The 51,098-nt window shown below is 33.9% G+C and carries 52 protein-coding genes (1 of these 52 only partly in view); 1 reads left to right on the plus strand and 51 read right to left on the minus strand.

Annotation, left to right across the window (positions count from 1 at the left end; genetic code table 11):
- The 14 genes from PSU83_RS14485 to PSU83_RS14550 all read right to left on the minus strand — a co-directional run.
- Positions 1 to 118 carry the 5' end (the start) of a methyltransferase gene (locus tag PSU83_RS14485; RefSeq protein ID WP_300590264.1) on the minus strand. 512 nt of this gene lie to the left of the window's left edge, so the window shows 118 of its 630 coding nt (coding positions 1-118); its start codon is at positions 116 to 118; its stop codon lies beyond the left edge, outside the window.
- A 3-nt stretch (positions 119 to 121) separates the two neighbouring features.
- Positions 122 to 1,282 (minus strand): UDP-N-acetylglucosamine 2-epimerase, encoded by a 1,161-nt coding sequence (neuC, locus tag PSU83_RS14490; RefSeq protein WP_300590265.1) that lies wholly within the window; start codon positions 1,280 to 1,282, stop codon positions 122 to 124.
- The gene (locus tag PSU83_RS14495) at positions 1,279 to 2,286 is read right to left on the minus strand and encodes an N-acetylneuraminate synthase family protein (RefSeq protein WP_300590266.1); all 1,008 of its coding nucleotides are present in this window, start codon (positions 2,284 to 2,286) and stop codon (positions 1,279 to 1,281) included. The genes neuC and PSU83_RS14495 overlap by 4 nt, the downstream gene beginning before the upstream one ends.
- Positions 2,287 to 2,350: 64 nt before the next feature.
- Positions 2,351 to 3,556 (minus strand): hypothetical protein, encoded by a 1,206-nt coding sequence (locus PSU83_RS14500; RefSeq protein ID WP_300590267.1) that lies wholly within the window; start codon positions 3,554 to 3,556, stop codon positions 2,351 to 2,353.
- Between the two features lie 7 nt (positions 3,557 to 3,563).
- Positions 3,564 to 4,496 carry a glycosyltransferase family 2 protein gene (locus tag PSU83_RS14505; protein ID WP_300590268.1) on the minus strand — a complete coding sequence of 311 codons (933 nt, stop codon included), beginning with the start codon at positions 4,494 to 4,496 and terminating at the stop codon, positions 3,564 to 3,566.
- A 2-nt stretch (positions 4,497 to 4,498) separates the two neighbouring features.
- Positions 4,499 to 5,410: a glycosyltransferase family 2 protein gene (locus tag PSU83_RS14510; RefSeq protein WP_300590269.1), complete on the minus strand. Its 912-nt coding sequence runs from the start codon at positions 5,408 to 5,410 to the stop codon at positions 4,499 to 4,501.
- Positions 5,407 to 6,246 carry a glycosyltransferase family A protein gene (locus tag PSU83_RS14515; protein WP_300590270.1) on the minus strand — a complete coding sequence of 280 codons (840 nt, stop codon included), beginning with the start codon at positions 6,244 to 6,246 and terminating at the stop codon, positions 5,407 to 5,409. Before PSU83_RS14515 ends, PSU83_RS14510 begins: the two co-directional genes overlap by 4 nt.
- 4 nt (positions 6,247 to 6,250) lie before the next feature.
- The gene (locus PSU83_RS14520; RefSeq protein ID WP_300590271.1) at positions 6,251 to 7,168 is read right to left on the minus strand and encodes a glycosyltransferase; all 918 of its coding nucleotides are present in this window, start codon (positions 7,166 to 7,168) and stop codon (positions 6,251 to 6,253) included.
- Position 7,169: 1 nt separating this feature from the next.
- Positions 7,170 to 7,817: an acetyltransferase gene (locus tag PSU83_RS14525; RefSeq protein ID WP_300590272.1), complete on the minus strand. Its 648-nt coding sequence runs from the start codon at positions 7,815 to 7,817 to the stop codon at positions 7,170 to 7,172.
- Positions 7,814 to 8,887, minus strand: coding sequence for a DegT/DnrJ/EryC1/StrS family aminotransferase (locus PSU83_RS14530; protein WP_300590273.1), 1,074 nt, complete (start codon positions 8,885 to 8,887; stop codon positions 7,814 to 7,816). The genes PSU83_RS14525 and PSU83_RS14530 overlap by 4 nt, the downstream gene beginning before the upstream one ends.
- A 2-nt stretch (positions 8,888 to 8,889) precedes the next feature.
- A complete protein-coding gene (locus PSU83_RS14535) occupies positions 8,890 to 10,113 on the minus strand; it encodes a glycosyltransferase (RefSeq protein ID WP_300590274.1) in 1,224 nt (407 codons plus the stop codon).
- 10 nt (positions 10,114 to 10,123) lie between these two features.
- Complete coding sequence (locus tag PSU83_RS14540) at positions 10,124 to 10,870, minus strand: class I SAM-dependent methyltransferase (protein ID WP_300590275.1); 747 nt, start codon at positions 10,868 to 10,870, stop codon at positions 10,124 to 10,126.
- 18 nt (positions 10,871 to 10,888) lie between these two features.
- The gene (locus PSU83_RS14545; RefSeq protein WP_300590276.1) at positions 10,889 to 12,169 is read right to left on the minus strand and encodes an ABC transporter ATP-binding protein; all 1,281 of its coding nucleotides are present in this window, start codon (positions 12,167 to 12,169) and stop codon (positions 10,889 to 10,891) included.
- 28 nt (positions 12,170 to 12,197) lie between these two features.
- Entirely contained in the window at positions 12,198 to 13,079 is an 882-nt protein-coding gene (locus PSU83_RS14550) for an ABC transporter permease (protein WP_363319907.1), read from the minus strand.
- Between the two features lie 124 nt (positions 13,080 to 13,203).
- On the opposite strand from PSU83_RS14550, the gene PSU83_RS14555 reads away from it, so the two are divergent.
- On the plus strand, positions 13,204 to 13,947 hold the full coding sequence (locus PSU83_RS14555; protein ID WP_300590277.1) for a CpsB/CapC family capsule biosynthesis tyrosine phosphatase: 744 nt from the start codon (positions 13,204 to 13,206) through the stop codon (positions 13,945 to 13,947).
- Here the strand turns inward: PSU83_RS14555 and PSU83_RS14560 are convergent.
- The 37 genes from PSU83_RS14560 to PSU83_RS14740 form a co-directional block, all read right to left on the minus strand.
- A complete protein-coding gene (locus tag PSU83_RS14560; RefSeq protein WP_300590278.1) occupies positions 13,944 to 16,355 on the minus strand; it encodes a tyrosine-protein kinase family protein in 2,412 nt (803 codons plus the stop codon). The two genes, PSU83_RS14555 and PSU83_RS14560, sit on opposite strands and share 4 nt — an antisense overlap.
- Positions 16,356 to 16,361: 6 nt before the next feature.
- On the minus strand, positions 16,362 to 17,123 hold the full coding sequence (locus PSU83_RS14565) for a polysaccharide biosynthesis/export family protein (protein ID WP_300590279.1): 762 nt from the start codon (positions 17,121 to 17,123) through the stop codon (positions 16,362 to 16,364).
- Between the two features lie 138 nt (positions 17,124 to 17,261).
- Positions 17,262 to 19,211 carry a nucleoside-diphosphate sugar epimerase/dehydratase gene (locus tag PSU83_RS14570; RefSeq protein WP_300590280.1) on the minus strand — a complete coding sequence of 650 codons (1,950 nt, stop codon included), beginning with the start codon at positions 19,209 to 19,211 and terminating at the stop codon, positions 17,262 to 17,264.
- Positions 19,212 to 19,240: 29 nt separating this feature from the next.
- Positions 19,241 to 20,383, minus strand: a complete 1,143-nt coding sequence (locus PSU83_RS14575; protein WP_300590281.1) for a DegT/DnrJ/EryC1/StrS family aminotransferase — start codon at positions 20,381 to 20,383, stop codon at positions 19,241 to 19,243.
- A gap of 4 nt (positions 20,384 to 20,387) precedes the next feature.
- Entirely contained in the window at positions 20,388 to 20,939 is a 552-nt protein-coding gene (locus tag PSU83_RS14580; RefSeq protein WP_300590282.1) for a sugar transferase, read from the minus strand.
- Positions 20,936 to 21,568 (minus strand): NeuD/PglB/VioB family sugar acetyltransferase, encoded by a 633-nt coding sequence (locus tag PSU83_RS14585; RefSeq protein WP_300590283.1) that lies wholly within the window; start codon positions 21,566 to 21,568, stop codon positions 20,936 to 20,938. Before PSU83_RS14585 ends, PSU83_RS14580 begins: the two co-directional genes overlap by 4 nt.
- 3 nt (positions 21,569 to 21,571) lie before the next feature.
- The gene (locus tag PSU83_RS14590; RefSeq protein WP_363319904.1) at positions 21,572 to 22,150 is read right to left on the minus strand and encodes a sugar transferase; all 579 of its coding nucleotides are present in this window, start codon (positions 22,148 to 22,150) and stop codon (positions 21,572 to 21,574) included.
- 28 nt (positions 22,151 to 22,178) lie between these two features.
- Positions 22,179 to 23,144 (minus strand): sugar-transfer associated ATP-grasp domain-containing protein, encoded by a 966-nt coding sequence (locus PSU83_RS14595; protein WP_300590285.1) that lies wholly within the window; start codon positions 23,142 to 23,144, stop codon positions 22,179 to 22,181.
- A 42-nt stretch (positions 23,145 to 23,186) separates the two neighbouring features.
- Positions 23,187 to 24,320: a hypothetical protein gene (locus PSU83_RS14600; protein ID WP_300590286.1), complete on the minus strand. Its 1,134-nt coding sequence runs from the start codon at positions 24,318 to 24,320 to the stop codon at positions 23,187 to 23,189.
- A complete protein-coding gene (locus PSU83_RS14605) occupies positions 24,313 to 25,473 on the minus strand; it encodes a glycosyltransferase family 4 protein (RefSeq protein WP_300590287.1) in 1,161 nt (386 codons plus the stop codon). Before PSU83_RS14605 ends, PSU83_RS14600 begins: the two co-directional genes overlap by 8 nt.
- Positions 25,474 to 25,488: 15 nt before the next feature.
- Complete coding sequence (gmd, locus tag PSU83_RS14610) at positions 25,489 to 26,646, minus strand: GDP-mannose 4,6-dehydratase (RefSeq protein WP_300590328.1); 1,158 nt, start codon at positions 26,644 to 26,646, stop codon at positions 25,489 to 25,491.
- A gap of 24 nt (positions 26,647 to 26,670) precedes the next feature.
- Positions 26,671 to 27,621, minus strand: a complete 951-nt coding sequence (locus PSU83_RS14615) for a GDP-L-fucose synthase (protein WP_300590288.1) — start codon at positions 27,619 to 27,621, stop codon at positions 26,671 to 26,673.
- Positions 27,622 to 27,627: 6 nt separating this feature from the next.
- A complete protein-coding gene (locus tag PSU83_RS14620) occupies positions 27,628 to 28,764 on the minus strand; it encodes a glycosyltransferase family 1 protein (RefSeq protein ID WP_300590289.1) in 1,137 nt (378 codons plus the stop codon).
- A 24-nt stretch (positions 28,765 to 28,788) separates the two neighbouring features.
- Entirely contained in the window at positions 28,789 to 29,685 is an 897-nt protein-coding gene (locus tag PSU83_RS14625; RefSeq protein ID WP_300590290.1) for an NAD-dependent epimerase/dehydratase family protein, read from the minus strand.
- A gap of 15 nt (positions 29,686 to 29,700) precedes the next feature.
- On the minus strand, positions 29,701 to 30,780 hold the full coding sequence (locus tag PSU83_RS14630; RefSeq protein ID WP_300590291.1) for a glycosyltransferase: 1,080 nt from the start codon (positions 30,778 to 30,780) through the stop codon (positions 29,701 to 29,703).
- On the minus strand, positions 30,762 to 31,757 hold the full coding sequence (locus PSU83_RS14635) for a glycosyltransferase (protein WP_300590292.1): 996 nt from the start codon (positions 31,755 to 31,757) through the stop codon (positions 30,762 to 30,764). Before PSU83_RS14635 ends, PSU83_RS14630 begins: the two co-directional genes overlap by 19 nt.
- On the minus strand, positions 31,730 to 32,740 hold the full coding sequence (locus PSU83_RS14640) for a hypothetical protein (RefSeq protein ID WP_300590293.1): 1,011 nt from the start codon (positions 32,738 to 32,740) through the stop codon (positions 31,730 to 31,732). The genes PSU83_RS14635 and PSU83_RS14640 overlap by 28 nt, the downstream gene beginning before the upstream one ends.
- A gap of 1 nt (position 32,741) precedes the next feature.
- Positions 32,742 to 34,634, minus strand: a complete 1,893-nt coding sequence (gene asnB / locus PSU83_RS14645) for an asparagine synthase (glutamine-hydrolyzing) (RefSeq protein WP_300590294.1) — start codon at positions 34,632 to 34,634, stop codon at positions 32,742 to 32,744.
- Position 34,635: 1 nt separating this feature from the next.
- Positions 34,636 to 35,766: a CapA family protein gene (locus PSU83_RS14650; protein ID WP_300590295.1), complete on the minus strand. Its 1,131-nt coding sequence runs from the start codon at positions 35,764 to 35,766 to the stop codon at positions 34,636 to 34,638.
- Positions 35,763 to 36,875 (minus strand): polysaccharide (de)acetylase, encoded by a 1,113-nt coding sequence (locus tag PSU83_RS14655; protein WP_300590296.1) that lies wholly within the window; start codon positions 36,873 to 36,875, stop codon positions 35,763 to 35,765. Before PSU83_RS14655 ends, PSU83_RS14650 begins: the two co-directional genes overlap by 4 nt.
- Positions 36,876 to 36,893: 18 nt before the next feature.
- Complete coding sequence (locus PSU83_RS14660; RefSeq protein ID WP_300590297.1) at positions 36,894 to 38,096, minus strand: hypothetical protein; 1,203 nt, start codon at positions 38,094 to 38,096, stop codon at positions 36,894 to 36,896.
- Positions 38,093 to 39,205 carry a glycosyltransferase gene (locus PSU83_RS14665; protein WP_300590298.1) on the minus strand — a complete coding sequence of 371 codons (1,113 nt, stop codon included), beginning with the start codon at positions 39,203 to 39,205 and terminating at the stop codon, positions 38,093 to 38,095. The genes PSU83_RS14660 and PSU83_RS14665 overlap by 4 nt, the downstream gene beginning before the upstream one ends.
- A 322-nt stretch (positions 39,206 to 39,527) precedes the next feature.
- Positions 39,528 to 40,052, minus strand: coding sequence for a DapH/DapD/GlmU-related protein (locus tag PSU83_RS14670; RefSeq protein ID WP_300590299.1), 525 nt, complete (start codon positions 40,050 to 40,052; stop codon positions 39,528 to 39,530).
- Between the two features lie 4 nt (positions 40,053 to 40,056).
- On the minus strand, positions 40,057 to 41,052 hold the full coding sequence (locus PSU83_RS14675) for a glycosyltransferase (RefSeq protein ID WP_300590300.1): 996 nt from the start codon (positions 41,050 to 41,052) through the stop codon (positions 40,057 to 40,059).
- Entirely contained in the window at positions 41,053 to 41,700 is a 648-nt protein-coding gene (locus PSU83_RS14680) for an acetyltransferase (RefSeq protein ID WP_300590301.1), read from the minus strand. It lies immediately after the preceding gene.
- Positions 41,697 to 42,770 (minus strand): DegT/DnrJ/EryC1/StrS family aminotransferase, encoded by a 1,074-nt coding sequence (locus tag PSU83_RS14685; protein WP_300590303.1) that lies wholly within the window; start codon positions 42,768 to 42,770, stop codon positions 41,697 to 41,699. The genes PSU83_RS14680 and PSU83_RS14685 overlap by 4 nt, the downstream gene beginning before the upstream one ends.
- Before the next feature lie 23 nt (positions 42,771 to 42,793).
- On the minus strand, positions 42,794 to 43,735 hold the full coding sequence (locus tag PSU83_RS14690; RefSeq protein ID WP_300590305.1) for a glycosyltransferase: 942 nt from the start codon (positions 43,733 to 43,735) through the stop codon (positions 42,794 to 42,796).
- Positions 43,736 to 43,742: 7 nt separating this feature from the next.
- Positions 43,743 to 45,230, minus strand: coding sequence for an oligosaccharide flippase family protein (locus PSU83_RS14695; protein ID WP_300590307.1), 1,488 nt, complete (start codon positions 45,228 to 45,230; stop codon positions 43,743 to 43,745).
- Complete coding sequence (locus PSU83_RS14700; RefSeq protein ID WP_300590309.1) at positions 45,230 to 46,354, minus strand: DegT/DnrJ/EryC1/StrS family aminotransferase; 1,125 nt, start codon at positions 46,352 to 46,354, stop codon at positions 45,230 to 45,232. Before PSU83_RS14700 ends, PSU83_RS14695 begins: the two co-directional genes overlap by 1 nt.
- Positions 46,347 to 46,853, minus strand: a complete 507-nt coding sequence (locus PSU83_RS14705; RefSeq protein ID WP_300590311.1) for an acyltransferase — start codon at positions 46,851 to 46,853, stop codon at positions 46,347 to 46,349. The genes PSU83_RS14700 and PSU83_RS14705 overlap by 8 nt, the downstream gene beginning before the upstream one ends.
- Positions 46,854 to 46,858: 5 nt before the next feature.
- Entirely contained in the window at positions 46,859 to 47,773 is a 915-nt protein-coding gene (locus PSU83_RS14710) for a DegT/DnrJ/EryC1/StrS family aminotransferase (protein WP_300590313.1), read from the minus strand.
- The gene (locus tag PSU83_RS14715; protein ID WP_300590315.1) at positions 47,773 to 48,708 is read right to left on the minus strand and encodes a hypothetical protein; all 936 of its coding nucleotides are present in this window, start codon (positions 48,706 to 48,708) and stop codon (positions 47,773 to 47,775) included. Before PSU83_RS14715 ends, PSU83_RS14710 begins: the two co-directional genes overlap by 1 nt.
- Positions 48,690 to 49,109, minus strand: a complete 420-nt coding sequence (locus PSU83_RS14720) for an FdtA/QdtA family cupin domain-containing protein (RefSeq protein WP_300590317.1) — start codon at positions 49,107 to 49,109, stop codon at positions 48,690 to 48,692. The genes PSU83_RS14715 and PSU83_RS14720 overlap by 19 nt, the downstream gene beginning before the upstream one ends.
- Position 49,110: 1 nt before the next feature.
- On the minus strand, positions 49,111 to 49,509 hold the full coding sequence (locus PSU83_RS14725) for an FdtA/QdtA family cupin domain-containing protein (RefSeq protein ID WP_300590319.1): 399 nt from the start codon (positions 49,507 to 49,509) through the stop codon (positions 49,111 to 49,113).
- 97 nt (positions 49,510 to 49,606) lie between these two features.
- Positions 49,607 to 50,140, minus strand: a complete 534-nt coding sequence (locus PSU83_RS14730) for an ArsR family transcriptional regulator (protein ID WP_300590320.1) — start codon at positions 50,138 to 50,140, stop codon at positions 49,607 to 49,609.
- Between the two features lie 138 nt (positions 50,141 to 50,278).
- The gene (locus PSU83_RS14735) at positions 50,279 to 50,737 is read right to left on the minus strand and encodes a UpxY family transcription antiterminator (protein ID WP_300590322.1); all 459 of its coding nucleotides are present in this window, start codon (positions 50,735 to 50,737) and stop codon (positions 50,279 to 50,281) included.
- A gap of 134 nt (positions 50,738 to 50,871) precedes the next feature.
- On the minus strand, positions 50,872 to 51,098 hold a 227-nt coding region (locus PSU83_RS14740), incomplete at its 5' end, for a T9SS type A sorting domain-containing protein (RefSeq protein WP_300590324.1).

The following is a 51,098-nucleotide window of genomic DNA, read 5'->3' on the forward strand; positions in this document are numbered from 1 at the left end:
TAAACGTTTCAATTAACCCTAAAATGCATTTGAGTGCGTATTCATTTGCTATATTTTGATTCCCATCAATAGATGAAAATTTAGAATAAGTTTCTTCTGCTTTTTTATTTAAATCCATATCTTAATAGGTAATTGTTTTATGAAATTGAAGTGGTAATTCTTTTAATAATTTAGCAATGTTTTTTCCTGCATTTCCTCCGCCATACACATCCGATGTTATTCTTTTATTTTCTTTACTAAGCATTTCAACGGCATTTATAATAGCTATTTCTTCGTAGTCGACATCTACAACATTTCCGCCTCTATCACGACGATTTTGACGCGAACCAATATTGACAACAGGAACACCTAAATATGCACATTCGCGAATTCCCACACTGGAATTTCCAATTAAACAAAGGGAATTATTTAATAAATTTAGAAAATCATCACCTTCCATATTTTTGAAAAAATGAATATTTTCCATCTTAAATTTTTCACGGAAAGAGCGAATTCCCGAAGAAGTTCCATCGGCTCCTGCATCCACATTTGGCCAAAACCATAGCGTAGGTTTATTTAATTTCTGAATGGCTCTTAAAGTCGATTCGATATGTTTTCTTGAATCCTGATATTCATTCGTTACAGGATGCTGCATTACAACAATATATCCGTTACTCAAATCAGGTTGTGAGCCTACTCCACCGTATTTTTCATAAGGATTGAAAGTCAGTTTCGTGTTTTTGGCCACTTCTTGAGCGATATCAATTGAAGGACATCCTGTATTAAAAACCATATTCGGATTTTCACCTAATTGGATTACTCTTTTTTTGGCATTTTCAGAAGCTACAAAATGATAATCTGCTAATTTGGTAATGGAATGGCGTACTTTTTCATCAATATTTCCAGTTACTTCACCGCCCTGAATGTGAGCCAAAGGAATGTTCATATAGGAAGCCGAAATAGCGGTTGCCATCGTTTCAAAACGGTCAGCAACGGTCACTACAATATCTGGACGAAGATTATCAAAAACAGTGGATAATTCAAGAATTCCAATTCCCGTAGTTTTTGCAGCAGCAGTTAGATTTTCACCTTCCAATACATTGAACACTTTCGCCGCAATTTCAAATCCGTCTTTTTCGATGTAGTTCACAGCACTTCCATATCGTTCAAGCAAGGCAGAGGCCGCAATGATAAGCTGTAACTCCAACTCGGGATGATTTTTAATCGCAGTTAAAACGGTTTTAACGCGACTGTAGGATGGTCTGGCTGTAATAACAACAGCTATTTTTCTTTGTGTATTCATTCTAAATCATCTTCATTTAAAAAATCCCACTTCGTTTTATTATTGGTCAGTTTTTTACCAATCACATTTTTAAACTGCTTTGCAGAAATTCCAAAACCGCTGGGTTTTTTACTTTCTAAATCGTCGAAAGTAATAATATGTCCTTTTGGCAACTCTTTATTTATGGCTAATGATTTTTCAAAAATAGCTTTCAACTCTTTGAAATTCTCATTCGTATTCTTGTCAATAGGATTATTTTGGGCACAATGGATTTTATTTACCGCTTCCACTAGTAGTTTGGTTTGCATTATAGTCAATGAAGCTGCTGTATCTGGTCCAAACATTTCTTTGTGGAACACTACGTGAAATTCTAAAATTGCTGCACCAAGTGCAACGGCAGCAATTCCTGTGGACACCCAAGACGAGTGATCCGAAAAACCTACAGGAACTTTATAACGCTCTTTCAATTCCTGGATTACATTCAATCCGTATTGTTCTGGTTGCGTTGGATAAGCCGTCGTGCATTGCAAAATAGAAAATTTGGTATTTTTACCTTTCAGGAAGTTGACCGTTTCATCTAATTCAGAATAATTACTCATTCCTGAGGAGATGATTATAGGTTTTCCTGTTTGCGTGACTTTTTCTAAAAGCAATAAATTCATTACTTCTCCCGAGCCAATTTTATATGTATGAACTCCAACTTCTTCTAACCAATCAACCGCCATATTACTAAAAGGGGAACAGATAAAATCCAAACCAACTTCGTCACAATGCTGTTTAATTTGTTTCCATTGTTCGATCGTAAATTCCATGCGTTTCCAATACTCGTAACGCGTAGCATCTTCTTTAGAAAATTTAATTCGAAACGGTTCATGGATGCTACTTTCGGCTTCGGCAATGTGCATTTGAAATTTAATCGCTTGAACACCAGTTTTTGCAACGGCATCAATATAAGAATGCAGAATTCCCAAACTTCCATCATGAGCTTGAGCAATTTCGGCTATTAAATAGGGTTTGTTATTCATTTTTAAATATTGAGAAAGCAGTAAAAATAACGAATTCGAATTTTTGAAAAGGCTTTTGGAGAAATTAATTTGATAAAATTTCGTTTACTGATTTTGCGAAATTTTCATCGCTAAAAAAATCGCCAAAAGGAAAGACTTCTTCGTTTGTTTCTAACCGATTTAAGATTAGATTCTCTAGCTTCGTTTTTATTTCAAGTTTATCGTTGCTATTTGCAATAAATCTAGCATCCGTGATGATATTTCTGAGTTCGCTTCTTTCTGGTGAAAGCGAGAATATTGGTTTTTTTAATGCCGACAGAAAAGGTGCTTTGCCTACTAAGATATTACAGTATAAAGGGCCATTTTCTAAAATTACATTGATGTCGGCGCAATATTTTTGTTCAAAACACGAATTTGAAAAATTTAAGGTTTCCAAAATAATTATGTTTGAAATTTGCTCATATTTTTTAGCTAGTTGTTTCAAATTGACTCCTTTTAATCGAAGTACAAATTCAGTATTTTCTTTATAAATAGAATTACTTTCAACTAGTTCTTTATAAGCATCAAGAAGAATTTCTATATTTCTTCCAAATTGAATTGCGCCATGATACAAAATGGTCATTTTTTTATTCTTTTGGACTATTTGTTTATTGTCGCTTAAATCAAATACACCTTCAACGTATTGGTGTGGAAGCGTAAAAAATTTCTTTTTGGTTCCATATAAAAACTCCAAATCATTTGACATATAATGAGCCGAACTCGTGCACGTTTTAGCTTGAGAAACCACATTATACATTTCTTTCATTTGATACATCTGAAGATTTGTCAACTTTTTATTAGAACCGACATACCAAAATAGCGGATAAGGATCGTGAAAATTAACGATGGCTTTTTTTAGAATTGGTAAATCTTTTGAGCCTAATATCGTTTCATGGGCTAAACCAGCACTTCTAATAAAGATATGATCGTACTTTTTATAATCAATTTTTGAAATGTGATGCGCATACAATTTGTTGATATGATCCAGATTCAATGACCTATGAAAAACCCTCCAATGGAATTTGTTAGCGAGAACTTTGTAGAACGGAACTTTAGTTTTAATTAGATGCGATTCAATAGAATTAACAGGTAGTAAATGCAATTGATCGTCACTATCAACCGTTTTTAGATACACTACATCAATTATGGAGTTGGGATACGCTACTCTTAATTTTGCCAAAAAAGACCGAGAAATTATTCCTTGACTAGTTCCTGAAACTCTTAAATCTTGCTCAACAATTAGAAACTTCATTGTGTTTTTATTTTTTTAATAACTTCTTTTTAATTCGATATACTGGTTTTTTTATTCCCCAAAAATTATACAAAACAACCCATTTAATCCTTTGAAAAGTTGATAATTCCAAAGATGTGATTATTTTTTTTGATAAACTAAATTCTTTAAAATTAAGTGCCACTAGCAAGAAGTATCGAATAATAGAATTGGACAGTAAATTTTTATCTTTTAGATTTTCAATGACATTCAAAATGGCGTCCACATACGATTTACGTCGTATTGGATTATCATTATAAAATTCACCTGTGTTGGAATTTTGATGTTTTCTTCCGTAGAACAGACATTTATCAATAGATATTCCGTTGTAACCCGAAGACACTATTCTGGAATATAGTTCCCATTCTTCTGCATACATTAAGGTTTCGATAAACCTATTTTTTTCGAAACATTCTTTCTTCCACATTACGGCACAAGAATTAAATGGAAGTTCATTTTTTAGCATTTTTTCAACATCATTCTTATCTATACTAAAAGTAGTGTATTGCTTTGAATAATCAAATTTATAGTCAAAATCATCAAAAAACACCTCTCGAATATAGCGACAGAAATAAATAGTATTATCCGTTAATTCTTTAACACAAAGCTCTAAATTTTGTGGATGAGGAATATCATCATCATCAAAAAAAATAATACAATCGCCTTGGGCTAAATCTATTCCAAAATTTCGACAGCCTGGTAATCCTTTTATGTACTTATCAGTTCGTTTGTAAAAGTTAAATCTACTATCTTTCTCTAAGAGTGGTGTTATAACTTCTAGAGTATTATCGGAACCACCATCATCAATAATGATACATTCCCAACTATCAAACGTTTGATTTTGTATCGCTAGTAGGGATTCTACAATGTAATCTGCCCTATTGTAGGTTGCCATTATTATAGACACTTTAGGTGCACTCATCATCAGTGTTTTTTGAATTTGTGAACTATCTTTTTAAAGAACTTAATAACCCAATTACTATTAATGTGTTTCAAATAAAAGAAAAGAAAGATAAAAAATTCAGAAATTTTCAAACTTCTAAATCTTCGTAATTCTGCTTGATATCTTCTTAAAAGCCGTAATTTTTCTTCATTGTTATAATAATTTAATTTATGATAAACCATAAACCTATAAAATTCAATTTCAGATTTGTTTTTTAATCTAACATTATCATTTTTTCCAGAAATATTTGCCTCCGATAATCTAAAATAGACTACACTTTCATTGATAGAATATATAAGTTTGTCCTCTGAAAAGTCGAGCCAAGCCCGATCATCACTATTCCACGCTAAAGGATAGTTGTGAAATTTAAATTTTTCGTATGCTTTTTTGGAAAAAATATATTCCGAAAGAGAACTTCTCGACGTTTTATTAAATTTTCTGTAGAAAGCAGCTGTTGCCGATTCCCATACCGGATGCATAAAAATTACATTCTCTTGAATTTCTCTTTCGAAAATTTTTTTGGTTGCAAAACGAATAACATTTGTTTTATATTCAAATGCGGTAAAATGGCTGTAGAAAGACGCCACAGCGGTAGTTCCTAAAACATCATCATCTCCTAATATCATGATCCATTCTTCATTCTCACACAGGTCAATACAGCGTTCCCATTGTTTGGCTAAAGAAATACCGCCTAAGTTTTGTTCAAAATACTGATATGAAAAATCAAATTTGCCTTGAAACTTTTCCAATAATTGTGTTGGATTTTCAGGGCTTGCATCATTGCCGATGTACACTTTAAAACGCTTATCCGTTTGATTTGCCAAAGAAGCTAAAGTATCTTCAAAATACGTTACTTTGAAATATGGGATTACAATTGCTAACTTGACCATCATTGCTTCTTATATTTTCCGAAAAGTGTAAATCCAAAAAAAGTTTTAAAGAACAAGTCGCAAACAAATTTTTTACTTTTAAGTATCCTTTTAAATTCGTCTTTGGTGTTCTCTACATCATCATTTAGTTTTTTGTATGAGCCTAATTGTTTTACATAAAATTCACTGTGTTTGATGCTCATGTACTGTAATAATGCTTCTTTTTTGGGCTGATCCAATTGCTTTACCATCGAAACTTCTTTCACTCTGTAATAAAATCCGATAGTTTCCAATTGTTTTACATTTCCACCATTTTTAAGCAAAGAGATCCAAAATTCCCAATCTTCCCAGCCATGATTCATTTTTACATCGTAGCCACCAACCGAATTCCAATCCGATTTTTTAAAAACTGCACTACAAAAGATCATGTTATTTTTGCTTAAATTGGACAAAGAAAAAATAGGTAATTTCCACAATCCGCTTTGACTACCAAATTTTTCTGCTTTACAATAGACCAGTTTAAGGGAAGCATCTTGTGCAAAAGAATGTAGTGCATCTGCAACATAGTTCTTAGAAATATAATCATCGGCATCAAGAGGCAAAATAAATTCTCCTGAAGAATGGCTTATTCCAAAATTACGTGCGCTGGACAATCCTCCGTTTTCTTTACTCAAATAGGTAAATCTCGAATCTCTATTTACCCATTTTTGAGCAACTTCCTCCGTATTATCGAGTGATCCATCGTTTACAATGATGCACTCCCATTCTTGAAAGCTCTGCTCGTAGACCGACTGCAAAGCTTCTCCCAGATATTGAGCTTGCATATAACAGGGAACGATGATAGAGATTCTTGGATTCATATTTTTAATTAACAAAAAAGTGCAGTTTTAAATCACTTAGGTATTTCCTAAGAGGGGTTTTAAATTTACAATACTGAAAATTAGTACAAACAATCTTTAATGTTTCAACATACTTTTTTTCTTTTAAAACTAGATTATACCTTGTATTAAAATAGTAATTTAATTTTTCTCTTGCCTTACCTTTTATCTTATTTATTCCGAGATAATTATGAATCGAAATAATTTGAAAGATGTGCGTGTTACAGCTATTTAACTCACTAAGATTTATCATAACTCCAGAATTTTGAACTCTATAAATCGAATAAATTTCTACAGATCTATACGCTTTTAATCTGCCGTTTTTCATCAAAATCACATATAAAAACCAATCCAAAAAAGTAATCTTATTAAAAATTTCTGGAATATGGAATTTCTGGTTACGAAACATAACGGTACAAGTAATCAGATTATTATTTGATAAAAAATCTTCTAAGACAAATGTGGAATCAACGTTATCTTTAATTAGTGTTTCTCTACTTAAATCTGAAGACAGTAGAATTGCATTCCCACTGTGGATTAAATAATCCTCATTTGTTTCCAGAAAGTCAACTTGTTTTTGCAGTTTTAATGGATCTATCCAATAATCATCCCCTTCACAAATGGCTATGTATTTTCCATTACATTGTTCTAAAGTAAAAATAAAATTGGCGGCAATGCCTAAATTATTTTCTTGATTTATATAATTTATAGTAGAAGCTTTTGGATGGGTTTTTAAAATTTTTTGGATAACAGCATCTGTTTTGTCGGGAGAACAATCATTAGAAATAATTAATTCTATTTCAAAATCACACTCTTGCATCAAGACACCATTTATAGCCTCTTCAATAAAATTTTCATGACCATAAGTAATCATGCAAATGCTGACTTTTAGAGATTCTTTCATTTTAAAATTCCAGTGGAGCTAATTGTTTAATAATTTTGGCAGGAATCCCAAACGCTACACAATTATCTGGAAGATTTTTTGTGACTACAGAACCGGCTCCAACAATTACATTTTTTCCAATTACCACATCTGGCAATATAGTGGCGTTTGCCCCAATTTGTGTGTAAGAATCAATTTTTACTCTTCCTAAAATGGTTACGCTTGGTGAAATTTCTACAAAATCTCCAATTATACAATCGTGCGTAATTATTGAATTATAGTAGACAATACATCCCAAACCTATTTTTACACTATTAGAAAATATAGCTCCTGAAAGAACATTTGATCCTTGGCCAATCGAAACTTCATACGAACCAACTGTTGCTTGCGGACTTATCGTAGCGCAATATTCACCTCCAATTGCACTAAACTTATCAAATAATTGTTTTCTTAAAACAGGATTACCGATACCGATAGTGAAGCGAGAATCTACGTCTTTAAAATAAACTTGCGCCTCTTTTAAAGTTGTCACTACTTTAAATTTTTCATATAAAAATTTAGGTGCATCAGTAGTTACATCATCGTAAAAAACTACATTTTCAAGTTGGTTTAATTGATGTACTACTTCCAATACCTCTTTGGCAAATCCTTTGGCTCCAATTATGATCATTCACAAGAATTTAGCAGTGAAACAATTAGGTTCAATTCATTTTCTTCTAAACCTACATACAATGGCAAACATAAAATTCGAGAAGCAATACTTTCCGAAATAGGCATTGGGCTTCCATTAACAAATTTTATCCTATTTAAAGAAGGATAGAAATAGCGTCTTGGAAATATTTGGTTGTTATTCAATACTTTTTGTACTTCAAGTAGTTTTTCTTCCGAATCAAAAACAACAGGATAATAACTGTAATTCCATTCGGTATTTTCTCTTAATTTAATTGGTTTGACCAAGCTGAAATCAAGATTATCTGTATAAAAATCAACTACTTTTTTACGTTCGGAAATGATGTGATCCATATAAGGAAAAACGGCTAGACCCATCGCGCCTTGTAGTTCTGAAACCTTACCGTTAATTCCCAAGCCATGAAAATCAAGCGAACCATTATGTCCAAAATTATGACTATAAAAAAGCTGTTGTAACAAAGTTTTATCTTTGGAGAACATGGCGCCACCTTCAGCAGTGTGAAATAATTTAGTAGCATGAAAACTACAAGTACTCACATCACCAAAGTCGAAAATAGATTGTCCGTTGTATTTAACCCCAAAAGCGTGTGCCGCATCATAAATTACTTTAAGTTTATGTTTGACCGCTAAAGCTTCAATAGCTTCAATGTTACAAGGATTCCCAAAAACGTGTGTTGCTAGAATTGCGGTTGTTTTTTCAGTAATTGCTGCTTCAATTTTAGTTTCGTCTATAGTCAGATACTCTTCATCAATATCTACAAAAACAGGCGTGCAATTTTCCCACAGTATAGCTGCCGTAGTAGCAACATAACTGAAGGGTGTTGTAATTACTTCACCGTTATTAGCTAGTAATTTAAGGGCGATTTGTAATGGAATGGTTCCATTATTAGTTATGATTATGTTATCACTATTTAAATAACTTTTAAGCTTTTCCTCAAGTTCAAGAATAAGTTCGCCACGATTGGTAAGCCAAGCGTTATCCCAAGCACGCTGCACTTGTAGTTGATATTCTTCAATGGGTGGAAGAAAAGTTTTGGTTACGTTGATCATGATTAATTTATATACTGTTTAAGTAGTTCAATTCGAGGCTTCATTTGAACTTTATTGGAATAGACCTCTTGAAACTTAATTCTACCGTTAATAGCAATTTCAATTATTTTATTTGGATTCTCAATTAAAGTAAGCATTACATTTTCTATAGATTTACTATCGCTTTTAATAATTACCAATTGATCGTTATTTACAAATGTAGTGTTTTGATGTAATTCATCACTTAGCAAAACCATCACTCCATTTAGCGCTGCCTCAACAACAGTTCCTAAAGGAAAGCCATCAAAAGAGCCGACATCGAGAGCAAATGGCTTATTAGGTGAAATAATAATATCTATTTTTTGAAATGTTCTGCCTAATTCATCAAAATTTTGATATCCATAAAATGTTATGTTCTCTTTTATTTCTGAAACATCAATATCATTTTGGTCGAAGTCTCCAATCACATGAAATTGGACAAAATCGCATTTTTTGCTTAACGCATGCGCTACTTCTATAAAGACATCATACCCTTTATCAATACCTTTAGGCATATACTTTGCTGCGCAAAAACAGATATCAAGTGTGCTTTTACCTTGGGAATAATATTTTTTAGAGGCTAAATTTTTGATTAAAGAATTTTGAGGAACGACGCATCCAAAAATAAATTCAATTTTATCTTGGTTGCAAAAATCATTTTTCAATAAGTAGTCTCTAGTGATTGATTGAGTCACAATAACTTTCCGAAACAGTGTAGACGAAAGAACTCTTTTCAATTTAGAATTGGTCAATTCATCATTCATTTGAAAACCTCCGCCTGGATAAAGTGTGAAAACGAATGGGATGTTATACTTTTCTAACCAATATAAATTTTCATAGATGTTATTAATAAAAATGCAATAAAATAGTTTTGCATTTATATTTATTAATCCTTTTCTAAAAAGGAGTTTTCTTTTAAAATCCTTATTGGAGTGGACAAATGTTTCAATGTGCTTTTTATTATCAGAAATGGATGATTTTAATACTGAATATGATTTTGAGCTAATAATTATTTTTGATTTCTCAAATTCTGTAAGCAGCACGGTAAGCTCTTCCAATCGAAAACCAGAAACAGGATGAGGGAAGATATCATCATAAATTATTAAATCATTTTTTTTTAATCCTTTAAAATAATAATAATCTTTCCTTTTTATTATTTTCTGTAAAATAAAAAATGCTCTTTTACACCCTTTCTCAACATTAAACATGTGATTCTTTTTATGAGTCTTTATTTTTCACTTTTAAAAAAATCAATTTAAGACTATTTAATTCCTCCTCCGTTAATCCTTTTCCAAAAAGGGCAAAATCATTACTACTATCAATGAATTCATCAATAAAAGTCATTTTATTTTTTAATAGCGAATAGGCAGGTGCCACAGAATCCCACGAAATATCATCTAAAACAATAAAACTTTTTTCCGCCAATAATGGAAAATAGTTCTCTATATCTTCCATAACAAACTTGGTATCATGATTCCCATCGATATGCACTAATCCGAACTTTGTATTATTATTTTTAAATTCTACTACGGCATCGGATGATTTTTTTCTAACTAATTTACCATTATTTTGGTAATTATTATCCACTATAATTTTGGAAACACCTTCAAATAATTTTTGGAAATCCGTTACAGTTATGAAATTATCTAATTCTTTTTGCAAATCGGGTCTGTCATTTTGTACAGCATCCATGTTACTATATGGATCTATTCCGTAAACAATACCATCTGAAAACATCTTGTGGGCAATTGCTTGAGGAAAAAAGGAACGTCCTCTGTAAACGCCAATATCTGCTGTCGCCTTTAATTTAAATTCTTTAATCACTAAACTCATTAAAAATGCCTTCTCGTGGCTACATCCACCTCCAAAATCTTGTGGAATTAAAGAATGTATTTTTTTAATTGTATCACTTAAAACTTGGTCTTTTGATTTACTTTTTAATAAGTTAAAAATCTTTTGTATCATTTTATTTAATATTGAGTTTTAATATATAATTGAATTTTTATTGCCAAAATCGAATTGAAGTGATGGTCTCACATAACCGGCCCACTCACCATAATAATTAATTCCTTCCCTAAAATCGGCCACATCCAAATTAATAATATTAGTAATGGTTAATAGTGACGTACTGTTACTTACAAAATGTAAATCAATTGAGTATAATTTACTATTTAAAAAATTGGCCGGCAAAACTAATTTAGAAACATACTCGCCTTTTTCTGTGAATTTAACTGAAGTTATTTGACTAAATATTATTGCATCATCTACTAACGATTTAAAATTTATGGCTAAATTAAAATTATCTATATTTTTAAAAACAGAGAAGTCAATTTTAACTATTAATTCTTCATTAATAGTATAATAAACTTCATTTAAGGTTGATATAATTTCTACTGCATTTAATCTAACGACCGCATTACCAAAAGTAGTTGAATTTTTATCAAAACTTTTAGGATTGACATCATCCAATTGATCAATTGAAATATATTTATTTAGAGAATCCTCTACCCCTCCATCAAAAACTACCTTACCATGTTCTAAAACAATTCCTCTACTGCACAAATTCTTTACAGCACCCATATTATGACTAACAAATAATACGGTTCGACCTTCTCCTTTACTCACGTCGTTCATCTTACCCAAGCATTTCTTTTGAAATTCGGCATCACCCACAGCCAACACTTCGTCTACTATTAAAATCTCGGATTCCAAATGCGCAGCAACAGCAAAAGCTAATCTAACATACATTCCTGATGAGTACCGTTTTACGGGCGTGTCAATATACCGTTCAACACCTGAAAAAGCAACTATTTCATCAAATTTACGAGTAATTTCATGCTTACGCATGCCAAGTATAGCGCCGTTCAAATAAATGTTCTCTCTTCCTGTCATTTCGGGATGAAAACCAGTACCAACTTCTAATAAAGAGGCTATTCGACCTTTCGTGTAAATTTTTCCCGTTGTGGGCTGAGTTACTTGACTTAAAATTTTTAATAAAGTACTTTTTCCTGCTCCATTACGTCCAATTATTCCAACGGAATCTCCCTGATTTATTTCAAAATTTACGTCTTGCAGCGACCAAACGTAATCGCTTTTGCCCCTACTTGAGCGGTCGTTAGCTTCACCAATTTTTAAAAATGGATCCTCTTTACCTTGAATATTGTGCCACCATCGCTTCAAATCATCTCGAATAGTTCCTGTTCCTACAAGTCCTAATCGGTATTGTTTTGAAATATTCTCGGCTTTTATTACTACTCTACTCATTTATTTTAAAAATATTCAATTTTCTGTTTTAGACCGTATCCATAAAGTTTTTTTGCACTTTATTAAAAACTAATACTCCAATTGCTACTATTCCAACAGCAAAAAGCGATGGATAAATTAACAAATCCCAACTAAAATTTCCTACACCTAAATAGGCATACCGCATATAATCAAACAATCCAACTAATGGATTCAAGTTAATTATCCAAGCGTACTTTTCAGGAACGGATGAACTAGGATAAATAACCGGCGTGGCATACATAAACAATTGTACGCCGAAAGTTATAAGTTGGTTTAGATCTTTATATTTAGTAGTCATAGAGGATAAAATCAGTCCGACTCCCATGGCTATTAGTGCCATTAATAGAATAATATAGGGCGTTAGTAAAATCCAAAGATTAGGTTTTATTTGACCTTGCAAAGCATAATATACCACAAAACAAATAAAAAGTAAATACTGTACGCCAAATTTCATTAAATTAGAAATCACTATAGTTAATGGCATTATTAATCGCGGAAAATATACCTTACCAAAAATACTAGCATTAGAATTGAAAACGCCTGAAACCGTAGTTAAGCAACTTGAAAAATAATTCCACAACGTAATTCCCGCCATATAAAACACTACTTTAGGAGCGCCATCTGTTGAAAGTTGGGCAATATTCCCGAAAATAATCGTAAAAGTGATGGTCGTCAAAATAGGCTGTATAAAAAACCATAATGGACCAAGTATTGTTTGTTTATAAACAGTTACAAAGTCACGCTTTACAAAAAGCGCAAGTAAATCTCTATAGTGCCATAATTCTTTAATACGTAAATCAAAAAGTGAACTTTGTGATTGTATTACTGAATCCCACTCTTGATTTTGATTATCTTTTACTGTTTTAATGATCGTACTATTTAAAATTATTCACCCGCAAATATATAAATTACATAAGGTGCAAAAAAAGAATTGAATTGATTTATTCAGTAAACTGTTAACATTTAAAAAAAATGTTTTTATTTGTATAGATTTGTATCTTAAACACTTTATTTTGCTACACTTTTTCAAACAAAAAAAACCTTATTTACGAGATTTAATTCCAGATAACTTTATTGATATTCATTCCCATTTATTGCCAGGAATTGATGACGGAGCTTCAACTATTGAGCAGTCTGCACTATTAATAAACGGATTAGAAGAAATAGGATTTAAAAAATTTATTACTACTCCTCATATTATGGGAGAAATTTGGAACAATACCAGTAGTGGAATTAATGAAAAACTAGCTAGTACTCTTTCAGAAATAAAAGTTCCGAATATTAACAATCGCTTAAGAGCTGCTGCTGAATATATGATGGACGGTGAGTTTACCGAACTTTTCAAAAAAGAAAAGCTTTTATGTTTAAAAGACAATTTTGTTCTTGTCGAAATGTCTTATTTAAATCCACCCATTCAGTTATTTGAAATTTTATTCGAACTTCAAGTTGCAGGTTATCAACCAGTTTTGGCACATCCTGAGCGTTATCTTTTTTATCATACTCCGTCATTAAGTAATTACCGAAAGCTAAAGGATGTTGGCTGTCTGTTTCAGCTGAATATGCTTTCTACTACAGGATATTATGGGGAAAGAGTAGCTAAAACGGCTGATTTACTGCTAAAAAATGGTTTAATTGATTTTGTTGGCTCTGATGTGCACCACAACCGCCATCTAGAATTTATGCATAAAAAAATTGTCTTGAAAAACTTCGACTACTTACGTCCCATTTTTCAAAACAATTCTTTTTTTAATTTTTAAGCGTTGCGTTTCTTAAAGAAGGACTTTACTCTGTCTAATAAAGATTCTTTAGTTCCCATATCAGCATCGTAACCATAGCCGTAACCATAAGCATAATTATACTTGTAGCTGTAGCCATACGTTCCGTATCCTTTATAGTTGGAACCTACATTATTGATAACATAAGCCATATTTTTTAGTTTTCCTTTTTCGCTTAAGTTGACTGAGAATTCGAGAATTTTTTTAGGTGTGAAGTCCGCTCGTACTAAGTATAATGTCGTATCCGCCAAATGAGAAATAACAAGAGTGTCTGTAACAAGTAAGGTTGGCGGCGTGTCGATTATTACAAAATCATATTCTTTTTTGGCGTCTGAAACTAATTTTTCTAAGCGTCCGTTAGACAATAATTCAGCTGGATTTGGAGGAATAGCTCCTGATAATATAATATCTAAATTTGTGTTATCAAGATAACTATTCACAGTACTGTGCCAATCTACTGACATATCGTGCAAATAATCCTGAAGTCCATGTTGGTTTTTTTGAATATTTAGATAGGTATGCAATTGGGGATTTCTCATGTCTGCACCAATAAGCAAAACTCGTTTATTCATTATTGAAAATGAAATGGCAAGATTTAGTGCTGTAAACGTTTTACCTTCACCTTTAATAGTTGAAGTTATTAGAATTGTTTGTCCAACTGCCTCATTTTTTAGTGGAAATATATAAGTCAAATTGGTTCTTAATATTCTAAAAGATTCTCCTAAAATTGATCTATCATTGAGACCTGTTAATCTATTTTCTGCATTGATATATGGAATTTCTGAAAGGATAATTTTATTTCTTGTCAATTTTAAAACATCTTCTTTAGTATGCAACTTATCGTCAAGTAAGAACCTAACATATAAAAACAGGAATGGGATTAACAAACCTACTAGTATTGCTATTAGATAATACGTTAATTTTTTAGGCGCAACAGGACTTGGACTTGTCATCGCATAATCAATAATTTTTATAGATGAGGAAGTTACTGCAAAATTGATAGCTGCTTCTTCTCTTTTCTGCAAAAGCAATAAATACAGCGTTTCTTTAATATTTTGTTGTCGCTCGATTCCTCGTAAAACTTTTTCATTATTGGGAATAGCGCTGAATTTTTGACTTGATGACTTTTGAATATAATCATTTTTAGAAAGCGAAACTTGCAATTCCTGCTGGTACGAATTAATGGATTCACTTATGTTTGCTTTAAGACTTACTAATTTAGCATTTAATGATTGAATTATTGGATTTTTGCTTAAACCGCTTAAAGATTGACGTTCACGTTCTAAAACTACCGCATTGTATTCCGTAATTAATAAGTTTATAGATCCGTTGGTCAAACCAATATTTGCTGGCATTAATCCAAGTTTCTTATCTGATTTTACTGTTTGTTCAAGTACTTTTGACAATGCAATTTGTGTTTCTACTTGAAAAACGCCGTCCGTTGAACTAATTTTACCCGATGTAGCAGTCGTGGCATCCGCATCAATAAAAGTTAATTCGTTGTTGCGTTTATAATTCGCTTTATTGGTTTCTACCGAGTCTAATTGTCTTTCTAACGATTTAAATCGGGTATTCACGAAATCTATTGTTCTTTGAGAAACTGCTCTTCTGTCATTTAATCCATCAACATCAAACTGCTTTATTACTTCATTCAGTATTATTTCCGATTTATCTGTATTGGCACCAACTAAGGAAAGTATTAAAATATCGGAATTTTTATTGCTATTCGCAATATTTAAACTTCTTGACAGGTTCAAGGCTACTGATTCTACTGAAGCATGGACGATCAAAAACTTCCTGCCGTTTAATGTCTTTAAATTTGTTCCAACCTGAAGCGATAATCGGTAGGGAATCTTGTTTATATATTGAACGGAATTAAAAGGATGAATCTTTGAAGAGGAAGAAGACGATGAGTTGATTACTTTATAACCGTCATTTGTAATTTCAATTTCAAACGAGATGGACTTCCCATCCATTTCAACTGAAGAATCTAGCCAATCGATTGCAAATGGTCTGTTTTTCCAAATTTCAATGTTGTTCAAATAGCCAACATTATAATATTGGTTATTCAGATTTAAACTTTTACAAACTTGTTCGAGAAGACGGTAGGATTTTAAAACTTCGATTTCATTATCCAAATTAATTTTACTTTTTCCAAATAATGCTGCGGTAGTGGGCAAAACAAAACCACTTTTTGTGTCATCAATAATCTTTACTTTAGCTTTTGATTCAAAGACTGAAACCGTATGATTCAAATAGTATTTGACCACAAAAAAACAAATCAGCACAGATATAACAAAGTAATACCAATAGCGTAAATAGATGAAAAACTGTTCTAAAAAGTCAAAACTATTATGCTTTTCTTGAAGATCAGGTTGCGAATTTTCCATTAAAAATTATTGTTTTAATAATAAAAAGACTGTTAGTCCAAAGGTTAATACTCCAAGAATACCACCAATATTACTCAAATAACCAGAAGTCATTATCTTGGCTCCGTTAGGATTTACAATAATAACATCATTTTGTTTTATATAGTAATATGGACTTGAAAACCAATCCGAAGAGGTTAAATCAAGTTTAACATAAGTTCTAGTTCCGTTATTTTCTCTTATCAACAGTACATCTTTTCGGACACCGTTCACTGTCAAATCACCAGCGTAACCTATTGCCTGATTAAGTGAAATGTTCTGTTCATCAAAACTGTAGGTTCCAGGATTTTTAACTTCACCCAAAACCGTGACTTTACTATTGATTACTCTAACGGTAACATTTGCATTTTTAAGATAGCCGTTATCATTCAACATTTCCGCTAATGATTCCTGTAATTCAGTTGTAGTTTTTCCTGTAACTTTCAGTGGTCCTAATACCGGAAAAGTTATAAATCCTTCTGATGAAACTAAATAACCTTGAATTTTCAAAGTATTTGTGTTCAAAGCAGCATTAACGGAAGATTCTACATTAAATGGCTTTGCTGATTCGGGTACTAAGGCGTCTATTTTTATATACAAAATATCATTAATCTGTATTTCATTGGAAACATAGTTTATCTGATTTTGCGAATTGTTTTTAATGTCTTGATAATAAAGAATATCCTTTTTATTGGCACACGATGTTACTAAAAATAGTATGACAAAAGATAAAAGTATTTTTTTAATCATTATATATTTCTTTAATTTTTTGTTATTATTTGTAAAAATTTATGTGAAAATTACAAAGCAGCAAAGCTACAATTTGATTTTATATTTCATGTAAGTTTATTTGAATTTAAATAAGATACGCAAAGCATCTTTAGCACATTAGTCAATATCTAAAGTTTGATATTCCGAATTCATACTTTTAAATTCGGGCACAATCCTCTTCATTTGGGCAACAACTTCAAGGCTAGACGATTTTTTTGTGATGGATATTAATTCCAATATAGACTCTTTAACTTCCTCAAAATCGCAATTCCGATCTTGGGCAATCATGATTTTTACATTATGAGTTGGTAGTGTTTTGGACGTATCGTTCAATAATTCTTCAAACAATTTTTCTCCTGGTCTTAAACCAATAATTTTTATATAAATATCCTTATCGGGCTTAAATCCAGCCAGTCGAATCATTTTTTTTGCCAAATCAATTATTTTGACAGGTTCTCCCATATCAAAAATATAAATCTCACCACCATTACCCATAGCCCCAGCTTCAAGCACCAACTGACAAGCTTCCGGTATGGTCATAAAATAACGTATAATGTCAGGATGTGTAATAGTAATTGGTCCACCTTCTTGAATTTGCTTAGTGAACAAAGGAACAATCGATCCGTTTGAACCTAAAACATTTCCAAATCGTGTCGTAATGAATTTGGTTGCATTTTTTTCATTGGAACTCACCAAATGATAATTCAGTGATTGCACATATTTTTCAGCAATCCGCTTACTTGCGCCCATTACACTACTCGGATTTACAGCTTTATCGGTAGAAATCATAACAAACTTTTCGACTAAATACTTCTTAGATAAATCAGCAAGGTTTTTGGTACCAACAACATTAGTGAAAATTGCCTGTGCCGGATTTTCCTCCATTAGCGGAACGTGTTTATAAGCAGCAGCATGGTAAACAAAATCGGGTTTGAATTTTTCAAAAACCATTTCAAGCGCATTGTAATCTTTAATATCTGCAAGTACTGTTTGAATTTTTATATCAGTCGATTCGGCTGATATTTCAAGATTCAAGCTATGCAATGGCGATTCCGCTTGATCCAGAATTATAATTTTATAGGGGTTAAAACTCATAAGCTGCCTTACTATTTCACTTCCAATAGAACCAGCACCACCAGTAATCATAACGTTCTTACCCTTTATCTGTGTAGAAATTTTATTATTATCTAAAACGATTGGCTTTCGCTCCAATAAATCTTCAATTGCAAAATTCTTTAATTGATTGGAAATCTGATTTTGATCTTCCCAATCTGTAATCAATGGAACTGTAAAAACCTTAAAGTTATAATCTAAACATTCTTCAACAAGTTGAACCGTTTCTTCTTTAGTCAAACTTTTTTCAGCGATAATCAGCGCTTCCGCATTAACTGATTTTAAAATAACATGGATGCCTCTCGTCTGATTGATTATCGGAAGATTTAAAATACTTTTATTGGTCTTATCCTTTTTAAATTTATTTACGAAAGCAATAACGTTAAATCGGGCTGGTTTTTCAGTTTTTAAAGCATTGGCAACCGAAATTGCATTGGCATCTGCACCATAAATAACCACTCTTGTTAGCTGATTTGTATCTGCAACATGCAAGTATGTTTCAAAAACATTCTTTACCAAAATTCTGAAAAGAAACAATAATAAAAAGGAAATCAAATAAGTGATAAATAAACCTGTTGACAGGAATAATCTATCATTTAAAAAAAATTGATATGAATAATTGAAAACCATCAACCCCAAATAAGAAGCCGTTGTGGCGACTAAAAGCTTCACTCCATCAATAAAAGTTGAGTGTCGTATGATACCGCTGTAGGTACTGAAAAATATAAAAGAAATGGCATTTACGAATACGACAAACCCATATTGCAAATAAGGATTTATAGTCAAATATAGTTTTACGTTCAAACTTAAAACTATCACTTGAGTAATAGCACATGCCATTAAAACAATAAAAACATCAATGGCAAATATGATCCACCTTGGCAGGTAGCCGATGTTTTGAAATCGCTTCGTAGATACAATCTTTCCTAAAAATTTAATGATAAATTCACGCATATTAAAAGACCAGTTTCTACAAATTTATGTTAAAATAGGTTAAAAAAAGTGGTAAGTGCATTAGAAATTCTTTTTTTATCTTGCTCTGATAGGTTAGAACCTGATGGTAAGCAAAGTCCATTTTCAAAAAGTTGTTCCGAAACTGTACCGCCGTAATAAGGATATTGCTTAAATATAGGTTGCAAATGCATGGGCTTCCACAAAGGCCTACACTCTATATTTTCTTTCTCTAACGCTATTCTTAAATCCGTACTGGACTTTCCTAAAGCCTCAGGATCAATAACAATACAACTTAGCCAATGGTTTGAAAAATAGTCAGAATTGGGTTCAGTGAATACCGAAACCTCTTTTATGTCTTTGAAAAAATCAACATAAAAATCGTGCATCTGTCGCCTCAAATTGATGTGTTGTTTCAAAATTTCCATCTGTCCTCTTCCTATTCCGGCACAAATGTTACTCAATCTATAGTTATAGCCAATTTCTGAATGTTGGTAATGTGGTGCTGCATCTCGAGCCTGTGTGGCTAAAAAAATAGCTTTCTCTTGTACTTCTTTGGAATGCGACACTAAAGCGCCTCCGCCCGAAGTTGTGATTATTTTATTTCCGTTAAATGATAAAGCTGCAATGTCACCGAAAGTACCACAATTGCTTCCTTTATAAGTACTTCCCAATGCTTCAGCGCTGTCTTCCAAAATCGGAATTCCGTATTTATCTGCTATAGCTCTAATTTCGTCCGCTTTATATGGCATTCCATACAAATGAACTGGAACAATTGCTTTTGGTTTTTTCCCTTTTGAAATTCGATCAACAATAGCTTTTTCTAATGCAACTGGGCACATGTTCCAAGTTTCCGTTTCACTATCAATAAATACTGGAATCGCTCCAAGATAAAGTATCGGATTAGCTGAAGCCGAAAAGGTAAAACTTTGACAAATTACCTCATCGCCGGCCTGAACGCCCAATAAAACTAATCCTAGATGAAGGGCGGCTGTGCCTGAACTTAAGGCAGCAATATGCACATCATCATTTAAAAATTGTTCTAAATCCTGCTCAAATCCGGTAACATTTGGTCCTAAAGGTGCAACCCAATTGGTATCAAAAGCTTCTTTTATGTACCCTTGCTCAGTGCCTCCCATATGCGGTGACGAAAGCCAAATTTTTGAATTATTCATTTTCTTAAAAAATGGTTTTAATTATAATTTTGATGTCTAATAAGAGATTCTGATTGTAATAATAGTCTAGATTCATCTTTACTTTATCAGGAAAAATAACATGGTCATTATAGTCTAAAGGATTTTCCTGCTGTTCTAAAATGGCTTCTTCGTTGTAATATTTTAGGGATGCTTCACTTGTTATTCCTGGCTTTAATTCCAGTACTTTTCGCTCATTGCCTTCCAATTTATCATAATACCCTTCGATATCGGGTCGTGGCCCAACAATGCTCATTTCTCCTTTCAACACATTCAAAAACTGAGGCAGTTCATCAAGTTTATATTTCCTGAAAAAGAATCCAGTTTTAGAAACATTATCCGTTTTTGGATGCATTGTTTTTAGCTTATAAATCGTAAAAAGCTTTCCAAATTGACCAACGCGTTGTTGAAAAAAGAGTCCGTTAGATTTAGTATCAAACATCAAAATCAACCACGAAATTAGTATAAAAGGTAAAAATAGAACCAAGGCTACTATCGAAAAAACAAAATCAAAACATCTTTTTATAATGGCTTTCATTTGATACTTCTAGCCGGAATTCCCACTACAACATCCGATTCGGAAACATCTGAAACTACCATTGCCTGGCCGCCAACAGTAACATGATCGCCAATTTGAACGCTCTGAACAGTCGAAGCTCCAATACCCAATTCTACACAACTTCCAATAGACGTATTTCCACCCAGATTTACACCTGGTGCCAACGATGAAAAAGATTTTATACCACAGTTGTGACCGATACTGCAATTCATGTTGATTACAACAAAATCATTGATCTCAGTCTCATAATTGATTGTTGTTCCCGGATAAATGATACAGCCTTTTCCAAATGCAACCGCTTCTGAAACCCATGCATCTTTTGCTATAAAATTAGGAAATTCAAAAGACAAATTTTGATAGTGCTCAAACAATCTTTTCTTAATTGCCGGGAAAGCAATTCCCCAAACAATAGCTATATTGTTACCCGAATACTCTGGCAGTTTATCCACAGAACCTAATACGGGAAAACCAGCAATAATCCTGTTATGTTTGGAAATATCATCATCCAAAAAACCAATAATTTCATAGCATTGGGTAAACTGATTGATATTATAAGCAATAAATTTACCAACACTTCCAGCACCGATTATAAGTAGTTTTTGATTCATTTTTTAATTATTTCCGTTAAAGGGTTGCATCGGTCGATCATCACTTTGGTTTACGCCTTCGGCTCGAATTACTTTAACAAAAGTCAACCATAAAATTTTACTATCTAACAAAAAGGAAAGATGATCTACGTAATAAATATCAAAATCAAACTTTTGTTTCCAACTTATTGAATTTCGTCCGTTAACCTGAGCCCAACCAGTAATTCCAGGGCGAACATCATGTCTACCCAATTGCACTTCAGAATAGAGCGGAATGTATTTATATAACAAAGGTCTTGGCCCTATCAAACTCATGTCGCCTTTGAGAACGTTCAGTAACTGTGGCAACTCGTCTATGGATAACCGTCTTATAATTTTTCCGGCTCTGGTGATTCTTTGATTATCCGGCAACAGTTTTCCTTCTGAATCTTTGGCATCGGTCATCGTTTTAAATTTGATAATCCTAAATGCTTTTTGCTTAAAACCAGGTCGTTCCTGAAAGAAAAAAACACTCCAGTTATTCTGAAAGGCAAGGATAAAATAAGTACCAATAATAATTGGAGCAGTAAGCAACAATCCAATTATCGAAATTAAAATATCCAAAAATCTTTTAAAAAACAGTCGGTACATCTTAATGTAAATAAGGTTCTAATTTGGATTTTAATCCTTGTTTTGTCGGCAATTGCCATAATAATTTACACCAGTCGTGGTTGCCTTCAATAAATCCTGGACCCTTTTCGGTAATGACAATATCCCAGCCAATAGAACGGTTTTCAGGATGTGCTTTCGCAGCTTTTTTAACCATAGCCACTGTTTCGTTCCAAAACGGAATCTGCAAACCTACAATTTCAACGCCAGTTATGGGATGCGTTTTCTCGTCTGGTTTGGTGATATCGCTGTAAACTCCGGTTCCTGAAATGATTCCGGTTATTTCATCAATTGTTGCAGCCATATTTCCTGCAGCCATATTATCTACATCCGAATTGACTGAAATCCGTTGTCGACAACCCAATAAAACAACCTCATTATTGTCGTCCAATTGTGTAAAAATCCGCACCGTATTCACTCCTGAAGGCGATAACGCATTTAAAACCGAATGCTGTTGTATAAATTCTTCCACCAAATCAAACTGGCTGTTTTCCATAAAAGTAATTATGCTTTTGGCATCGAATTTTTTAGCATCTTCAATTTGGACATCAATTCCGCAATTCCCATCGGCAACTTTAAAAACCAATTTACCTGAAGGAGTGTCCAAAATTTTTTGCACCAATTCGGGTTTCGATTTCAAATCGACTAAATCTGCAACATTATGCACAAAATATTCTTTATATAATCGATAAAATTTGGTCTTATCATCCAAAATATCGCGTGAACTTTTCGGATTCATTTTCAATTGGTATTCAAACATATATCCCGTTCCAGCCCAAGTTTTACGATGTTCTTTGGTAAGTTCAAAAAATCGGAATTGAAAATATTCTAAAAGGGAAATGTTGTAATTAAAAACAGAAGCAATTGCATCAGTCAAAAGACTAAACTTACTTCTACTGGTTAATTTAGAAGTGTGGTTCAGAAAAAGACTAAATTTCTTCCAATCCATATTTTTGAGATAGTATCCTAAATAAAGTATCCTTTTAAACATCTATTTATTTTTAAGATAGGTTGCTAATTCGTCGGCTGACATAAATTCAACATCCGGCCACTTTTTTACAATTTGGTGCAATAAACTTTTTAGAGCATCAAGTCCTTTTTCACGGTTTTGTTCCTCAATATGTCCACAAAAATTTACGCGATGTGAGCTGATTATTGCAGGTTTGTTCCAACGAAAAGCGGTTTCAATTTGTTTCATGGCAAACAAAACCCAGTCAACACCTCGATCTTCGGTTGGTTCAAAAACTACATTTCTAACCATAATTGTCAAACCTTCTTTGGTCTTTTTGCCACTATAATTGAACGATTTTTTAAAAACATTCAACCCTTGATGCTCGTTGCGCAGCAAAGCTAAATCTAAAAATTGGATTCCGTTCTCTTTTAACGTTTGAAACAACGAATGGTGAATATTGAAAACTGGCGGCGTAAAGTAAGTACTCGGATACCCGTAAACTTCTTCAAAAAGCTGTAATCCTTCAATCAGAATTGGTTTCAACGCTTCATTTTCTTTAACATCCCGAAAATCTAATTCTGCCATTGCCGACATTGATGGATAATCATCATCTGAAATACTCGTGTATGATTTATTCTTCAGAGCGGTCAGCAATTGTGCGTCTTTCTTCTTCAATTTGTCATTGAAAATAGTCAGATTTAAATGTTCTCTTCCGTGAAATTGTGGTTTTAAAAATCCTTTAGCGATTCCTTCTTTCCACAAATCCCAGGTTCCAGTATAGGCTATAGGTTGTTGAACAGCTAATTTTTTATACGTATTTGGTACGGTTTCAAAATGGAATTTTTCATAATGCTCACTTTCCATTTTCTCGAAATCAATATTACAAGGTAAAGCGAATGGCGTGAAAACAGCGTGTCGTCCGTTTTTATCTTTTACTGATGAAAGAACTGCAAATAGTTGTTCCAAATCCTGAGTCGTTTCTAATGTATCTAACGCGTCGAAACGGGAATAGATTTTCATTCCGGCAGCGTCCAAATTAGCTCTTGCTTCTGCCGAATTCAATCGCACATTGCCATAATCATCAACGGAAAAAACAACAATTTTACGTTTGGTTTTCCAACCAATGCTATTCTTTAAATTCGAAATAATACTTGATACTATTGGTTTAATCATGTAGTGGGTTCAAATAATAGTCGACAAATTTGTCGGCGTTGTCTCGTCTGAAAAGTTTCGCTGTCGCAATGGCATTAGCAGACATTTCAGACCATTTTTGTTTGTTGAAACTTAAGTCGAGAATAAAATCTTTGGCAAGATGTAAATCCTTTTCAACAAAACATGCTGCGGCTTTGTATTTATGCGCGTAAGTGTTCAGTTCCGAATCTTCTCCGGCGATATAAACGGATGGAATTCCGTAACTCATCAAATTATACGATTTACTGGGAACACTTCCTTTGGATGTTAATTCGTCCAAAATCACAATTCCTAAATCGGCTGCCGATAACGAAAACGGAAACATTTCATCTGACTGAAACGGCAAAAACGTACAATTCGGTAAATTCTTTTCTTCAACCATTTTCTGTAAAGCCGGAACTCTTGGTCCGCGACCGATAATTTGGAAAATGATATCGGTATTGTCTTTTAAAAGTTCGGCAAGTTCAATAACAACCTCAACTTTGTGGGTCAGGCCAATGTTTCCCGAATATTGAATTATGAATTTATCTTGTAAATTATGTTCGGTAACAAAAGGGTTTTTCTCTTTTGAAACTCGCTCGTTCGCCTGAAAAATAGACCAAATCGGTTGAATAATGATTTTAGATTTTGAAACATACACCTCTAAAAGTTCCGCTATTTTATCGCCAATAGTGAAAAGTCGGAATGCTTTTTTGAAAGATTTTCGATTCAGATTTGCCCAAATTCGGTAAACAATATGTGTTTCTTTCATTCCGGTAATCTTGAAAACATCGGGATAAACATCCCAAACCACCATGCTGAAACGGTTTCCAACAATCAGATTCAGTAAATACCCCATTGGCGGAATCGAAACAAAAAACACTTCGTGTTTCCGGTATTTGGTAAGCAAAAGCCAATAGATTTTAAGACAGGCAATAATATAAGAGATGAACTTTTTGCTTGCCGGACGTTCCACCCATTTGTTGATGTACCTAACTTCAACATTTGAATTGAGTTCTTCGCCCTGAATGTGAATGCTACCTGTAACTAAAGCTACATTTTCAAACTTTTCAGCAAAAGCATTGCAAAAACCAACAGTTAGATAATTGGACGCCTGATTGACTACAACAATCTTTCTATCTTTAATTTTATCCATTAAATAGTCACTAATTTATTCGGCCTGACGTAATATTTTGTGTCCGCCTTCGGCCAAATGAATGTCTCTTTGGAATAATTTTACATCCGAAGAAACCATTTCTTCAACCAGCATTTTTAAGTCATACTTTGGCGTCCATCCTAATTTGGTTTTCGATTTTGTTGGATCACCAATCAATAAATCGACTTCTGTTGGACGGAAATATGCTGGATCAACTCTAACAATTACACTTCCTATTGCTGGAAGTTTGATGTCTTTTGTGGCAAAATCTTTCCCTAAAGCAGTCTGGTATTTTTCAGTATCGATTGATTCCAAAACGCCAACTTCTTCAACACCGTCTCCCTGAAATTTTAAGGTTAATCCAACTTCCTGAAAAGCCATTTTTATAAAATCGCGCACTCGAGTTGTAACTCCGGTTGCAATCACATAATCCTCCGCAGTATCCTGTTGCAGAATTCGCCACATGGCTTCTACATAATCTTTGGCGTGACCCCAATCTCTTTGTGCATCAAGATTACCCATGAATAAATCAGTTTGCAAACCTAAAGCGATTTTAGCAACCGCTCGGGTAATTTTTCGGGTTACGAATGTTTCTCCGCGCAAAGGCGATTCGTGGTTGAACAGAATTCCGTTGCAGGCAAACATATTGTAGGCTTCTCTGTAATTAACCGTTATCCAATAAGCATAAATTTTGGCCACAGCATAAGGAGAACGCGGATAAAAAGGAGTCGTTTCCGATTGCGGAACGGCTTGCACCAATCCGTATAACTCCGATGTTGAAGCTTGATAAATCTTTGTTTTCTTTTGCAAACCTAGTAAACGAACCGCTTCTAAAAGTCGGAGTGTTCCAATTCCGTCTGCATTTGCCGTATATTCTGGAGTGTCAAAGCTTACTTTTACGTGAGACATTGCTGCCAAATTGTAAATTTCATCTGGTTGCACTTCTTGAATGATTCGGGTAATGTTCATCGAATCCGTCATGTCGCCATAATGCAATTTCAACCGAATTCCTTTTGCGTGCGGATCCTGATACAAATGATCAATTCTGTCTGTATTGAAAAGCGACGAGCGTCTTTTGATTCCATGAACCATATAGCCTTTTTCAAGAAGCAATTCGGCTAAATAAGCTCCGTCTTGTCCTGTAATTCCTGTTATTAATGCGACTTTCATTATTTTGATTTTTAATATATATAATAATTACATTTTGACTTCTTTGAACGAATGTTCATGTTTAAGAAACCAATCGTATGTTGTTTTTATTCCGTCTTCTAAAGAGATTTTGGCTTTCCAACCTTGCTTTGCCATTTTAGAAACATCCAATAATTTTCTTGGCGTTCCGTCTGGTTTTGTGCTGTCCCAGATTATTGCTCCGGTATGTCCGACTGTTTTCTGAATCAGTTCAGCCAAAGCTTTTATTGTCAAGTCAACTCCAGTTCCGATATTGTATAAGTTTTCTTCAAACGGATGTTCCAAAGCAAAAACAACCGCATCAGCTAAATCGTGAACATGAAGAAACTCGCGCATTGGTGTGCCCGAACCCCAAAGGGTTACCGATTCAGAATTATTTATTTTTGCTTCATGAAATTTACGAAGCATTGCAGGTAAAACATGTGAAGTCTGCAAATCGAAATTGTCATTCGGACCGTATAAGTTCGTTGGCATTAAACTCACAAAATCTTTTCCAAATTGCTTTCGGATTGCTTCGCAAGCTTTCACTCCCGAAATTTTTGCAATCGCATACCACTCGTTTGTGGGTTCCAAAGCAGCAGTCAATAGGCAATCTTCCTGCAGCGGTTGCGGCGCTAATTTTGGATAAATACAAGAGCTTCCCAGGAAAATAAACTTGTCTACATCCTGATTTAACGAAGCATCGATAAGGTTATTTTGAATTTGCATGTTCTCCATCAAAAAAGTAAACGGATAATTATTGTTGGCCAATATTCCTCCCACTCTGGCTGCTGCATCAATTACAACATCTGGTTTTGCTATCGTGAAAAATTCTTGAACCGCTGCTTGATTTCTCAGGTCGAGTTCTTTGCTGGTTTTACCCACAAGGTTTTCGTAGCCTTTACTTTGCAGCGCATTCCAAATGGCACTTCCGACCATTCCCTTGTGTCCTGCGATGTATATTTTTGAAGATTTGTTCATTGTCTTTTATTTAAAAACAGTTAGTAATTCGTATGCTGCCGCTTTCATTCGGTTTTCATAAGAATCGTATAGTTGTTTTGTGTAATCTCTATTTGGATAATTTTCCAGAATCGAAACCAATTGTGCTACATTATGAGGTTCGAAATACGTTCCTTTTTCTTCTAACTGCTCGATATTCACATTCAGATTGGCCGCAATTACGGGAACCTGAAGCGATCTTGCGTCTTCTATAACAGTGCTCCAGCCTTCAAACAAACTAGGTTGCAGAATCGCTTTCGAATATTTCATCAATAAAAATTGGTCGCCTCTTGGAATCAATCCCAAAAATTTAATGGACTTTTTCAAATCATTTTCATTAATAATATCATGCAATTCCTGCATGTATGGCGAATCCGGTTCATCGGGAAATCGACCTGTGATACCGATACTGACTTCGATACCCTTTTTCTTCAATTCGGCTACAGCTTCAAAAACAACTTTGTGATTCTTGTGTTTGTGAAACTGATTGCTAATCATATAGTAATGTTCGGGCAACTCATATTTCGCTCTGATTTCGTCAAAAGTCATATCGGTTATGCCTTCAATGATGGAAACAAAATGATAAATATGAATGTTTAATCCTTTCGGAATCTTAAAAAATTTAATAAAATCATCTTTCACAGCCTGACTTGAAACGACCAAATCTTTAGAATTTTTCAGAATCAGTTTGATTCGGGCATTTCTTTCTACGATTTTTCTTTTGGTAAAAAACTGTGGATAATGCATATGCTGCAAATCGGCGTACCATGAAACTAATTTCGCATCTAACTTACTTTTAACTGGATAATCGTGCATTGGAAAAATCGCATCTAGTTTGTGATTTATAACCAAATCGTGTACAAAAATGTTTTTGTTTTTTAAGATTGAGTCAATATATCCTTTATAAATTGATGAAAAACTATGCTCCACTAATTCAAGATAAGGATAGTCAATTTCTGCCACATATTTTTGTAGGTTTGGATTATAGATGATAACAATGACAGGTTTGTCTTTTTCATCCAAAAAATTCAAGGTTTTGATTATATTCAAAATATAAATCATCCCTCCAGTCCATTTTGGATTGAAATTAAACATAATACCTAACCTAAACTTTTGTTCTTCCATAAAATAGTACACAGATTTCTGAAATTAATTTACTCCTTTAACCCAAACAATATAATCATTAATTCCCTTTTCAATAGAAATAGTTGGATGGTAACCCATTGATTTTAATATTGAAATATCTGCTTTCCAGTTCAATGGATCACCTGCTTTAACAACTTTATTAAATTTAATCAATTGATCAGACTTTAAGTTTGTTTTATACAATTCAGCGATGAACTTAATTGAATATTCTTCTCCATTGGCAAGGTTGATTGATTCGCCAACAAAATCAGCATTGTGTATAATTAAATTTATGGCTTGTACAATGTCATCTACATGGATAAAATCTCTTGTTTCATCACCAGTTCCAAATAATTCTACGGTTTGCTGCGAGTTGAACTTATTAAATAAATCCCACAAAAGCTGTTTTTTTAATCCGTTGCCATAAGCTGAAAAAATTCTGGCAGAACAAGTTGGAATTTGATAATAGTCATAAAATTCTTTACATATTTGCTCCGCTTGACGTTTATGAATTCCGTATGGTGACAAAGGTTTCAGAACAGCGTCTTCTTTTATAGGCAGACTTTCCGGATTGCCATATACCGCAGCACTTGAAAGATTAATAAACCTGCATTTTGGCTGATAGGTTCTGATAGCATCCAGTATTTTAAAAACATTTAAAGTATTTAAACTAAAATCCTTCAACGGAAATTCTAATGAAAGTGGGACACTTGCCGCACCTGAACAATTGATACAGACATCAAACTCATTTTTCTCAAAGATTTGATGGTAATCCGAATTTGTCGCATCAATTTGAAAGTAATTTTTGTCTACATAATCCGTTACAACATCGCACCCAAAAACTTCATGATTATTTTGTGTAAAAAAATTATATACGCTAAATCCAATAAATCCTTTCGAGCCTATTACTAAAATTTTCATAATCTATTATTTTTATTATGCTGATGGAAGTAAAAACTCCTTGTACTGTTCGGCAATAATTTTTAAATCGTTTGTTTGTCTAATTCTTGAAGCTTTACTTCCCATTTCTTGCAATACCAATTCATTATCAATCAATAGTTGTAATTTTTCTGCAAAAAGGGTTACATCACCTACTGGAATCAAAAATCCATTTTCGCCTTGATTTATAATGTCTGAAGGTCCGGCAACGCAGTTGAAACTCACTGGAGCTAATCCGTTGGCCATTCCTTCAATCAAAGCATTAGGATAGCCCTCTATTATAGACGTAAATCCAAATATTTTGGCTTGCGACAGATAAAAATCGACTTCTTTTTGGAATCCGCAAAATTCGACTTTTTCTGCGATATTCAGTTGTTTTGCTTGATTTTTTAGATCCTCTATCAATGGTCCATCTCCAATTATGGCTAATTTCCAGTCTGGCGCATGAATTTTCGAGAAAGCTTCAAGTAAAAAATGTTGTGCTTTTTCATACGAACAACGCCCAAGCGTTACGATTAGATTCCTTCTATCGTGCTGATAATCTTTGATTTCTCTAAGAAAATTTGGAATGACTACGATAGGACAACTGTATTTTTTTTGATAGACTTCTTTGGCATAGTTCGTCTGAGCAATGATGCCGTCAATTCTAAATTTAAAAATCGAATAGCAAAAATTATAAAATCCATTGAACAAGGCATTTCCTGGAAACCGTACTCGGTCTGGGCTACTTCGTCCTGAAATAATTACTCTTGTTTTTAATCCGACTGACGTTAAGATTCCCAAAAGCATATAACCCAAACAGAAAACAGCATCTGGTTCTTCAGCTTTAATGTTTTTTCTCAAATACCACAGCAAGGCTGGAAATGATAAAATTTTGCCGTATTTATCACGGAAATTAGTAGGTTCAATGAGTTTTACTTTGGGATGTAATTCGTAAAAATTAACTCTTTTAAACATTACCAAGACGGTAACATCACTACCGTTCTCAACCATATAATTTGCTAAAACCACGGCGGTTCTTTCGGTTCCACCCGGAGTTAGCTTGGGCAATACTATTACTATTTTCTTTTTCTCCATTTTTTTCTGCGCTCGTGCAAATAATAACCAAATTGCAACATACCGAGTGTACTTAAAATTCGCTTGAATTTACTGGTTTGGGTAGTGTTGATTAAAAAATTGAACAAATTATTTATCTTATTGGCTTCAAATTCTGAAAATTGAAAAGGAACACTAGTTTTTAATGTTGTGGTATCGAATCGGGTGAATTTATCATGCTCTCGAGTTCGGGTTCCTTGTCCGTCGTTACCAATATTGAACGTTTTGGTACTGTAAGGCGTTACCGTATATAAATCATTTTTAACCATATGATATACATACCGATAGTCTAAAACCAAAGGTTGATTTTTATATACACTTCTCTGAAAAGCGGTGAATAAATCAATTCCGATTTGATCTAACTTCTTTACAAAATTGCTGTTGTTTAAATCTTCTTTTACTGTCGCTATTGACAAATCGGAGGTCTTTTGTATTTTATCTTTCCACGTCGCAAATCCCCAAGGACACCAGCGGTTCGTGAAATATATTTCAGATTTTAAATCAGCATCCCAATCATAAAAAACCGAATGTGAAAAGCCCGAAATGGAGATGATTTTTTCCTCGTTTTTATAGAAATCCAATCCTTCATTCATAAATTTTAAAAAATCGGGAGCCACAACGATATCGTCTTCTAAAAAGATAACAGTTTCATTTTCTTTAAAGATCAAATCAAAAGCATCGGTATACGCTTTGTTTAAGCCTTTATTCACTTTTGGCGCAACTACCAAAACGTTGCTAAATCCGCTGATGGTTTGAATATACGCTCTAACCGCCTGGATTTTGTCATTATCTTCACTTTTATAAGCTGCATCAGAAGATATGTAAAGTACGGATTGCTTTGACTCTGTACAGTTTTTTAAGGATTCGATGCATTTTTTCAGGCTGTCTAATCGATCGTAAACCATCACTAAAATTGGCGCGTACTTCTTCATTACCTGCGCATCAAATCTACCATCCATTCATACGGATTGAATGTTCCTTCATACCAATTCATTTGTTCATCCCAATAACCAACGCAGGCATCGTAACCTCCATTGGCAAACCCAAAACTTATTTCAATCAGTAAAGGTTTTTTATTTTCATTCATTACAAAATCATAAGCAATGCATTGGGCTTTTAGTTTTTTGTTGATTTCAAAAGCAGCTTTTACAAAACGCTCATCTATAGCTTCTTTATCATATAAAATAAATCCACTTCCAGATGCTCTGAAATCATCTTCGCGATTCATTCTTTTAATTCCAAATGCTTTGTCTTTAACAACTACAATTCTAATATCCGAATCATTATTGGCAATAAACTCCTGAAAATAAAGATAGTTCATTTCGTTACCCATTACTTTGGCATATCTTGGCGGATTTGCTAATCGTATAAAACCTTTTGCAACATCAAATAAATCCGTTTTTCCTAAGCGCCATTTTCGAAATCTTTCTTTAACGCTTCCCCAGCCGTCGTATGCCGGAAATCCTTTTCCGAAGGCTTTGTTTGCTAGGGATTTCGCTTCTTGTTTAGTTTTAGCTAATTGCACGTTTTGCGAACCCGCACCGCCTTTTAATTTAAACACTTTTGGAAAAGAAGTGCTTTCAATCCACTCATAGGCTGTTTTTTTATCGTAGAAAACCCAAGTCGGAACCAAATCGATTTCCAAGGCCTCTAATAAATATTTCTGGGCTACTTTATCATCAAAATGCCAAGCTGTATTAAAATCGGGGAAGACTTTCATACCGCTTTGTTCCAACGAAAAAAGCAATGATTTTGCCATTACAATATCTGTTGGACTTGCCTGATGATAATGCCACATTAATACCGAGCATCCTTTTAATTGCTGAATGATATCGTTATCATAGCAATTGACCAGTTTGTAGGGGATGTTATTCTTGTCGCAATACTCAATCCATCGGTAATGGAATAAATCAGTACTTTTATTTTTGTGAATGGCTATCATTTTAATCTAAATAGTGTTGTGCCCACAATTCAAAACCGAGCATTAACCAAATGGCATCCATTTGATCTGGTGATGCAATTGAAATATTGCTTATCCATGAATTTAATTCTTTTAGGTCAAAAAGCCCTCTTTTCTGAATTCCGGGAGCTACTTGCTTATTCCATTTTTCCTGAAATGCTTTCGAGGAAAAGAATTCCCTTAACGGAATCCCGAATCCCATTTTATCTCTGTAAGCAAATGATTCTCCAAATTTAGATGCACAAATATCTTTTAGCAGGATTTTGTTTTCATCTTTTCCATTGCGTTTCCCAATTAACAACTCACCTGGAATATTTAATGAAGTTGTTACCATATGGTTATCCAAAAATGGTACGCGGTTTTCGATGCAATGCGCCATGGACATTTTGTCCTGACGCATCAATAAATCGGGCAAATAGGTAAGCAATTCGTATTTTCTTTGTCTAAGGTTTGTATTTCCTTTGAGTTTTTGCAAAAGACTAACCCTTTCTTTAATAGCGGTTTCTAATTTGAAATCGGATTTCAATGAATGAGCGGTTGCCAGACTTCCAAATGCTGTTTCCATTACCATTCTCTTATTTGGATTAAAAAAATAGGATAAATATTCGAAAGCAAAATTCATATTTCTTTTCAGTCCACCAAAAAATTCTCTTTTGAAATAAGGAAACTGAAGTGCTTTGACAAAGCGGCCGTAACCCGCAAGACATTCGTCTGCGCCTTCTCCACTTAATAAAACGGTAACGTGTTTTTTGGCTTCTTGGCTAAGCAAATAAATTCCAATCGTATTTGGATGATTTAAAGGGTGTTCAAAATGCCAAATCGCTTTTTCCAAAACTTCGAAATAATAATTGGCATTCATTTCATATTTGTGGGCTTTGAGATTTAACTGCTCAGCAACCTCATCAATATATTTTTCTTCTGAAAAACGAGGGTCTTTAAAAATAATGGAAATAGTTTCCAAATTCCCGTCGTTCAATGATTTCGAAGCATAGTAACTTACCAATGAAGAATCAACACCTCCAGAAAGCTGGCAGCCCAATTTCACATCGCTCATCATTTGGGAATCGACACTTTGCCGTAATGCATTTTCTAAAGCAACACCCGCATCTTTGTGTTTATAGGGTTGCGTTCCTTCACTATCTAATTCGTAATAAACATGTGATTGAATTTTATCTTTTTTAATGCTCAGATAAGTTCCTGGTATGCAATTGGTAATATTCTTGAAAAGCGTATCATTTATTACATTTCGGAATAAGAGAAACTCATCCAATTTTGTGTAATCGGCCTCAAATTTAAAACCCGGTAAGGGTTTGAAACTTTTCAATTCGGAGCCAAAAGCAAGCCTGCCTTCTTCTTGTAAAATGTAGAGCGGCTTTATTCCGAAACGATCTCTGGCAAGAAATAACGTTTCTAATTCTAAATCATAAATGGCTAAAGCAAACATTCCGTTAAGCATTGAAATCATTTTCTCCATTCCATATTCTGAATACAAATGGAGCACAATTTCTGTGTCTGAAGTACTTTTGAACGTATATCCCTTCTGCTCTAATTCTGGTTTAAAATCGAAAGCATTGTAAATTTCGCCGTTCATCATCAAAATCACTTTCTCATTTGGACTAACCATAGGCTGGTGTCCCATTGGCGATAAATCGAGAATACTTAATCGGTTGAAACCAAAAATCAGATTGTTTTCATATTTAAATGATTGTTCTCCTGAAATTGAACTTGCTTCAAAAGTGCTATCATTGGTATTAATTCCGATAATACCTGAATCATCGGGTCCACGATGTTTTTGAATAGCGAGCATTTGACGAATAACAGTATTATTCGTCTCTTTTATGTCATTAAAATAATAATACCCTGTAAATCCGCACATGTTATTTAGTTGGATTTATAGATTGTAGTAATATATCTCGGTGTGCTTCGCAACGGATTAAATTGGTGTAAAGCAACTTTTTTCTTTTGGTAATAATAGAGGGTAATAGTCCTCTTTTATACAATCCTGCCATAATTTTTCCTTTGTACGGCTGAATCCATGTATTCATAACTGCTTTCCATGTTTCAGCATACTTATTAAATTCGGCTTCTAAAAGTGCATCATCCACGATTATAGAATTTAGTTTTTCTAAGTGTTCAACCATTATTTTTTTATCAATTTCGTTCAAGAGAGAAAGACCAACCGTATCATTATTTTGGGAAATGAATTCCATTTCAAAGCTTATCTTTTTACCTTTTTCAAATCCTAAACGAACCATCATTCCTTTGTTCCACGGTTTATTTCGTAATCCTTGCCAGTCGAAGCAAAAATTTCCTAAGCTATAAAAAATTGGTGCTTCTTTATACACTTCGTAACCCGAAATAATATGAGTATGATGCGCTACGACAGCATGGGCACCCGCATCTACAAAAAAACGATACCATTTTTTAATTCTTGGACTTGGCAATTCGTAATGTTCGTGTCCGCCATGCGCTATGACAACAACAAAATCCGCATTCTCTTTGGCTTCCTGAATTTTATAGAAATTGGCTGCTAAATCTTCCGGATGGCAACCTGGATTTATATCGTGCGTCGTGGTCCATTCATTCTCGGTTACGTTTATAAATGCAATAGTAGTAGTCTCGTTTTTCCAATAAAAAGTTTTTGACGCTTCATCAAAATTGGCTCCGCTTCCTAACCAAGAAATGTTGTGTTTATTTAGCGTTTCATAGGTTTCCTGCATTCCTTTCCAGCCATAATCTTTAAAGTGATTGTTGGCGGTTGCGACTAATTCACAATTCAGGTGATTTAAAATTGCAGCTGTTTCGGGATGCGCTTTAATATGAGGTCCGGTTTTGCTGATACCCGATTTAGAAGTTGTCAACGGACATTCCAAATCGAGGACATTCAAAGTATTCTCATCAAAAAATGGTTTGACATCTTCAAACAAATGCTTCCAATTGTTGGCTTTGAACTCGTTCTCAATGCGAAGCCAAGGGCAAAAATCGCCCGTAAAACCTATTTTAATCATATATAGTTAGATAATTCATCTGTTGTACTAAATTTTGCTTCTGGCCATTTTTTTACGATGGCTTTTAATAACTGATTTAAATCTTTTAAGCCGCGTTCCCCATTTTTTGGATTTATAAAACCAACAAAATTAATACGGTGCGAGCAAATCACAGCGGGTTTTGAAAACAAAAATGCATTTTGTATTTGAGCCAGACAGCTGTTTACCCAATCTTTTTGGGGCAACATACTAGGTTCAAAAAAGCAATTTCTGGTGTTGAAACGCAATCCATTTTGCTGTTGTCCAAAACTGTGTCTTATGGTTTGGTATTCATTAAACGTTCCAGTTGGCTGTAGTTGGGAGCGCAAACCTTGCATCCATTCAATACCTTGACTGGCTAAAAAAGGTTCTAACTTTGTATCCCAATTGTAGCAAGGGGCAATAAAACTCTTAGATTTAAAGCCGAAATGCTGTTCAAAAAGCTGCAATCCCTCGGCGATGATTGTTTTGTGCTGCTCAACTTCCTCTGGAGCATCCCAATCATAAGCTTCCATAAAACTATAATCTTCTTTTCCGGAGTACGTGGTCTGTTGTTCAAAAGAAGCCCGTATATCTTTATTTTTTGATTGCAGTGCTTTCATCCACCGCTTGACATTCAAATGCTCTCTTCCATGAAATTGCGGATAAAAAATCCCATCGTTCATTCCCGCTTTCCAAAGCTCAAAGTTATTCTGATGTTTTGGATAACGTTTTAAGGTTTCGGTAAAAGGTTCCCAAAAATAGTCTTTAAAATCATGCGCTTTAATCTTTTCAAAATCAGGATTAGCCATAATACTGTTAGCCGTAATTACTGCTGGTTTCCCGTCACTACCCTTATGTGAATGCAGAACAGCAAATAATTTTTCTAAATCGTCTTGGGATGCCAACGAATCATTTTTATAGATGCTGTTTGCAATCTGAAACCCTTTTCTTTCAAAATTAGATATCGCTTCCTTTGAAGGTGTTCGAATGGCACCCCAATCGTCAGACTCAATAATAATAAGTTTTTCTTTTATAGCTTTGCCCTTCTTGTTGATGTCTGCAGCAGCAGCAAAAGATTTTAAGTAAGCCATTTTATCAGTTAGTGACATAAAATTTTCGATGCTGGTTTACTTAATAAAATCAATTAGTGGTATATTAATATTCGTAAACATAGCAACTATAGGATTTGTCAAAGTTATGATATTAATGAAATCCATCGAACTTCGTATAGAAACAATACAAAACACAATTAATAAAGGAGAAAGCATTTTAATGCTTTTAGGAATGAAGGCATCTTTGGTATTGGCTACTGTAATAAAAATAGCGGCTAGCGAGAAAAGAAATGCTACATTCAAAAATCTACCGCCAGAAGGTAATAAACTTGTGATATTCGCAACAGTTAAAAAAAGTAGTGCGAAACCTATTAATCTTTTTACAGCAACAGCTCTCTCATTTTTGAGCCTGAAAAACAGTATGGTAATAAAAACTAAATTGAAATAGGACAGCATTTTTTGAAAATAAATAATGTACCAATTAGCTTGCTGGAATGCGTCATTTGATCCTTCAATGTACTCGTCACTAAGATAACTTTTTACCCTTGGTAAGATAAAATCGGGCATGTTGCTTTCTAAAAAGCTTTTAATAAAACCTACATTGAGTTCTACTATAAAAAAACTTGCTATGTAAAATACATAAAGCAATCTGAAATTTAGGCGGACTACACTATACACTAGTAATAATGCTACAGGCAGCACAAAAGAAAAATGGACTAAAATACTAGCGGCGGCTATAACAAGTCCTTTTTTGTTATTATGAAATAAATATATAAACCCACCATAAAAAAAGATGTGAGCCGCAGTCCACATGCGGACTCCATTTACCGACCAAAATCCAATGATCATGCTAAACGTAAAAATAAGTACAACTTTTTCCCATGATAATTTTCCACTTGATTCTTTTAAAACCAACCAAATATTATTGGTATAAAAATAGCCAAACACCAAGCCAAAGAACATAAAAAGCAGGTTGCCGTTATCGGTAAATAATGAGAAAAAGAAAGTAACTAAAGTAACATATATATCGGCTTGCCCTCCTTCTTGAGTGTAGAAACTATTTTGAATAGTATCAAAATCCTTGTTCCCATTATACATAAACTCTAAATTAGTAATATAACGTGAACTATCGGCGGCATCACTTTTTACCATCGTTAATCCAAAAAACGCTATAAATGCAATAATTGTTGGCTTTGCCCAGTCACTTCTATAATTTCTGATAGCATTTATAAAACCTACAAATGGAAAAATGATAAAATAAAAAAAAGTGTTTTTCATTCGGATGCTAAAGCTATAAATTTTGCAGCTACATTCTCAATTCGGTACTTATCTTTTGCCGGCAGCACCATTTTTTCTTCATAATTTCCTTCTAAAAAATTTTGAAAAATATCGGCTTGCAAATTACCATAGCTAATGCTCAATACAGGTTTGTCGATAATTAAATAATCAATTAATTTACTTGGTGTTTGGGTGAGTCCCACATTTTCAAAGTTAACCACAAAATGCATTTTTGATAAATCGTACAGTAGTTTTTCTCGCGGAACAATAGCCTTTATAACGATTCTACCTTTGCTAGCTTCTACGAAAGAAACTACAAATTGTGGGGTTGTGGTATAAATATGAAACTCAAATTTAAAACTTTCGTCTAAACTATTAAGGTAATTCAAAAACTCCGATGGATCCCGTCTTCCCGGAATGAACATTCCAGCGTAGCCGAAAATGATTTTCTCCCGATCCAACGCTCCGTCATATAAAGTTACATCTTCGAAGCGAAAACCTTGCGGAATAACTTTAATCTTTTTATGAAATTCAGCATAATAACCCGAAATAGAATTTTGTGTTGGCACCGTTATAAAATCAGCCTTTCGGCAAAACCATTTTTCAACCCATCCAAAGTAAAACGGAGGTTTAAAAGTATCATTTTCCTGCCCCATATAAGGATCTCCACAATCGGCAATCCAAGTTTTTGCAATCGGATTATTTTTGTCCAAGATTCTAGCAACGCCCCAGTGTATTGGATAAGGGACTGCTACTGATATAAGCGCATCATAACCCTTTTCATTTTTAAGCGCTTTCTTGATTAGTGGAATTAATTGGATAGCTGGATATTCAAGTAGTAAACTCGAAAAACGGGCAATAACTCTTCTTATTAGAAGCCCGACTCCACTGCCTTTTACAACTGGCCGTGGCCATGTTAAATCGCCTAAATCAATAACCTCAAAATTATGTTGCACAGCAAAGGCTTTAGATACGTCACGAAAATGTGTACAAACAGTTACGGCATGACCTTTGCGGGCCAATTCCTTAGCTAACTCTGTTGCTCTGAAGGAACGAGGTGATATCTCTGGGTAAAATCCGTTGGTTACAATTAGTATTTTTTTTGACATTTTTACGATTATTTTTGTTCGTAGTAATTCTTTTTGCTACGCCTATTAAAGGTTTTTCTATAAAATTATATGTTAGACAAGAGACTATAATTTTAATTTCTAATGGACTAGATAATTTTAATAATGGATTTTATATTTTAAATAGTTCAATTAAAAATACTATTGAAACTATGTACAGTAAATAAATGGAGTATGATTTATCACCAATTAAACTTAAAAATCGAGAAATTCTAAAATTATAATAAATAAGTAATCTACAAATATCCAAGAGGAAAAAATTAACGTTGCAAATAGATATGATTTAAATTGAACAGATATTAATTTATTCATTTTTACCAATAATTTTAGCTGGAACACCCCCAATTATTGTATTTTTCGGAAAGGACTTAGTTACCACTGCTCCTGCTCCTACAATAACATTATCACCTAATACAACTCCTGGCAATAGTACCGCATTTGCACCTATCCAACAATTTTTTCCAATTTTAACTGGTGAAATTGATTTATTATGAGACGAATAATCATTTTTATTATGATTGGCTGATATAATTTTCACTCCCGGTGCAAAAATTGTGTAATCGCCTATGTAAACAGTATTTATACCCTGCACATAACAGCCTCCAGAGTTTGCAAAGTATTGTGCAACTCCTTTTCCTAAAATAATTGTTTTGCTAACTGTTGATGTATAATGAACCATAAATGGGACTTCCGCATTTATTCTTAGAATCTTTTGAAAAAAGAAATTTACCAATCTAATATTTATACTTGTAGGTGAAAATAAATATTCGATAATATTTGACGGCTCATTTTTTTTCCAATTTCTGAACTTAAACCTATTAAAAATCATTAATTTAACTATTTTTTAATCTAAAATAAAACGGAAATAAAAGCTTAGATGAATTAAAAAAAATCATGTGTTTTTTATATGAAAAACGCAGCCCTTCGACTTCTACCTTGTCGATATTTTCTTTCTTTAAAACCTTTAATACTATGTAATATTCTTTGAAATTAAATTTTAAAATACTTGGTGTAATAGCTAATAATATAAATTTAGCAACTAGATGATTTACCAAATTTTGTTGCTCTGAAGTCAAATTATTTTGCTTAGCAAAACTCTTGACATCCTTAATTGCAATAACAAAACCATTTATCGCATTCTCCGTAAAGAATAATCTTGAATTGGTTGCCGATCCGATTCTGGTAGTTCTTTGATAAAACTTAGCGGATAAAAATCCGACACGGTTAGCTACAGTAAAAACTTTGCCTATAAAAAGTCCATCTTCTAGATAAGGAACATTTTTAGGATAATTAATTGCGTTCTCCTTAAGCATTTTCCGTCTGTATAACATTGCCCAGCTTCTATCCGGATCTCTAACTGTTAATCCTCTCGGCGCAAAATAGCCCTCGACACCATTAAATACGGTTTCATCATTTGAAGAAAAATCTGTTTCCCAAATGGATTTACCCTCTTTATCAAAAATTTCAAATGCCAAGTACAAAACGTCTAAATTTCTTGAAATTGCATTTTGGTACACCGACTGCAAAACATTTGGAACAACGTAATCATCGGGGTCAATTGGCAAAATATATTCACCTTTCGCAATAGCAATCGCATTGTTTCTTGCCATTGAAACTCCTTGATTTTCTTGATTAATGAGTATAATATTTGAAAATTCGTTTTGCAAAGATTCTACAATTTCTTTACAACGGTCTGGCGAACCATCATTGGTCACTATGATTTCGTAATCCTCTGTAGGCATATCCTGATTTTGTAAGCTGCGGATGCATTTTTCAATGTAACCGTCAACTTTATAGGCAGGAATTATAATACTTAGTTTTATTGTCATTTAGAATTCAATAGGATGTAATTCTTTAATTATTTTGGCAGGAACTCCAACTACAACAGTGTTATCAGGCACATTTTTGGTTACAACTGATCCAGCGCCAACAACTACATTTTTACCTATGGTTACATCTGGCAATATAGTAGCATTTGCTCCTATCTGTGTATAGGAACCAATTTTACATCTACCCAATAAAATAGCTGCTGGTGAAATTTCAACAAAATCTTCAATAATACAATCATGCGTAATAACAACATTATAATAGATTATGCAGGCCTTTCCGACTGTTGTAGAATTGGATAAAATTGCACCTGCCAAAATGTTGGTTCCTTCTCCAATGTTGACGTCATAAGAACCCAAAACAGCCGAATTACTAATTGCAGATGTACATCTTCCACCAATAGATGTGAATTTATCATATAATTTTCTTCTGATAATAGGATTTCCTACTCCAATGGTAAACTTATTGTCAATTGTATTAAAATACTCAATAGCTGCTTCAAATGATTTCAAAACAGGAAACTGTTCAAACAATTTCCTTGGAATAATATCGCTTACATCGTCGTAAAACACAACATTTTCAAGTTGGTCCGCTTGATGCAAAATCTCTAATACTTCTTTAGCAAAGCCTTTTGCACCAACAATTGTCACAGGTTATAATTTATTATTGAAGTAATTTGATATAATTCTTCTTCTACAATTCCAGCATAAAGCGGCAAACATAGTATTCTCGAAGCAATATCCTCAGATATTGGCATAGAGGGTCCGTTTACATAATGAATCGTATTCAAAGAAGGATAAAAATAACGTCTTGGATAAATTTCAACTTCGTTTAAAGCTTTTTGAACCTTTAATAATTTTTCTTCAGATTCAAATATAATTGGATAATAACTGTAATTCCAATTAGTATCTTGTCTAATTTTTATAGTTTTTAGTTTCGTAAAATTTAAGTTTATTATATAAAAATCAACCGTTGCTTTCCTGCTTTTTATAATTTCGTCCATATAGGGCAAAACAGACAATCCCATAGCAGCTTGCAGTTCAGAGGTTTTTCCATTTATTCCTAAACAGTGAAAATCTAAAGGCCCATTATGTCCAAAATTATGACTGTAATACATTTTATGATTTAATTCGGCATCGTTACAAAAAATCGCTCCGCCTTCTCCAGTATGAAACAACTTGGTTGCATGAAAACTACAGGTGCTCACATCGCCATAATCGAATATTGATTTATTTTTATAAGTTACTCCGAAACAATGTGCCGCATCATAGATTACTTTTAAATTATGCTTTTTAGCAATAGCCTCAATCGCAACCACATGGCATGGATTTCCAAAAACGTGGGTAGCTAAAATTGCTGTAGTTTTTGGTGTAATTGCGGCTTCTATTTTAGTTTCATCAATTGTTAGATAATCCGCATGAATGTCAACAAAAACTGGATGACACTGTTCCCAAATGATAGAAGAAGTTGTCGCAACATAGCTGAAAGGCGTCGTAATAATTTCTCCTTCCTTACCTAATATTTTTAGTGCAATCTGAATCGGAATTGTTCCGTTGGTCATTATAATAATATTAGTAACCGAAAGATATTTTTTTACCTTTTCCTCAAGTTCCAATAACAGTTCGCCTCGATTAGTTAACCATTGATTTTTCCATATTCTCCGCAATTGCTTTTCATATTCTTCAATTGGTGGAAAAAAAGTTTTAGTGACGTTTATCATTGATATATAATTAATTTAAAATTTTAATTGATTTTTTTTACAATACTGTTGCAATAAAAAAACGGATTGGCATAAACCGTAGAAAACTTATAAAGTATTTCATTAAGTTTTGTTTTTTTTGTAATTCCCATTTTTTTAAAGATAATGGCAATGTTGTAAGTCCAGTTTTCCTCTAAAACTAGTAGTTTTGGCAAATGCGGGTGCGCATATTTTTTCCGTGCTAAGAAACTATTGATCACAGATGGCTTTATTAAAACATCCTGCCCATTATTATTAGTTGCATTGGAATGCATTCTGTAGCCAACAGTTGCTTTATGAAAATAATATAATTTTTCACCTGAATGGGTAAGTTTTAACCACATCGGATAATCTTCGACTAAACGATTGCATTCATCGTAACCGCCAACTTTCTCTAAAGCTTGCTTATTAAAAAAATAAGATGGTGTGTACTGAATTCTATCTGACAATAATAATAATTTGTATTGATCTTCGGCTCCGAAAGATTGATCCATCAGATTATTTGGATAAGAACTAGGAACAGATTTTATATAATTCTTTTCTTCAAAAGTATCTTGATACACTTTAACCTGACTAAAAATAATTTGAGCATCTGGATTATCTCTAACAAATTCCATGTTATCTTTTACCTTATTAGGCAAAAAAACATCATCTCCAGCAACCATACCTATCCAATTGGAAAGACAGGCTTTTATAGCTCTGTTAACATTTGCCGAAACTCCTGTATTTTGTGGAACAGTTAGTATTTTAATATCCGCAAATCGGTCTTTTACTCTTTGCTGGTTACACCACTTTTCAACTACTGCAACGGTATCGTCTTTAGAACAATCATCGGAAACAATCAATTGAATATTTTGATGCGTTTGGTTAAAAATACTCTCTAAAGTTTCTTCAACAAATTCAGCAGCATTATAAGTAACAACCGGAACGGAAACTAAAATTGACATAAATAATTTATTTCTTAGCGCGGTTAGTAATTTTTCCAATAGCTGACTTAATGTTAATTCTTGAATTTAGCTCTTTCAAAAAAAATAAAATTGTGGCTATTACTATAATTCCCTCCACTATATAGGCAAACGGAAAAGCAACTGTTTTAATGGTAAGTAATGTTAAAACTAAAGACAAAAAACAAAAAAACAAAAGTTTGAAAACGTTTCCTGTAAATTGAAAATCAAATTTCTTTTTGAGAATCGTTAACATAAAAATGGAAGAAATCACATAACTTACTATCAACGAAATTCCTAAGCCTGTTACACCATATAAGTGATAAAAAAGAATATTAAATGCTAGTACAATAATGTTAGCAATAATTTCAACCGTTATAAACAGTTTGTTGTTTCCTTTGGCTAAAATTACATAACCCACAACCCAAACCAAACCTTTTAATGGAATAGCCAACACAGCAAACTGTATAAAATTTTGCGAAGCTAAAAACTCTTTACTCAGCAGTATTCTTATTAATAATGGTGTTGTAGTTAAAAGTAAAATCAGAACTACACCTAAAATAATCAAAACCAATTCGGCTTGTTCGTTGACTAATTTTTTCCATTTCGATTCCTCGGTAATTACTCCTGACAATCTTGGGAAATAATCTGTTGACATTGCTGTAAAAACCATTCCAACATACCCTTCGACTATGGCGTTTCCTGCACTGTACAAACCAACATCAGCCAAAGTACCGGCACCAGAAATATAAGCAACGAGGGCAAAAGCAACACCGGCAGCCAATATATTTATTAACGTCATGCTCAACCCCAACTGCACAATTGGCTTAGCTACCTGAAACGTTTCTTGCCATGAAATTGCAACGGGTTCAAATTTTATTTTTGATTTGAAATAAAGTGAAACCAAATAATTAGCAAAAGCCGTAACAATTATAGCGGGAACAACTCCATCAATTCCGAAAAAATAAAATATAGGTAAAGCAACCACTAAACCCACAATTCCACCTAATATATTCGCCTGGGCTAAATATTTTAATTGGCGTGTTCCGCGAAGCAACGTATAAATCCCGCCAGATAAGGCTCCAAAAACGAAAGTTACTGATAACCAAACGAAAGAAAACGTTTTTGATGTATCTCCAAAAGCAAATTTGCTCAATAGTGGCGAAAAAAGTACTGTCGCTATAATTCCAAAAAGGGCGGTGAAACAAATCAATCGCTTAAAAACCTGAAATGTAGTTCTTACAAGAATCTGATCGTTTGAGCTATGCGCTTTTGAAATATCTTTTACCGCACTTTCATTAATTCCTAAAGTGGTAATGGTTCTGACTAAATTCAATCCGGATAATAATAATCCGTTCAAACCCATTCCGGCGGTTCCAATTAATAGGGCTACTGCCTTTCCCCGAATCAGGGTTATGAGAATATTAAAAACCTGAACGCCTCCAAAAATGGAAGTCGCTTTCATTATCGAACCGTATGATGATTTAGTTTCCGACACTAATCTGCAAACGAATTTAAGAGTTGAATCACTTTAGCAACTTCTTCTTCAGACGTAACCGGACTAATAGGCAAACTCAATACTTCATCGTGAATCGCATTGGTGATTGGAAAATCCAACTGATTCAGTTCTTTGTAAGCTAGTTGCTTGTTGGGTGGAATTGGATAATGAATTAAAGTCTGCACTCCATTGGCAGTCAAATAGTCTTGTAATTTTTCTCTTTCCTGAGTGCGTATAACAAACAGATGCCAAACGTGTTCGGTATTTTGATCAGGTTCAAATGCCGTATTTTCCGGAAATGGCAATGTGATTCTTGGATTGGTAATTCCGTTAAGGTACAACGAAGCCAAGTATCTTCTGTATTGATTTTCAGTGTCGATGTACTTGAGTTTCACTTCTAAAAATGCAGCTTGAATTTCATCCAGTCTGCTGTTCAATCCTTGAAATTCGTTTACATATTTTTTAGTACTGCCATAGTTTCCTAAAGCGCGAATGTGTTTGGCCAAAACCGCATCATTGGTAGTTACCGCACCTGCATCGCCTAATGCTCCTAGATTTTTCCCAGGATAAAAGCTGAATCCAGCGGCATCACCCAGATTTCCGGTTTTGATTCCGTTCCACTCTGCACCTATTGCTTGCGCGTTATCTTCAATTATTTTCAGATTGTATTTTTTGGCTAAAGCCGATACTTTATCACTCCAACAAACCTGTCCATACAAATGAACTACCAGTATGGCTTTGGTATTTGGTGTGATATGACTTTCGATTAAATCGATGTCCAAATTGAAATTCGCCGGATTAGGTTCGACCAAAACAGGTTGTAAACGATTATCTGTAATTGCTAATACCGACGCTATATAAGTATTTGCCGGAACAATAACTTCGTCGCCTTCTTGCATGACACCCAAATCTATATAGGCTTTCAGTATCAAACGAAGTGCATCTAATCCGTTGGCTACACCAATGGCATGCTTGGCTCCTATATAATTTGCTAATTTAGTTTCAAAACTGCTTAATCGTTCTCCCATTAAGAACCAACCGGAATCGATAACGTCTGAAGCGGCTTTTTTAAGCTCGTCAGCATATTGTGTGTTGATTTTTTGGAGGTCTAAAAACTTAATCATTTGTATTTAATTTTTGTATTTCTTCTGTGGTCATGGTTCTTATCAATTTTGCAGGTGTTCCACCAATAATGGAATAATCCGGAAAGGAAGCATTCACAAAACTCTGTGCACCTACGATACAATATTTTCCCAAGTTTACATTTGGCATTATAACAACGTTCGCTCCAATCCATGTGTGATCACCAATGGTAACTTCTCCTTTTATAATGGGAAAAATTCGTTGCATTTTTTCGGAAGCATTAGGCCCTGAGCCTGACATTAGCATTACATTTTGTGCAAAACTAACATGTTTTCCAATCGTTACTGTAGCGTTGAACCCTTCAACAATCGTGTTTAAACCAAAATAGCAATTTTCACCCACAACCAATTGATAATGAGGCGAACCGAAAAGGCGCGCGCGCGAGGCAATTTTGGTATTATCTCCTATTTTTACATTGTTAATGCTGGCATCACTTTCGATGCTGATATTTACTCCTAAATCTATATTTGAAGTTATCATATATTTTAGTTTTTTTCTATAAAATACGCTATCGTTTCAAAAATCAAATCAATAGCTGTAAAAGATAAACTCTGGTGACTCGGGATGAAAAAAGCATCTTCGCCATAGAATACACTGTTTTGAATTCCATTCTGACTCAAATAAAGTTTTAGTCCGTTCAAATCGGTAACGACCGAATTGTTATTAAGCACCAAAGCATAAGGAATTGTTTCTGCCTGATGATTAAAACGAGGCGTAAAGCCTAATGCTAAGGCCTTGTTCAAAGCATAGTCATAATTCGCTTTTCGCTTGTGCAGCAAAGATTCTTCATTTGTAAGATTATCTGATACTACATTTTGAATGTACTGACTTTCATTACCCGATAGCATCGATTTACAAACACTTTTATTTGTATTATTTACTAAAATTCCTCCAATCTGAATCGGAAAAAATTTTGGCATACTATAAACTGAAAAATCGCCGTACTTTCCAACTTGCTCGTGAACATCCTGACTAAAAAAAGTAGTGCAGCAATCTTCAATGATTGGCAAACCAGTCCTTTTTAATTTTTCCATTTCTGGATAAATAAATCCAAACTCGTGGTTGACGAGGATGATTTTCGTCTCAGGAAGTAATTCTCTATTCCAACGACAGAATTTTTCAATTTCTTTGGTAACACAGGAACTTATGTAAAAGTTTTGGGAAGTAGTAAATAGTGTAACTAAATCGTTGGTCTTTAAATTATAACTTTGCAGTGCTATATTGATAGCTTCGCGTCCATTGTAAGTGTAGTGCCAATTTCCGTTTCCGAATTTCTTATTCAGATAAGTAACGGCTGCATCGTTACTTGGCAATGCTGAATTAATAGCAATATCTTCCGTTACGAAGGGACTCATTCGATAAGCTGGCACTAAAAAAGGATCTGGATTAACAATAAACATTACACTAAACTTTTATAATATTCAGTTAACAAATCGATCGAACAGCCAATACCTTCTTTAAATTCACACAATCCATTATTAGGAATCGAATCCACAGTAGAATGACCAATATCAATTGTTTTAATTCCTTGTTCTTTGTAGTATTTAAAAACATTGTAGGATAAGAAATTCATTGTTTTGAAATCAGAATACTTTGGTAAATCACCCCAATACACCACCCTAACTATCGACGGTGCGACATGATAAATTATGGCCGAAGCAATTGGTGTGTCAGCGTCTTTTACTAGAAAATAGTCAACCGGAATAACAACTGATGTGGTCTCTAGCTGCTCCCAAGTTAGCCTCATTGGAAAACCTCTTTCACTTCTGTTCTGCCCAATAATCGCGTGCGCTACTGAACCGTTCTCAGCCGCCAATTTTTCAAAAGTCAAACCATAAGAAAGTGATTTATTCAAGTTCTTTTTGGCATTATACCAAATAGTCTGTGAATAAGAATCGCTGAAATTATCGGTTTGAAAATAATAATTCAATTCTATATTTTGTGTTGTAAAGCCGGCACGATACAGGCAATTTGTCATTTTGGCTGAAAAATCCGGAGTGTAAAATGTTGAAGGCGGTAAAATGCGTATTCCAACAATTCCTTTATTTTCTGCCCATTGCGACAAAGCTTCGAGCGCAGCATCAATCTGATATAATTTGATGTCTGAACTTACATTTTCAAAACCACCATAAGGTGCAGAAAATGGACTCAACAAAACGTTATCCTTTAATCCGAAAGCAATTCCCAATCGGGTTTTACTGTCTTTAAACAGCAAATAATAAACAACTTCAAATCGCGAAGCATTGAGTTCATTAAACTTACCCGTATTGAACACATGGCTCGGTTTGGGAAAAGTTGCGTCAAAAATTTGGGGACTTACTTCAAGAATTTCCACGTCTTAAACTCTTCATAGTTTCTAAAATAATCATTTTCATCATACAGTTCAGATGCCAGAACCATACAGATGGAGCCACTTGAAAAAGTGTCTAAATCGCGCCACAATCCAGGCGGAATCAACAATCCCTGGTAAGGCTGATACAGATGGAAACTCTTTTTATCTATTCCATCATCCAGAGTAACTGTGAAGCTACCGCTGAGCGCAACCATTATCTGATGTAAATCTTTGTGCGCATGACCTCCGCGGCTGTTACCACCAGGAACATCGTATAAATAATAAATTCTTTTAATATCAAAAGGCACTTCTTCCTGATTGGTGATAGAAGTTAGATTTCCGTTCAGCTGATGGTTCTTTGGAAATTCGATAAGTTTACAATCGTTGATCGTAGTTTTTAACATATTACTTTTGTATTAAATAAGAATCCAATTCCCGTAAATAATCTGCTTCGTTAAATTCGCCATCACACAAATGCAAAGAGACTGAATTCGTTGAAAAATTCTCCATGTGTCGCCAATGATTCGCTGGAATATACAAGGCAAAGTAACTTCTGTTGAGTGTAAAACGTTCCAAAGTTCCGTTCGTATTAGTTATAACCACATCAAAGCTTCCGCTTAAAGAAATAATAACTTCATGCTGGGTTTTATAAGCATGTCCGCCGCGGGTTTCTCCTCCTGGTACATCATAAATCCAAAACACTCTTTTAATTTCAAAAGGCAGATGATCCGGAGATTGAATGAAAGTCAGATTGCCTCGTACGTCTTGTATTTTTGGCAGTTGTATGATTTGCGGTTTATGCATTTTCTAGTATTTGGGAACATTACTTTTTTTCACAGCTTCGCTTGGTCAGTCCCATAAATGGAGTAACAAAGCAAAATAATTTAAAGTCAAACCGACTCTAAACCGTATCTAAATTTTTGGCGGTTAGCTCTTGTTCAAAAACTAACAAACCGCTATTATCGTGCTGATTGGTCAAATAAAAAACGACTTCTTTTTGTATTTCATTCTCAATCTTCTGTGATAATTTTTTGATGTACTCTTCATTTAAATCATCTCCTTCTAAAACCACTTCAATACGCCCGCTATCAATTCCCTTTGCATAGTCACCAATAATAAACACACGGTGCACCGATCCCATTCGTTCCAAAACCATTTCTATAATGGTGTCAAGACCAATGTATTTGCGTACTATTTGTTGTAGTAAAATAAAAAAAGGATTGTGCTGATTCGCTTTATACGTTATCTTTTGGTTGGTTTCTTGACGTATCAAATAACCTGCTTCAGTAAGGTTGTTTAGTTCTTTTCGAATAGCATTGGTTGACTCGTGCATTTCAGAAGCTAAACCACGAAGATAACCCTCATTTGCTACGTTTATAAAAAACTTAACAAGGAGGCGCAGTCGTGTTTTAGAAGTAATTAAATTCTCAAGCATCCATAAAAATTTTCCGAGTAACAAATGTACTCAATAATTTTTATTACTATTAAAATTATATTAAAATATGAATTCTTTGGACTTTAAAATCAAAATTAGGTCTATTATTATCAGAAATTATAAATAAAAAAAAGCGGTTCATTTATGCAAAATGATTTTCATGCCTAATTGTTCCAAGATCAAAACAATTTGGTTTTTAGTAACTTTATCAACAATCCCTTTTTGACCTATAAATGGTCCAGACGGTATTTCATATAAACTTCCGGGTTGAATTCCAATCACTTCAAAAGTGGTAACTTTATCTTGTAGCCATCGCCGCATTAGTTCTATTTCGACATCTTTAATAATTGCGGGTTGGCCCAACCAGTATAAATACCGAACCACTCCCGCAACTTGGAAAACTAATTCTCTATTTTGAGATGCCAAATTCACAAAAACGTAGGATGGTAGTAACGGGACCTCAACTTTTTTCTTCCGATCTGACCATTGTCTTTCCTGAATTACTAAAGGGCAATACACATCTATATCCAGCTTTGCTAAACGGGCTGCTACTTTCTTTTCTTGTCGCGGACTTGTATATATTGCGAACCACGCCATAAATATCTTTTTAGTTTTGTAAAATTCTTTTAACTCCTCAAAAATACTGAAAACTAATTGGAAGTCGTCGCATGAATTAAAACAAAAAGCCCTCGATTTCTCGAGGGCTCTTTCTTTTATTAAAAATCAGTGTCTTATCTCTTAACCACTCGAACCGTCTCAACGCTATCTTCTTGTGATACAACTACGTTGTAAACACCACTCGGATAACGATCTCCAATGGTTGTTGTTTCTAAGTCTAATACACGAACCTCTCTTTGTTCAATCAATCTTCCAACCATATCGTAAACCTTCATTGTAACAACTGATTCGCTTGACGTTTTAACATCAACCATAAAGTTATTAGCAAATGGATTTGGAT

The organism is Flavobacterium sp. (assembly GCF_029945805.1).
GTDB lineage: Bacteria > Bacteroidota > Bacteroidia > Flavobacteriales > Flavobacteriaceae > Flavobacterium.

Coding starts and splice junctions, on each gene's coding strand:
- PSU83_RS14700 (WP_300590309.1), bottom strand. CDS start 46,354: ATGATTAAGTTTTTAGACCTCCAAAAAATCAACACACAATATGCTGAC.
- PSU83_RS14665 (WP_300590298.1), bottom strand. CDS start 39,205: ATGTCAAAAAAAATACTAATTGTAACCAACGGATTTTACCCAGAGATA.
- PSU83_RS14505 (WP_300590268.1), bottom strand. CDS start 4,496: ATGAGTGCACCTAAAGTGTCTATAATAATGGCAACCTACAATAGGGCA.
- PSU83_RS14735 (WP_300590322.1), bottom strand. CDS start 50,737: ATGGCGTGGTTCGCAATATATACAAGTCCGCGACAAGAAAAGAAAGTA.
- PSU83_RS14725 (WP_300590319.1), bottom strand. CDS start 49,509: ATGCATAAACCGCAAATCATACAACTGCCAAAAATACAAGACGTACGA.
- PSU83_RS14690 (WP_300590305.1), bottom strand. CDS start 43,735: ATGTCAATTTTAGTTTCCGTTCCGGTTGTTACTTATAATGCTGCTGAA.
- PSU83_RS14565 (WP_300590279.1), bottom strand. CDS start 17,123: ATGATTAAAAAAATACTTTTATCTTTTGTCATACTATTTTTAGTAACA.
- PSU83_RS14660 (WP_300590297.1), bottom strand. CDS start 38,096: ATGAAAAACACTTTTTTTTATTTTATCATTTTTCCATTTGTAGGTTTT.
- neuC (WP_300590265.1), bottom strand. CDS start 1,282: ATGAATACACAAAGAAAAATAGCTGTTGTTATTACAGCCAGACCATCC.
- PSU83_RS14500 (WP_300590267.1), bottom strand. CDS start 3,556: ATGAAGTTTCTAATTGTTGAGCAAGATTTAAGAGTTTCAGGAACTAGT.
- PSU83_RS14630 (WP_300590291.1), bottom strand. CDS start 30,780: ATGGAGAAAAAGAAAATAGTAATAGTATTGCCCAAGCTAACTCCGGGT.
- PSU83_RS14635 (WP_300590292.1), bottom strand. CDS start 31,757: ATGGATGGTAGATTTGATGCGCAGGTAATGAAGAAGTACGCGCCAATT.
- PSU83_RS14520 (WP_300590271.1), bottom strand. CDS start 7,168: ATGAAAGAATCTCTAAAAGTCAGCATTTGCATGATTACTTATGGTCAT.
- PSU83_RS14540 (WP_300590275.1), bottom strand. CDS start 10,870: ATGATACAAAAGATTTTTAACTTATTAAAAAGTAAATCAAAAGACCAA.
- PSU83_RS14585 (WP_300590283.1), bottom strand. CDS start 21,568: ATGAATCAAAAACTACTTATAATCGGTGCTGGAAGTGTTGGTAAATTT.
- PSU83_RS14530 (WP_300590273.1), bottom strand. CDS start 8,887: ATGATCAACGTAACCAAAACTTTTCTTCCACCCATTGAAGAATATCAA.
- PSU83_RS14545 (WP_300590276.1), bottom strand. CDS start 12,169: ATGAGTAGAGTAGTAATAAAAGCCGAGAATATTTCAAAACAATACCGA.
- PSU83_RS14655 (WP_300590296.1), bottom strand. CDS start 36,875: ATGTCACTAACTGATAAAATGGCTTACTTAAAATCTTTTGCTGCTGCT.
- PSU83_RS14495 (WP_300590266.1), bottom strand. CDS start 2,286: ATGAATAACAAACCCTATTTAATAGCCGAAATTGCTCAAGCTCATGAT.
- PSU83_RS14705 (WP_300590311.1), bottom strand. CDS start 46,853: ATGATAACTTCAAATATAGATTTAGGAGTAAATATCAGCATCGAAAGT.
- PSU83_RS14650 (WP_300590295.1), bottom strand. CDS start 35,766: ATGATTAAAATAGGTTTTACGGGCGATTTTTGCCCTTGGCTTCGCATT.
- PSU83_RS14640 (WP_300590293.1), bottom strand. CDS start 32,740: ATGATAGCCATTCACAAAAATAAAAGTACTGATTTATTCCATTACCGA.
- PSU83_RS14710 (WP_300590313.1), bottom strand. CDS start 47,773: ATGTTTATTGTTAATCCAGATCCTTTTTTAGTGCCAGCTTATCGAATG.
- PSU83_RS14515 (WP_300590270.1), bottom strand. CDS start 6,246: ATGAATCCAAGAATCTCTATCATCGTTCCCTGTTATATGCAAGCTCAA.
- PSU83_RS14535 (WP_300590274.1), bottom strand. CDS start 10,113: ATGTTTAATGTTGAGAAAGGGTGTAAAAGAGCATTTTTTATTTTACAG.
- asnB (WP_300590294.1), bottom strand. CDS start 34,634: ATGTGCGGATTTACAGGGTATTATTATTTTAATGACATAAAAGAGACG.
- PSU83_RS14615 (WP_300590288.1), bottom strand. CDS start 27,621: ATGAACAAATCTTCAAAAATATACATCGCAGGACACAAGGGAATGGTC.
- PSU83_RS14595 (WP_300590285.1), bottom strand. CDS start 23,144: ATGGATTGGAAGAAATTTAGTCTTTTTCTGAACCACACTTCTAAATTA.
- PSU83_RS14730 (WP_300590320.1), bottom strand. CDS start 50,140: ATGCTTGAGAATTTAATTACTTCTAAAACACGACTGCGCCTCCTTGTT.
- PSU83_RS14720 (WP_300590317.1), bottom strand. CDS start 49,109: ATGTTAAAAACTACGATCAACGATTGTAAACTTATCGAATTTCCAAAG.
- PSU83_RS14560 (WP_300590278.1), bottom strand. CDS start 16,355: ATGGAAAATTCGCAACCTGATCTTCAAGAAAAGCATAATAGTTTTGAC.
- PSU83_RS14570 (WP_300590280.1), bottom strand. CDS start 19,211: ATGCGTGAATTTATCATTAAATTTTTAGGAAAGATTGTATCTACGAAG.
- PSU83_RS14525 (WP_300590272.1), bottom strand. CDS start 7,817: ATGATCATAATTGGAGCCAAAGGATTTGCCAAAGAGGTATTGGAAGTA.
- PSU83_RS14685 (WP_300590303.1), bottom strand. CDS start 42,770: ATGATAAACGTCACTAAAACTTTTTTTCCACCAATTGAAGAATATGAA.
- PSU83_RS14620 (WP_300590289.1), bottom strand. CDS start 28,764: ATGGAAGAACAAAAGTTTAGGTTAGGTATTATGTTTAATTTCAATCCA.
- PSU83_RS14580 (WP_300590282.1), bottom strand. CDS start 20,939: ATGAAAGCCATTATAAAAAGATGTTTTGATTTTGTTTTTTCGATAGTA.
- PSU83_RS14670 (WP_300590299.1), bottom strand. CDS start 40,052: ATGATTTTTAATAGGTTTAAGTTCAGAAATTGGAAAAAAAATGAGCCG.
- PSU83_RS14625 (WP_300590290.1), bottom strand. CDS start 29,685: ATGAAAATTTTAGTAATAGGCTCGAAAGGATTTATTGGATTTAGCGTA.
- PSU83_RS14600 (WP_300590286.1), bottom strand. CDS start 24,320: ATGATTAAACCAATAGTATCAAGTATTATTTCGAATTTAAAGAATAGC.
- PSU83_RS14575 (WP_300590281.1), bottom strand. CDS start 20,383: ATGAATAATTCAAAAATTTGGCTTTCGTCACCGCATATGGGAGGCACT.
- PSU83_RS14510 (WP_300590269.1), bottom strand. CDS start 5,410: ATGATGGTCAAGTTAGCAATTGTAATCCCATATTTCAAAGTAACGTAT.
- PSU83_RS14675 (WP_300590300.1), bottom strand. CDS start 41,052: ATGACAATAAAACTAAGTATTATAATTCCTGCCTATAAAGTTGACGGT.
- PSU83_RS14605 (WP_300590287.1), bottom strand. CDS start 25,473: ATGGATAAAATTAAAGATAGAAAGATTGTTGTAGTCAATCAGGCGTCC.